Source organism: Flavobacteriales bacterium (assembly GCA_025210295.1).
Classification (GTDB): Bacteria; Bacteroidota; Bacteroidia; order Flavobacteriales_D; family Parvicellaceae; genus S010-51.
On the sequence record JAOASC010000001.1, the window covers coordinates 1 to 57671 of the forward strand.

47 protein-coding genes (1 of these 47 running past the window's edge) are annotated in these 57671 nt (G+C 33.9%); 22 read left to right on the forward strand and 25 right to left on the reverse strand.

Features of this window, described 5'->3' with window-relative positions; translation table 11 throughout:
- From N4A35_00005 to N4A35_00055, 11 genes are all read right to left on the reverse strand, one after another.
- A partial coding sequence (locus N4A35_00005; protein MCT4579770.1) for a hypothetical protein occupies positions 1-6899 on the reverse strand: 6899 nt, incomplete at its 3' end.
- A gap of 11 nt (positions 6900-6910) precedes the next feature.
- Complete coding sequence (locus tag N4A35_00010; protein MCT4579771.1) at positions 6911-7597, reverse strand: hypothetical protein; 687 nt, start codon at positions 7595-7597, stop codon at positions 6911-6913.
- Positions 7598-7603: 6 nt separating this feature from the next.
- Entirely contained in the window at positions 7604-13750 is a 6147-nt protein-coding gene (locus tag N4A35_00015; GenBank protein MCT4579772.1) for a hypothetical protein, read from the reverse strand.
- The gene (locus N4A35_00020) at positions 13747-14334 is read right to left on the reverse strand and encodes a hypothetical protein (GenBank protein ID MCT4579773.1); all 588 of its coding nucleotides are present in this window, start codon (positions 14332-14334) and stop codon (positions 13747-13749) included. The genes N4A35_00015 and N4A35_00020 overlap by 4 nt, the downstream gene beginning before the upstream one ends.
- Positions 14334-14831, reverse strand: a complete 498-nt coding sequence (locus N4A35_00025; GenBank protein ID MCT4579774.1) for an OmpH family outer membrane protein — start codon at positions 14829-14831, stop codon at positions 14334-14336. Before N4A35_00025 ends, N4A35_00020 begins: the two co-directional genes overlap by 1 nt.
- 12 nt (positions 14832-14843) lie before the next feature.
- Positions 14844-17069: a hypothetical protein gene (locus tag N4A35_00030; protein ID MCT4579775.1), complete on the reverse strand. Its 2226-nt coding sequence runs from the start codon at positions 17067-17069 to the stop codon at positions 14844-14846.
- 13 nt (positions 17070-17082) lie between these two features.
- A complete protein-coding gene (locus tag N4A35_00035; GenBank protein ID MCT4579776.1) occupies positions 17083-17520 on the reverse strand; it encodes a hypothetical protein in 438 nt (145 codons plus the stop codon).
- A 493-nt stretch (positions 17521-18013) separates the two neighbouring features.
- Positions 18014-19447: a hypothetical protein gene (locus N4A35_00040; GenBank protein ID MCT4579777.1), complete on the reverse strand. Its 1434-nt coding sequence runs from the start codon at positions 19445-19447 to the stop codon at positions 18014-18016.
- A gap of 12 nt (positions 19448-19459) precedes the next feature.
- Entirely contained in the window at positions 19460-19759 is a 300-nt protein-coding gene (locus tag N4A35_00045; protein MCT4579778.1) for a hypothetical protein, read from the reverse strand.
- Between the two features lies 1 nt (position 19760).
- Positions 19761-21209, reverse strand: coding sequence for a hypothetical protein (locus N4A35_00050; GenBank protein ID MCT4579779.1), 1449 nt, complete (start codon positions 21207-21209; stop codon positions 19761-19763).
- A 181-nt stretch (positions 21210-21390) separates the two neighbouring features.
- On the reverse strand, positions 21391-21948 hold the full coding sequence (locus tag N4A35_00055) for a GNAT family N-acetyltransferase (protein ID MCT4579780.1): 558 nt from the start codon (positions 21946-21948) through the stop codon (positions 21391-21393).
- A 68-nt stretch (positions 21949-22016) separates the two neighbouring features.
- Here N4A35_00055 and N4A35_00060 point away from each other — a divergent pair, with 68 nt between their 5' ends.
- Both N4A35_00060 and N4A35_00065 read left to right on the forward strand, forming a co-directional pair.
- Entirely contained in the window at positions 22017-22904 is an 888-nt protein-coding gene (locus N4A35_00060; protein ID MCT4579781.1) for an exopolyphosphatase, read from the forward strand.
- A 98-nt stretch (positions 22905-23002) separates the two neighbouring features.
- A complete protein-coding gene (locus tag N4A35_00065) occupies positions 23003-24853 on the forward strand; it encodes a hypothetical protein (protein ID MCT4579782.1) in 1851 nt (616 codons plus the stop codon).
- 75 nt (positions 24854-24928) lie between these two features.
- Here the strand turns inward: N4A35_00065 and N4A35_00070 are convergent, their stop codons facing one another.
- From N4A35_00070 to N4A35_00080, 3 genes are read right to left on the reverse strand one after another with little or no spacing between them, the layout of a single operon-like run.
- Positions 24929-25438 carry a hypothetical protein gene (locus N4A35_00070; protein MCT4579783.1) on the reverse strand — a complete coding sequence of 170 codons (510 nt, stop codon included), beginning with the start codon at positions 25436-25438 and terminating at the stop codon, positions 24929-24931.
- Positions 25439-25443: 5 nt separating this feature from the next.
- Positions 25444-26871 (reverse strand): 23S rRNA (uracil(1939)-C(5))-methyltransferase RlmD, encoded by a 1428-nt coding sequence (gene rlmD, locus N4A35_00075; GenBank protein ID MCT4579784.1) that lies wholly within the window; start codon positions 26869-26871, stop codon positions 25444-25446.
- Between the two features lie 23 nt (positions 26872-26894).
- Positions 26895-27674: a ZIP family metal transporter gene (locus N4A35_00080; protein MCT4579785.1), complete on the reverse strand. Its 780-nt coding sequence runs from the start codon at positions 27672-27674 to the stop codon at positions 26895-26897.
- A gap of 294 nt (positions 27675-27968) precedes the next feature.
- On the opposite strand from N4A35_00080, the gene yidC reads away from it, so the two are divergent.
- The 3 genes from yidC to N4A35_00095 all read left to right on the forward strand — a co-directional run bounded on the left by yidC (position 27969) and on the right by N4A35_00095 (position 32088).
- Positions 27969-29930 carry a membrane protein insertase YidC gene (gene yidC, locus N4A35_00085; protein MCT4579786.1) on the forward strand — a complete coding sequence of 654 codons (1962 nt, stop codon included), beginning with the start codon at positions 27969-27971 and terminating at the stop codon, positions 29928-29930.
- 10 nt (positions 29931-29940) lie between these two features.
- Entirely contained in the window at positions 29941-30564 is a 624-nt protein-coding gene (gene thiE / locus N4A35_00090) for a thiamine phosphate synthase (GenBank protein ID MCT4579787.1), read from the forward strand.
- Between the two features lie 66 nt (positions 30565-30630).
- A complete protein-coding gene (locus tag N4A35_00095) occupies positions 30631-32088 on the forward strand; it encodes an OmpA family protein (GenBank protein MCT4579788.1) in 1458 nt (485 codons plus the stop codon).
- A gap of 73 nt (positions 32089-32161) precedes the next feature.
- On the opposite strand, the gene N4A35_00100 is transcribed toward N4A35_00095, so the two are convergent.
- A complete protein-coding gene (locus tag N4A35_00100; protein MCT4579789.1) occupies positions 32162-33568 on the reverse strand; it encodes a putative DNA binding domain-containing protein in 1407 nt (468 codons plus the stop codon).
- A gap of 151 nt (positions 33569-33719) precedes the next feature.
- Between N4A35_00100 and N4A35_00105 the strand changes: the two genes are divergently transcribed.
- The 17 genes from N4A35_00105 to N4A35_00185 all read left to right on the forward strand — a co-directional run bounded on the left by N4A35_00105 (position 33720) and on the right by N4A35_00185 (position 47232).
- Positions 33720-34187 carry an acyl-CoA thioesterase gene (locus tag N4A35_00105; protein MCT4579790.1) on the forward strand — a complete coding sequence of 156 codons (468 nt, stop codon included), beginning with the start codon at positions 33720-33722 and terminating at the stop codon, positions 34185-34187.
- A gap of 8 nt (positions 34188-34195) precedes the next feature.
- Positions 34196-34699 carry a hypothetical protein gene (locus tag N4A35_00110; protein ID MCT4579791.1) on the forward strand — a complete coding sequence of 168 codons (504 nt, stop codon included), beginning with the start codon at positions 34196-34198 and terminating at the stop codon, positions 34697-34699.
- A 108-nt stretch (positions 34700-34807) separates the two neighbouring features.
- A complete protein-coding gene (locus tag N4A35_00115; GenBank protein ID MCT4579792.1) occupies positions 34808-35353 on the forward strand; it encodes an SMI1/KNR4 family protein in 546 nt (181 codons plus the stop codon).
- Positions 35354-35441: 88 nt separating this feature from the next.
- On the forward strand, positions 35442-35747 hold the full coding sequence (locus tag N4A35_00120) for a metalloregulator ArsR/SmtB family transcription factor (GenBank protein MCT4579793.1): 306 nt from the start codon (positions 35442-35444) through the stop codon (positions 35745-35747).
- Between the two features lie 49 nt (positions 35748-35796).
- Positions 35797-36030 carry a thioredoxin family protein gene (locus tag N4A35_00125; protein ID MCT4579794.1) on the forward strand — a complete coding sequence of 78 codons (234 nt, stop codon included), beginning with the start codon at positions 35797-35799 and terminating at the stop codon, positions 36028-36030.
- A gap of 5 nt (positions 36031-36035) precedes the next feature.
- Positions 36036-36443, forward strand: coding sequence for an OsmC family protein (locus N4A35_00130; GenBank protein ID MCT4579795.1), 408 nt, complete (start codon positions 36036-36038; stop codon positions 36441-36443).
- Positions 36436-37413 (forward strand): permease, encoded by a 978-nt coding sequence (locus N4A35_00135; GenBank protein ID MCT4579796.1) that lies wholly within the window; start codon positions 36436-36438, stop codon positions 37411-37413. Before N4A35_00130 ends, N4A35_00135 begins: the two co-directional genes overlap by 8 nt.
- 12 nt (positions 37414-37425) lie before the next feature.
- On the forward strand, positions 37426-37872 hold the full coding sequence (locus N4A35_00140) for a nitrophenyl compound nitroreductase subunit ArsF family protein (GenBank protein ID MCT4579797.1): 447 nt from the start codon (positions 37426-37428) through the stop codon (positions 37870-37872).
- Positions 37873-38574: an aromatic aminobenezylarsenical efflux permease ArsG family transporter gene (locus N4A35_00145; GenBank protein ID MCT4579798.1), complete on the forward strand. Its 702-nt coding sequence runs from the start codon at positions 37873-37875 to the stop codon at positions 38572-38574.
- Between the two features lie 389 nt (positions 38575-38963).
- Positions 38964-39683 carry a hypothetical protein gene (locus tag N4A35_00150; GenBank protein MCT4579799.1) on the forward strand — a complete coding sequence of 240 codons (720 nt, stop codon included), beginning with the start codon at positions 38964-38966 and terminating at the stop codon, positions 39681-39683.
- Positions 39684-39771: 88 nt separating this feature from the next.
- Positions 39772-40701, forward strand: coding sequence for a hypothetical protein (locus N4A35_00155; protein MCT4579800.1), 930 nt, complete (start codon positions 39772-39774; stop codon positions 40699-40701).
- 2 nt (positions 40702-40703) lie between these two features.
- Positions 40704-41177, forward strand: coding sequence for a hypothetical protein (locus tag N4A35_00160; protein ID MCT4579801.1), 474 nt, complete (start codon positions 40704-40706; stop codon positions 41175-41177).
- A complete protein-coding gene (locus N4A35_00165; protein ID MCT4579802.1) occupies positions 41170-43206 on the forward strand; it encodes a hypothetical protein in 2037 nt (678 codons plus the stop codon). The genes N4A35_00160 and N4A35_00165 overlap by 8 nt, the downstream gene beginning before the upstream one ends.
- A gap of 225 nt (positions 43207-43431) precedes the next feature.
- Positions 43432-44343: a phospholipase D family protein gene (locus N4A35_00170; GenBank protein ID MCT4579803.1), complete on the forward strand. Its 912-nt coding sequence runs from the start codon at positions 43432-43434 to the stop codon at positions 44341-44343.
- Positions 44344-44477: 134 nt separating this feature from the next.
- A complete protein-coding gene (locus N4A35_00175; GenBank protein MCT4579804.1) occupies positions 44478-46115 on the forward strand; it encodes a hypothetical protein in 1638 nt (545 codons plus the stop codon).
- Positions 46116-46155: 40 nt separating this feature from the next.
- Positions 46156-46923 carry a hypothetical protein gene (locus N4A35_00180; protein MCT4579805.1) on the forward strand — a complete coding sequence of 256 codons (768 nt, stop codon included), beginning with the start codon at positions 46156-46158 and terminating at the stop codon, positions 46921-46923.
- A gap of 111 nt (positions 46924-47034) precedes the next feature.
- The gene (locus tag N4A35_00185; GenBank protein ID MCT4579806.1) at positions 47035-47232 is read left to right on the forward strand and encodes a hypothetical protein; all 198 of its coding nucleotides are present in this window, start codon (positions 47035-47037) and stop codon (positions 47230-47232) included.
- A 54-nt stretch (positions 47233-47286) separates the two neighbouring features.
- Here the strand turns inward: N4A35_00185 and N4A35_00190 are convergent, their stop codons facing one another.
- From N4A35_00190 to N4A35_00235, 10 genes are all read right to left on the reverse strand, one after another.
- The gene (locus N4A35_00190; GenBank protein MCT4579807.1) at positions 47287-47682 is read right to left on the reverse strand and encodes a hypothetical protein; all 396 of its coding nucleotides are present in this window, start codon (positions 47680-47682) and stop codon (positions 47287-47289) included.
- A gap of 8 nt (positions 47683-47690) precedes the next feature.
- The gene (locus tag N4A35_00195) at positions 47691-48545 is read right to left on the reverse strand and encodes a hydroxymethylglutaryl-CoA lyase (protein ID MCT4579808.1); all 855 of its coding nucleotides are present in this window, start codon (positions 48543-48545) and stop codon (positions 47691-47693) included.
- A gap of 252 nt (positions 48546-48797) precedes the next feature.
- On the reverse strand, positions 48798-50135 hold the full coding sequence (locus N4A35_00200; GenBank protein ID MCT4579809.1) for a hypothetical protein: 1338 nt from the start codon (positions 50133-50135) through the stop codon (positions 48798-48800).
- Between the two features lie 74 nt (positions 50136-50209).
- Positions 50210-50938 (reverse strand): phosphodiester glycosidase family protein, encoded by a 729-nt coding sequence (locus tag N4A35_00205; GenBank protein ID MCT4579810.1) that lies wholly within the window; start codon positions 50936-50938, stop codon positions 50210-50212.
- 83 nt (positions 50939-51021) lie between these two features.
- The gene (locus N4A35_00210; protein MCT4579811.1) at positions 51022-51390 is read right to left on the reverse strand and encodes a hypothetical protein; all 369 of its coding nucleotides are present in this window, start codon (positions 51388-51390) and stop codon (positions 51022-51024) included.
- Between the two features lie 25 nt (positions 51391-51415).
- Positions 51416-51964 (reverse strand): carboxymuconolactone decarboxylase family protein, encoded by a 549-nt coding sequence (locus N4A35_00215; GenBank protein ID MCT4579812.1) that lies wholly within the window; start codon positions 51962-51964, stop codon positions 51416-51418.
- Between the two features lie 96 nt (positions 51965-52060).
- The gene (locus N4A35_00220) at positions 52061-52888 is read right to left on the reverse strand and encodes a helix-turn-helix transcriptional regulator (protein ID MCT4579813.1); all 828 of its coding nucleotides are present in this window, start codon (positions 52886-52888) and stop codon (positions 52061-52063) included.
- Positions 52889-52956: 68 nt separating this feature from the next.
- Positions 52957-54333, reverse strand: coding sequence for a glycosyltransferase 87 family protein (locus N4A35_00225; protein ID MCT4579814.1), 1377 nt, complete (start codon positions 54331-54333; stop codon positions 52957-52959).
- A gap of 343 nt (positions 54334-54676) precedes the next feature.
- Complete coding sequence (locus N4A35_00230) at positions 54677-56155, reverse strand: glycosyltransferase (GenBank protein ID MCT4579815.1); 1479 nt, start codon at positions 56153-56155, stop codon at positions 54677-54679.
- A protein-coding gene (locus N4A35_00235) for an FAD-binding protein (GenBank protein MCT4579816.1) crosses the window boundary here: on the reverse strand, positions 56155-57671 show its 3' portion. Its footprint extends 40 nt past the window's final position; only the last 1517 of its 1557 coding nucleotides appear in the window; the start codon falls outside the window, past its right edge — the gene reads right to left on this strand; the stop codon is at positions 56155-56157. The genes N4A35_00230 and N4A35_00235 overlap by 1 nt, the downstream gene beginning before the upstream one ends.

Below are 57671 nucleotides of genomic sequence, written 5' to 3' on the forward strand. Positions count from 1 at the left end.
TCAGTTACAGCTTGTAAGTACTCATTATTGGCATTAATCTGAGTGGCTAAATGCTTGGATCCTGCTATACGGTTTAATAAATCATAACTGTACACCATGGTTTGTGGCACATCATTCTGCGTCATCAATGGTTTAATAGCAGTTGCCATGTGTGTGATGTTTCCGTTATAGAGGTTGTTTGTAGTCAAAGTTGTGTTATTATCGATTTCCGCTAGGAAGTTCGTCTCACTAAGGTAAGCATTTTCTGTCACTTTTTTGTAGTCTCCATGGAAATATCCTAAACTAAATCCAAAAACATCTTCTGCGACTTTACTGTTTAACCCTGTGCTTAACCCATCTTTCCCTATGTCTCTATGACGTTTTAAGGTATTTGAGTTGACTCCTTTTAACCACCCTTGAATGGTATAAGCGTAGTCGGTTCCCTGAACATTAACATCTCCCGTCTCTACTCTTGCTAAAGGTCCATGGTCATAATACTGGTAGTTGGCATCTTCTTCCCAATCTACTCCATTGTTGGAGGTTTTGGCATAGATAATTCTATTATCAGCATCATATTCATACTGGTGATAAAACTCATCTTTTTCGCCTTCTTGATAACTGACTTTATTGACATTACCACTAATTAAATCGTATTCATAATCGATACGTTTATATTGTTGACCAATATAGGCTAACTCTTTATAATCTTGTACCATCGATTTTACATTTCCATGGATATCATATAGATAATGGGTTGCAAAATCGTAATTACCTGCATGTGGTAATTGGGCATAAGTTACATGTGCGATTCGATTTCTCAATTCGTTGTGTTCTGTCGATAACGGATTGGTGATTATTGATTCATCGTAATAGGTCTTCGTTACTTCTGATTTATCTCCATTTCCATTAATTTCTTGTTCAAAGGCTGTTTGGTTGGTGACTAAGGTTGCTATTGTTGAACCACCAGGAAAAGCTACTTGTCCTGCCTCTACTATTCTTCCTAGGGCATCGTAAAAACTATAGGAATATTGATGATTCAATTTTTGTACTGCATTTTGAGATAAAATAATTCGACTTAAAGCATCATACCAAAATTCAGAAATTCCTCCATCTGGCGTACGTTGCTTTTTCAATTGATTTAAGGTATTGTAAGTATAGGTTGTTGCAAATGTATGTCCTGGATATTCATTTTGAACACCTTGAGGATTAGTCAATCCCATTGATTGGTTATAACGACTTTGCCTAACGTTACTTAATTTATCGGTTTCTGTTATTTTATTGGCCCCTTGCGGTGGAATTGTTCGAACTAAGCTTCCGCTTTGATCATATTCATATAGGGTATAATGATACTCAGCATCTTTCTCTGTTATTTCAAACGTTTCTACTAAATTATCAATTGCTCCTGCTATATAGCGACGTTTAAAATCATCTTGGATACTACTTACATAATCTTCAAACGCTTCTCGTGCTTGGTATTCAATTAAATTATTTAAGTATTCCACACAAGGGTTTTCTAATGCTTCTGTTTCGATCACTAATGGGTCTGGAGTAAAACATGTTGGGTTAGCTGCATAACCTACACAAACTTCAGCTATAGTTAATTTCTTATCTTCTGTAATGGTTGTATCTGCTAAATGTTCTAAATAAGCCGCTATACATGCATCTGAATAATTTCCAATTCCATAGCCAGCATACGCTAATAGATTGAGGTATTTAACATCTGTTGTTGCGGTTATGTTATTGTTGGCAATGTAACCCATATAATTTTGGTAATAATGTTTGGCATTATACATCCCAAATTCACGCATGGTAACATAAAAAATATCACTTGTTGAAGTAATGTTTTGTTGGGTTAAATAATCCATGTATGCTGCCGATACATATTGCATCCCAGCCTCACAAAACTCTTCTTGAGTTGCAATTGCAGGAATATCTGTAGTTGTGCTATTAATTTTTAGCACTGTCCCATCCACATAGACATCATTATAAGTATGCCATTCATTTGCACATGTTACTGGTGCAGTTGGGGTTGGAATACATGGAGGAGTTGGTGCACATCCATAAGCATTAGCACACTCCAATGTTCCAGAAGCTGAAACTGTTGTAGCGGCAAAGGTTATATCATAAGTTACAATAGGGTTTACATAAACAATTGGAGTTGCATTGAGTCCTGCTTCTATTGCTAATTGGTTGGTGATTTGAAAATTTTGAATTGAAGCTTGATCATTTTCAGAAAAGAAGCAAAAATTTTCTAGCCTACAAGTTGGGGCTGACGCACTTCCTCCATCAGCAAAAAGGTATTCAACCCCATTAAAAGTTATATCATAATTGTTAACCTTTGCATGTCCGCAGTTATTTTGATCTGTATTATCAGTAATGGTATAGGTAGTAGCACCATGAAATACATCTTGAAGACTAGGTGTCAAATTAAAAGTATTCCCTACTTGCTGGTTGATAATATGTTGTTGTACTTCATTGAAAAAGTCTTGGATTTGAGTTGTGTAAAATCCACATTCCATTCCATTGGCTTTGATATCAAACTTAGAAACACAACTTCCCGTATTAAAATCTTCTTCAGTCCCATTGACAACAAAAATGAGATCGAAATCTAATTCACTAACTGTTCCATTATTATCTACTGTAAAAACGAGTTCTTCACTAGTATATGTTGGGGTAACTGTTGTATATAAATAGTTGGTACCAGTTAGAAAACTATTATTTATTAAATACACTGTTCCATTTGAACCAGAAAAAGAAGGTGAAGATACTGATAACGATGCATCATTTTGAGTATAGGTAATCGTTCCACCTAATAGATTTCCCAAAGTCGTATTTACTGTCATATTACTTGGTAATGTATAGCTTGAGTTGTTTAATAAATTAGCTGCATTTAATGTACTTATCCAACTCCACAACTCTTGTGCTTCAGCACTTGGTGTACAATCATCCAATGCACCTCCTGTTCCTAATGTTCCCAAAACATCTGCTTCACAATTACCAATTGGCAATGTCGTTTCACCACTAAAAACAACATCTGTATCGGTACCATTGATCTCAACTTTACCTAAAACATCAAAATGGTAAGTTCCGTTGTTTTCTGATGAAAAAATCAACTGAGAAAAATGTTTTACAGCTGTCCAAGTAACCGATGTAATGGTCCCTGTTGGGACAAGAGAAAAAGAGACACTTGTTCCATTAGCAAAAGACAAGGTTCCTGTACCAGTTGTTCCACTACTAAAACTATAAGTACCAGCACTGTATGGGTCAATTGCAGGAGTTAACCCAGTTACTTGTTCATAGACAGCAGAGGTAAAACTATGCATATTCACTAAAGGCACACTAGCTTGTGTTAACTTGTTTTCTTCTGCCAATTCATTCAAGAAGAGTTCTAAATCTGTTGCCAATGGACAGATTCCTGTTTCTAAATAGATTCCTGCTTGTGCTTCTGCTACATAGTCGTTAACTGCTGTAGATACTGGATAGATTTCACTAGCTACTGGAAAACGACGTTGTTTGTCTTTATAGAAACTTAATTGAAAGATGGAAGAGGGTTGGCTAGCGTTATAGTACTCTGAGCTATTGAAAAAACCTGTTGGAAAATTTGTTATGGCATTCAGACCATAAAAACCATATAAAAATTTGTTGAAATTTGTATTATTAAATGCACCATTATAACACGTCTCATCTATTGCTATAGATTGCATGATTTCTTGCATATAGTTTGTTCGTTCTGTATTATAGATCGCCAGAATTTTAGGAAATAATTCATCTTGTTCTGCAGGTCCCATATTTAAGAAAGAATTCCACGAACAAGCATCACTTCCATACCATCTACCACATTGTTCACTCCAAGCTACAAAATCGAATAAACTTTTTCCGGAATTTTGATAATTGTTCAATGTATTCAGAAAATCAGTACTGTATGATGCTCCAACCGACAACTTAAAAAAGGGATCATTTTCTATCAGTTTTGGTAGACTACTAATATCAATCGTATTGGAGCTGGCATCTGATCCCAGTAAAAACACATAATCGGTATGACTTAAGTCGACTGTTGCTGCTGAACTATAATCACTAATATACCCTAACAACTGACTGTATTGATTACTGGTTAATTCATTTCCAGAATGTGGAGTATTTAATTGATTACACCATTGAGTAATGTAACAATACTCTGGGTGATATTGCAACAATGATGTTGCCCAATCACTTTGCCAATTATCTACGACTTCTTGTACTGTTGAATATCCAAACAAGTTATTAAGTGTTGCTCCACTTAGTCCATTAAATACTGATGTTGTATAATCTGAAGCATTTACATCTACGATAAAATACTGTCCATTTGGAGATACATCAGATAACATCATTTCTTCAGCTACATCACACAAAGACTTAGATACACATGGCTCCATGCAAATGTCGTATTGCTCTTGCCATGCAATTTGATCTTGAGCATCAATATCTCCATCACCATCAACATCTGCGGTTATGTTGTTTTTTTCACCAAATTGACTAATCAAGGCATTGACACAGGATTCACAACTAATATCACAATCTGTGGTATCTATTAAAGCCGAAACACTGTTATAAAAATCTTCATAAGTTAAAACGGAGGTACACTGCCCCTGTATATCTTCATAATAACGGTTGGCGAAATAATCCAACGCAGTGGAATTGACTTGTAGTTTTTTATACAGTTGAGCACTTCCAATTTCAATATCCCCAGCTTGGCTAGTATAATTTCCGGTAAGGTTTAGAGGGCTGCCATTCAACAAAGTAGATTCATTTCCAAAATCGACATTCGGAAAGGTTTGTACTGAAGAGGTAATGACATCTGTAGTTGTTGTAGCTTGAGGGATGAGCTCATTTTGACACGGGTCCATTAAACCAAAAATTAAGTCATATACATAATTATAGGTTTTTCCTGCTACGGTTAAACAAGAGTCCGAAAAATTACTACTGTTGGTTGCTGTATAGGCTAAAGCTATTTCATGATTAGATTCAAACAAACGACTTCCACTATAGCGCAATCCGTCTTCTTCTGTTGGCAATGTAGTTCCTGAGATAAAACGATTATTATCATCAAAAGGGGTATCTGTATCAGTTGTATTTACTTTGCTCAATAAGTCTTTAGTTACAGTTGTAAAACCATTTAAAGAGCCATTTTCAGGACGTGAATCTTGAGCCATATTTACACTTTTTACCTCCTCTAATAAATTGGAGCCTGTTCCTGCTAATGCCGTTGCTATCGTCCGCCCTTGTGCATCAGTATAAGTGACACTAACCTGCCCATTGGCATCAACAACCATGTTCTTTTTATAACGACTTTTATACCCTACATTATTTCCAAATAAAGCATCTAAATCTTCTTGATCTGGTTGACCATAAAAGTATTGCGTCTCTTTGCCACTTCCTTTTTTATATGTTGCTCCAACTCCTGTTTGCTGTGCAATTCTTCCGGTATTATCAGGAGTAAAAGTTGTTACTGTAAAAGGGTAACCTTCTGCATCTGGCACATAATCCTGATAGGTACCTACACCTGTTTTTTGTCCGTAATATTTTGATGCACCACTTTGGTCACTCATTGGTGGTGTTGTGGTGTTACAGGTTGCATTTTGAATATCAAAATGGAATTTATCATACAAAGTACCTGTATTGGCATTGATATTAAAATTTTCTACATATTTAATTGCTGCCTCATCGGAGGGAGTAGGGAGCACATTAATTGCTGCTCTTCCCTCATAATCGTATAAGGTCTCTCCTACGATTACATTTTTGTTGGTATTAATTTGTGTGACACTTTGACGATTTCTTAAACTTCCATCAAAATAAGAGACCACATCTTTACGCTTTCCTCCTTCTGCAAATGATGTCGTTACTTGCCAGTTTTTATTTGAACTTTCGTGTCCTTGCACTTGATACCATCCCTTACTTCCTAATCCCAATTGATATGCTCCTAGGGTTTGAACTGCTGTTAAACCTGCTGTACTCCATTTCCCTGGTAATAATTGTTCGTAATTATCTAATGAACTTTTCCCTACACCTCGAATTCTATAGACTAAATAGCCTCTATCCAACAATAACGGAATTTCATAGAATTGATTGGTCGTTCTTATTCTAGAGCTATTATGTTTAAAGCTTTCTAGTGTAAAGGGAATCAATGAGCTTCCTAATGCTAAGTTAGCTTGTATGTTTCCGTAGTCATTTACATAAGTCCATTCCACATCATAACTTTCTGCTCCTTCAATAAAATCCCAAGTAATGACAAGATTATTATTTGCTGTGTTGTAGACTTGATTGTAATTACTTGGAATTGCAGTGTAGTCAAATCGATAATATCGTTCTGTATCAATGGTTAAATTCAAATAGACATTGGCAGGAAGAGCTACTGAAGTTTGTGTTGCTTGATCTTTAACCGCTGTTAGGGTTACTTCATACTTTAAAAATCCGTTAAACTTATAGCTGCTTTTTGCAATTTCGTTTACCCCAGCTACAGGATCATAATCTAGCGATAAAATTACTGTTTCTGGAGCACCTGATATTACACCTTGGTCGTCAAATTTTTGAATTGAAAAATGGAGGTCTATAGCATAAGCACTCAAAGTGGTTGTGGCTTCTCGATCAAACCCTACTGATACAATATCGGTAGATTGTTTGTTAAAAAAGGTATTTGACCAATTTCCATTCCCTAACATATAGGCTAATTTTCCATCTTCTACTGCATAAGTTTCTCCTATTGAGAGATCATTTCCTGCTTTATAAACAGCAGCGTGTTCTGTACCTGCAATAGCTGAAGTAAAGATTGAGCATAACAGCACCACAAATGAAACTGTCTTTATCATAGTGTATCGTGTATTAGCAACAGTAAGTAAGGACTTGGGCTGTCTATTTATCGATTTTGAATAGGCGTTATCTTCCATAATGTCCACTTTTAGTTAATTAATTTATAGTCTTTATAAGCTGCTGTGAGGCGAGCTTCTTGATTTTTTACTTGAATATATTTATCTATACTAAAGGTTGATGCAGCAATCTTAGGGGCTGTATTCATATTGGAATACTTGATCTCTATACGTTGTGCTTCATAGCCTTTAGGTACATGTGCCTTTAATACTATTTTTTCTATATAGTAATTTTGGGTATTATAAACGACGTCAATAGCTTCATATTGAGCTGCATAAAACTCAAAACGGAATCCTTTTTTTCCTTTTGGCAAGCCTTCTAGCACTGATGTCTGGTGTGCTATTTTTAATAAGCTTGCAATATCAAAAGATGACGGGTCAACTTCACTTTGGTGATTATCGGCCGACATGACCTGCAACAACACCATTTTTTCATCATGGTTAATGGTCAATGCATACTGATCATTTACTACTGATGTTTGAACCTTAGATGTTAATTTATAATGCTTCGATTTTCTGGTCAAGTGAGCATTAAATGCCTCTTCTACCTTAGATGAATTACCTAGATATAACAGGTATTCTATGTCTACAGAAAAAGCTTGATTTTCCTGATAGACCTCTCTTAATTTTGTCAACTCTTCGACCATCAGTTCATCCTGTCCATAGCCTGAAAAAACAAAACATAATCCAACGAGTATATTTATTATGATTAACTTCATGTTTCTTTATTTTACACTTGAACTTCTAGATTCTTGGATGGTTTGAATTCCGCGTTCTGTTTCTTTTTTGATTCTTAACAACTTTCCTTCCTCATCATATTCATAAAATGTAGCATAGTTATTATCGTCTAACTCTGCCCATAAACGCAAACTTAATGGATCATACACATAAGTCTTCATGCTACTGTTAAATGGATGAATACGAATATCATCAACATAAGATGGAACTGTACCCATTGGGTCTTCAAACTTTACAACAATGTCTCCCGTTGTTCCGTTTTGAATCTCAAAACTATACGTTACTTTCTGCCATCCATCGATAATCTTACCTTTAGCATAAGGAGTTCCTAATACTTCAACACCATTCACTTTTATAGAGGGTTGAATACTAGAATAGTCCAATACTTCGTTATTGTCTCTTAATTCCTTTTGCCAATAACTAAACACATACGCTACAGCAGTTTGACTACTTTCAATTTCATCTGCATTAAATACTGTAGATGGACCAAATGGCGCAATAATATCATTGGATTTTACGGTATATGGAATATCATCTGCTTGATTTGATGGTAAAATAGAAGTCAACGTTCCTTGAGCCTGAACTGATCGTTGTCCCTCTCCTGTATATACTGTATTGACCATTATTGAATTTCTTCCACTATGTGCTTGTGTAGAGGTAATTGCATTAGTATAGCATTCAAAACCAAAATGTTTGTTATTCAAACAGGCATCGTCTGAATCAAAAGCATAATCTTCAAAGCCATCAAAAGCAATTTGATTTTGTCGTGCATTATTGGCTACTGCTATGGCTAAAGAATGGTTATAACCAAATACAGCAGCAGAATATCGAGCTAGAGCATCTTTGTTTTCAACTTCTTGTCCATAAGGCGTATAATTACTAATCAACGATGCCCATGTCCAACCAGAACCAGAACCTTCCCATGTTTCTTCAGTTGTATTATAATTCCAAAAAGGAGTAAATGTCGAATAACTACCGTCTTTTCTTAAATCTAAACTAGCGTTTGGCGTATTTCCATATACATCTGTATTGGTTTGGTTACGTTCTCCTAAAAACAAGGACGATTTCTTAGTTCGCCAAGCTCCTTGGATATTCATTAAAAATGGATTGACTATGGTATTTACAGGAAGTTTGGCACATCCTTTTTCAGTAGTTCCACAGTCAGTACCATTTCCATAAGTTCTCCAATTATCATCATATTCTACTGCACTTGCTGCTAAGATTTGATTTTGATTGGTATTGGCTGAGGTAATAACATCTTGTATTGAATAATAACCTCCACTCCCATTAGGTTTTATTGGACTCTGTTTCATGGTAATTGAACCAATAGCTAATGCTTGTTGATTCCTTCTCCCAGATCGAACAACTTTCAATTGATTATAGTCGGCAGCATGTGTATTTCCATTATCGATAAATTCCTCAATCAAGTTTCCTGATTTATCAATTAAATAAATATGATTAGTTGACTCATCTACTGATAACACCCAGGCTTTTCTGTGATTTCCTCCATCCTCTTTAAGCAGCACTTCGTCACCTTTTACAAAATAATGGGCAGCCTTGTTGTTATAATACTTTCCTGCAGATACATATTGTATATTGGTTTCTAATCCAATATTTTCACTAGCAAGCCCCATTTTATCATATCCCCAATGTGCGGGATAATTTAAGGTATAGATTTCGTCTGCATATTCATTCTTAACACTAGTCAATAAAACCTCACCTGTCTCAGCATCCCATGCTAAGTTTTTTGTGGAAACTTTTGCTCCTAAATCATGGGCCACAACTTCACGTAATATTCCGTGTTGATTAATCACTTTGGTAAAAACTGCCGAACGAAATCGGGTATGGCTATAACTAAATGTTGGCCATATTGATGGAACTACACCAGGGAAAAAACCAACTAAGAAAGTACTCAATCCAGCATTTGCACCTTGAGATGTATTTTCTGTCCCTTGTTCTCTAAAATCTGCAACTGCATCGTATTCTATTCCTATTGTCCCCGCTTTTACAGTTCCATCTTTATAGATGAGCATACATTCATTATTTAATGAGCCTGGACGATTATTGACTGTCGTTTCTTCAAAAGGATCATCAGTACTACTTGTCATATTCATACTGGTAGCGTCTAGCTGATATAAGTATTCTACTCCAGACAAGTGTTGTTTAGCTCCTTCCGCATATACCCACTGCGCTTTTTGTTTACCATTCATATCGTTATTAATCACGACATATCCTTGTGAAGCATTCATAAAATCTTTTTGAAATCCTCTTACTAAAGAAAATTTAGCAAATGTTGAACGACGCTCAGGAGTTAGTAAATCATTATCAACTATTGTCGGATAATCTTTTGAAGTATAGAATTCATGAACCACTTTTCCTGACTTGTGATTATTGATTCCAGTTGGAACAATATTTTTGACTGTTACACGACTATATGTAACTGTAGGCGATGGAAAAAATGATTCTCCTAATGGTTCTTCAATAAAGTGCTCATCATCTGGAACCAATAAATGCTTGGTCGTCATAAAAATGGGCTGTATAAATGGGTTTTCTTTACTTTGAATTGGTTCATACGTCGCTACTCCAGAAGAAATCATTTCTTCATCAGCATTTTCAGTTTCATAACTATACTCTTGGCCATAAACTGATGTTGAACCAGCTCCATTACTAACCATACTTTCCCATTCATCACTCATGGTTATACTTTTCACACGTGAACCGCCCCCTAGTTTATAACCATTAGGATTTGTTAATCGTATCCATGATTTTTCTTGTTTAAATTTTTGTGAATATCTGTTTTGTTTTAAACGTGTATTGACCCCTCTAGCTAAATTAATAACATCACGAATCATAGCTGCATTGGCGATGGCTTTTGCTAAGTTTTTTACCCCTTGAGCTGTTCCATCAGATGCTGGTAAATTATTGGGTTGATTTCCTGCTATTTTCGGAAGGTGTATTCTTGTATAATTCCAACCTGCTTTAGCTATAGGGTTTATTTGGATGGGGTTATTTGAAGATATAGGCTTATCTTTTAAATCTACATTCTTCACTTTCACATAACCAACGGTAGCACTTTTATCTCCATAAGTATTCGGTACAACATCACAATAACCAGTTACAAAGTCATAATGTCCCTTATTATCCAGATCTAATAAAAAACGAAAATATAATTTCTCTTCTTTTTCTCCAGAATTTAATTGATAATCTATTGCATTCGTTCCTGGTAGCTTTTCAAAAAACAAATAGTTATAATTGTTATTGGCCACCCCTCCTTCGAAAAGAATATTATTAGGGGTACTTGAAGCTGTTTCTCCTACTCCGACCACCTTAACCATTTGCATTGCTCTTCGATCTTGCACATAAGCATAATCGTCTGTTTCATAATTAACATTGATTTTTCCTCCAGAGGGTAATGTGATCGCTGTTAAAGCCCAAGCAGCAGCGTTTTGATCTTCTTCTGCCTTATCTTGTTTAACATAGGGATATTCTGGGTTTGATAACACTCCATTATCAGCCAAATCAAATGGATTATTTTTACTCACACTTGAGGGTTGTTGAGGGTTTTCTTTATATCCTCCCCAAACATTGTAGCCCTTTAAGTTATAAGAGGGATTAATCCCATCATAATCAAACTCATAAGGACTCCATTTAGCCTTATAAGAGTTTCCATAAGTAAAATAGACTTTTTTAAGTGTTAATTTACCTCTACCAGCTTGAGCATTAGGAAGGTTTGTTCGACAAAGCTCTTCTCCAGATGGTGCATATTCAAAATGTACTTCTTTGATTGGTGTTAGGTTTGAGTAATCACCATTATTTGTATAATTCGTATTCCAATCCCCTTTGGCATATAAGGAAATTTTATCTAATTTTTTCATTGTTCGCTCGCTACTTCCTGCTGTTGGGACATTTGATCCATTCTCATCTTCTACTTCATAAGCATCTGTTCTAGAAGAGGTGTGAAAAACAGCTACATGTGTCTTTGTTTCTATCGTCTTTAAATAACGGACATCTTTTTCCCCGTAGATATAACTTGCCTTTTCATCTTGGTGCTCTGCTTTTAATCCCTCATCATAATTAGCATGATCTTTTTGATAAGGCACTCTCCATTTATAATTCGTTAAATCATTGTCATAATCAAAACGTGTATAGGTTCCATAATCAGCATCATCTGCTCCATTAGCATTAACATCTACATAATCATGAGATAATACCTCAGAAATTAAATAAGAATGGGCATAAGGTGGTAATTCTGTTTTAGAGTAAAACTCATCTTTTCCTCTTCCATTCTTAGGTTTATTATCAGTATTATGGTTATATTCTACTAACCCCGTTTCTACATTCGATCTGGGCAATATTTTTCTTTCTGAAATAGCAAAAGTGACCTCTTTTTGAACATTATTATATACTGGAATCCCATATATATACCTTGATCCATCATTTTTAGTCACAGTAATTTCTGAAACATGGTGGTCTGGGGCTTGAGGCACCACATATTTTCTTACCCCTACAACAGCTGCTTCAGCTTTAGTTAGTGTTGAGATCAATTGGTTTCTATTTACTCTTTTTGAACGTTGTAAATCCAAATTACCAGTATGATGTGTGATATAGCCATCCTCTCCTTTTTCTTTTAATTTTGGTAATGTTTTTACTCCCCAAGCTCCATGACGTTTTAGGGGGATTTGAACAGGTTTATCTCCCGAAATTTGCTTAAAAACAGCATCGTGGTCTACTGCTAACTCTCCTGACTGTTTGTAATAATAAGGCTCATATAAGTCGTTGGCATTATTTTCAAAATTAGTAGTGTTTTCTCCTTTAAAACGAAATACAGAAAGGGCCTCATTATCTTGTTGCCAGACCCCACTATAACTGTTAGAAACATTGATTTTTATATCAGTACCTAAGTCCGCTAAATTACCCGATGCAAAATCGATATTTCCATTAGCTGACCCAGAAAAGCTATACGCTGTATTATCGTACACAGCTCCTACTTCACCACGGTATGGACGAAAACCTCCAGATACCCCTTGACCTTGTATTGAATAAGCGTCATAAGTATAATTAGTAATTGGCAAATTGGTAGTTCCATCATTATAACTAGCATCTTTTTCACGATTAAAATCGAGCATAGCTCTTGAACCTGCATGTTCGGAGTTTAAATATCCGTATGCTTTATGCGAAACTTCTTTCCCATTATTTTTTAACCACGCACTAGAATACATTGCTCCAATGTCAGCTGCTCCTTTTGCTCCAAATAGTTTTGTACCAATCTTAACTCCAAATGATACACTTAAACTGTTTCGTTCTTGATTAATTTGAGGGGTATAGGTGTTGGGCACTAAATTAATCGTTCCTGCTAAACTACCTGATGATGCTTTATCCGATTTTCTTTCATTACTTACTGTGTGACTCAAGCTTGTTCCCGATAAGCCTCCAATTGTATTAAAGCTTAACCCTAAACTTGTTGATGACTTTGCATCTTTTCTATTCTCCTCGTTTTTTAAATCTTTATCATAAGAGACAGAAGGTGAAATACTTAGACCTCCACTTGTATTCCCCTGCAATCCTAAATTCGCATTAAAAGCTCCCATATTTGCACGCATATTAAGCGATGTTGAGATGCTCAACCCATTGTAGTTATTGTGTTGAATTCCTAATCCAAAACTTGAAATACCGATGTGATCATCAACTGCAAAACCAAACATCTCATTTGGTCCAAAACCTAAATCTACACCTAAAGTTGTATGGGGTTTCATATAAGTTGTTTTTTTCACTTGATCTCCATTAAAGTCATCTGGCAAACCTCTCATATTACGGTTAATCACTCCTGGGTTAATATTCCAGCCCAAGCCTACCCAACTGGCCTCCTGATCCATTGTAATTCCAGCGTTATAAACCATATTCACAGGATACCCTCCCACGTCTAGTAAAGGGATATTATAATTAAAATCTCCTGAGCTTAAGTCTACCATGTCAGAAGTGCCAACAGGAGCAAAACTTTGTACCTCTGGCTGACTAGGTCCACCAGTTAAGGCAAAAGTAGCTGTAGGATACGTCACTTGAAATATCATACTGATTGATAAATAAACTGCCATTCCTCTGGCTACATAACTGTCTCTTATTCTTTGTAAAATCATACCTTAGGTTCTTCTAATGTGGGTATTGCGTTTAATTCTTCTTGAGTGTAATGAAAATTTAAAGGTCCTAAATTGAAGACCTCTTCATTAAAATGAAAAGTGAGGGGAGTATTTAATTCAATATCTTTAAATAAAACATTCAATGTTAATTCAGGGCTTATTCCATAATTTCTATCCATAACAACATCTGTTGCAGCTATAGTTTCTTTTCCCTCTCGACGGATTTCTATGTGTTGTTTTATTGTATTAGTATAGTAATACACTCTGGCTTGATATGCTTTTTCATCTTTAAGCTTATATTTTAATATTGGAATTGCTGAATGATTACTTAACTGTAACTTAAAAGCCAACATCCCTTTGTAATCTGTGACGGTTGTTTCTGGGCCTTTATTTCTCATGTATATACTCTCAGCAGGAATTAGCGCTGCCGAAACAGTAATATCCTCAATGGATTTTGACTTCGTTAATGTAGCATGATTGGCAATATACCAACTTTTATAAGCTGTTTCTTCTACATAATCTCGACCAGATTGACAGGCAGAAAATAGTCCTCCTATAAGCAATATGTATATTATCCTCTTCATCACTTTCCTTTATATTTTGTGTTACTATATGTAATAAGAGCTGGAGTGACATCCATACCATTTTTAGCATACAATAAATTACCATTTCCTGCTCCTAATAATAAATCCAGTTCTTGTTCTTCTGAATAAGCCTTTATATACCCATTCAACTGTTTCATAATTTGTTCATCATACTGTTCGGCTAACCTCTCATGCGCTTCATTAAATGCTTTTTCTTTGGTTACCAGTTCATTGTACAAGAGTTGATGTTTTTTTATGGCCTCTTCAGTTGGGACTTCAACCTCTTCTATTTTCTTTTTGAGTTCTACCAACTCAATTTTTAGACTATCTAATGAAATTTTAGAAGCCATTTTTTTTGCTTCTAGCTGAGTTGTTAGTTCTTCTGTAAGGGTAAAGCTCTCAAATAATAATTGACTATCTGCATAAGCAACCTTGGGTGTTTGTTTACAACTTGTCCAAACAATTAATCCTAATACTATAATTCCAAATACTCTCATTTAACTTATTTTCTATAACTTGAATCTTAATTGTTTCACTTCATTTTTTTCATTGGTTACTTTTAAGAGATAGTAACCATTGGCTAACCCTAAACTTGAAAAATCAATTGATAAATGATTATCACCTTGAACTATTGGTAAAACTGGTAAACTAACAGAAACTGGGGAATTATTAAGGTCAATAATTTTATAGTTTAGATTTCCATTAGATGGTGTGTATCTTTCATAATAATGAAAATTTAACGCGTCCTCAACTAACTCATAATACCCGCCTGTTAAATGAGTATTCAATGGATAATACAAGGTATTTTTAGGGCTATAAAATGTTGTATAAATATTATTAATTTCATAGTTTGGATATCGAGTACAAACATCTACATAAAGCTCTTCATTGGGATCTACAGCTTCCGTCTTAATGAAATCAACTTTCCCATTAGGACTTAGTTTTTTATAGCTAATTTCTCCTCCTACTCTTGTTACTTCAATAATATCTCCGGGGGATAAATTCCTTCCATACCCGTCAAATTTGTTTCCATTGATGAATACTTGATGATCTATACTTGAAAAATGTGCTATTGTATTATAATTTGACAATCCAATCATTGCATAGAACTCATTTCCATTGACTACATAAGTTAGTTTACCATTGGCATTGGCTGGTAGTTTATTGGTTGACAAAGCTCCTGCTTGCCATGTCGGCGTATTTGCATTTGAAGTGAGGACATTGGTTGAAGCAGCTAATGTATAATTTTCTATATGCTGCCAATTGACTTGATAACTTTCTTCTTCTTCGACTGTAAATGTTTTTACTAAAGTTTCTCCTGTTCCATCGGTTACTGTTAAGGTATAGTTACCCGCAGTTAAACCTGATAAATCTTGTGTAGTAGCTCCATTAGACCAACTGTAACTTATTGGACTGGGGCCTGTAACATTAACATCTATACTCCCTAAAGTATTAAAGGAGCTATTTTCATGTTTTAAAATATGCTCTTCTATTGTTAAAGCTTGAGAAAAAGTTGAATAAAGCGAATTCAATTGTCTATTAAGAAAACGGATAGAAACATCTACATATAGTTCTTTAGTAGGGTCTGTCGTTTGCTCTTTTAAGACATGTTGAACGCCATTAATATCGTGTTTACGGTAAATCATTTGATTTCCATAACGTTCTAATATTAATGTATCTCCTATATTGATGTTTCCATACCCATCTAAAAAATGGTTATTTACTCCATAGAGGTAAAATTTGTAATCTAGAGAAGTATAAGAAGCTACTTCATTGTATTCGGAAAAACCAAACATCAAATAACTTTCATTACCTGCATAAACGTAAGTTATTTTACCATTGGTATTGGCTTCTAATTTATTGGTTGACAAAGCTCCTCCATCCCACTGATAAGAAGAATTTTTGGTAAGTTCTCCAGTTGTAGAATTTTCTTCTAAGTTTTGAATATTTCGCCAATCTACTAGGTAACTTTCTTCAGAATGAATAATAAAACTTTTAGAAAGTGTCTGGCTATTACCATCTGTTACTGTCAAAGTATAGGTTCCTGCTGACAATCCACTGATGTCTTGAGTAGTAGCTACTACGGTTCCTCCATTGGACCATGAATAAGACAACGGTGCTTCTCCTGTAACGTTGACATCTATACTTCCTAAGGTATTATTGGTTGTATTTTGATGATGTAATAAATGTTGTTCTATTGTTAATCCATCTTCAAAATCACAATGCATATTATTGAGTGAATAGTTGGCAAATCTGATTGATAAATCGATAAATAATTCTTTTGTAGGATCTGTAGTTTCTGCTGTTAAAGTAACCTGATTACCATTTAAATGGTGTATATGACGGAATACTTGACTCCCTATTCGTTCGAGTATTAACGTATCTCCTGCGGTCACAGCTCCATAACCATCCAAATACTTGGTCGCTACACCATACAAATAAAATTTATGTAAAAAACCTGTATATGTTGCAACTTCGTTATATTCTGCAAATCCAAACATTAAATAATGTTCACTTCCTCCAACTACATAAGTAATTTTCCCATCAGTATTAGCTGCTAATTTATTAGTAGATAGTGCTCCTGCATCCCAAGCTGCTGTTGATGTTTTAGTCACAATATTAGTAGACGCATCAACTGAAACATTTCTAAGCAAATGCCAATTAACCTGATGCTGCGCCAACAAGGTTGTTATTACTATTAGCTGGAATAGTATTAAAAAAATTATTTTTCTCATCTATTTTATATTTTTATTGATGGTACTGAGCTGTAGAAACTGAAGAATAATTACCATTATAATCTTCTGAGTAAATCTCTAAGTACAAATGGTCACTTTGTAAATTTGGCATTAACACCATTTTCATTTCTTCACCAGTATAGACAAAACCTGAATTATTCTCAGAAATTAAATCTCCTACTGTTACAAAACCTGTCTTTACATCTCCTGCCCCCGCTGTGCTTCCGATTTTATAATGAACTTTATGGATGGATACTCCACTAATTAACGCCCCATCTACAACTATTCTTGATTCCCCATGAGCATTTTCTGTATCTATTATTGGATCTATAATATCAACGCCAATCACTCCTTTTTCCAATTGTAGTTCTGAAAAAATAATTTGTTGAGAAAAGTAATCTATTGAAATGAATGTGCTGACAATGATGCTTATTAATGTTAATTTTTTCATATGTTTTGTTGTTTTGTATATAATCTAATGCAATTTTACCATTTTTGGTACTCATCTATATTAATCACTTATTTAACGGTCGTTTTTTAATAGCTTTTGTGCGTCTTTATACTGGTTTACAAAATTAGACCTCATAAGATTTGTATTCCAATTTTGTTATAAACAGTAATTTTTAAAATGTCAGTTTTTATCAATGAATAAAACCTTCTTTACTGTTAACAAAAACAAAGCACTAAGTATAAAAACCTACCTAGTATAAGTACAAAAACACAGCGCTAAAATCAGTATAAAAACCTATTCTTAATCTTTACTTAACACAAAGATCTAGGATAACAACGTAATTTTTTTACGGTTAAAAAACACCATATCATTTTTCTTATAAAAAGAATAAAAAGGTATTCAGTTATTATCTTTTTCAACAAAAAAATGACTGCTATCAAAAGATAGCAGTCATTTTACTTTATAGAGGATTACTCCAAAGCTTAGTAAGGTATTATCGTTTGGCAATTTCCATACAGTATTGAATGGCTAAACTCCATTTTTTACTCCCTACCTTAGTATAGCGATCAACTTGATATTCCATCCATTTTTCTAGCTTTTTATTATCGTCCATTCTTCTTCTAACTGAATTACAAATATTCTTTAAGATCCAATAATTATGTCCAGAACGGCAGATTCTAAGGGTTCGAATCATCTCATCATCCCCACCTCTTAATTTGGTAAAAAATGGAATATATTGTTCAACTAGCGCTTGATTCTCTTCTAAATCTTTTACAACATCTTTTACATTCGAAGAGGATGTAACTCCCAACGCTGCTCGTAACTTAGCCCAATCTGATGGAAACTTTTGTTCAAAATCTTTGAAAAATGGTGTTCTTGAAGTATAAGGCTCATTATTAATCAGTTGATAAGCAGCCACCTTATTCATATCCATTTTCATAAAAGCCGACCTTGATCCATACAATTTCCCTGCGAAAGCATCCTTAAACGGAGCTGTAGAATCAATACTAATGGCTCTAGACTTACTGAATAGCCCCCCAATTAAAGCCAATAAAATAGGTGTCCCTACTCCCAAAATATGCAACGGCAAATCGTTTTCCATAGCATCATTGGTTCCTTTAGCTATTGCAGCTGCTATCAGATAAGCTTCAGGTAATTTTTCACCGAACTCGATTACTTCTCCTCCCATATCGAGTGATGTAATCCATCTTCGACTCTTCATTGGTCCACCAAAACTAATTGCATACCCTTCGGCTTGTGCCTGTTTTCCAATTTTTGCGGCCTGATAAGCACTTGCATAATCATAAGAATGTAGTACCAAAAACTTATTGACAGCATCTAATTGCTTTTGGCTCCCAAAATCACCTTGAGCTTGAGCATTAAACAACTTAACAGAAGCTAACTGATGCTTTTCAATCGCTGAAGCAACAGGCTCAAATACTGGATGCAACAACCCACACATCATGATTACTGTTATATTAAAATCTTCTAAACCAATCATATAATCAGGATTGATTTTGAATTGTTCTTCTATAACTTGATTAAAGTTAACCGAACTTTCGACATGACTACAAGCTTCATTAATCTCAAGAATAAGAGCTGCTCGTTCAGCTAATGTAGCTTCACTTACCGCTCCCGTTCTTTTTTGCTCACTAATGGCTTTATTAAGAATTACATTTCCATTTTTTTCAAATTTTCGTGCAATTTTTTTCATTCTAGAGAAATTACCGTTATCACTAATCAATAAATTTCTCCTTTTCTTAACATAGTTAGCCAAGTCAATGCTCTTGGCATCAGTATAATATTCTGAGAGTAAATAACCATCGCGTTTAAGCGTTAAAGCATAATCTTTATTGGCTGTGACTTCACTTAAATTAGAAATAAAGATGTATTTATCTCTTTTATAATTTGGAATATTTCTTTTCATATTACCTATAAATTACTGGGCATCTACACAGTCACAATAAGCTTCCAATGCATCTGCATAAGCTGCTTCTGCAGCTTCATATTCATTCCAAGCATCTTCCATTCCATCACCTGCAACTACTCCTCCTGCTAAAGCAATTCCATACGATACATAAGCACCTGTACCTCCCGAACCGATAAGTACAGCTCCAGCAGCTCCAATTGCTGAAGCTCCTGCTAATACCACTCCAGCAGAAGCCCACCACCAGTCTGTATTTTCATTTTCTAAATTCTCCTTTGCTCTTTCTAGAGCTTGTTCTAACGCATCACACATATTAAATAGTTGTTTTAAGTTTTAATAAATTTGGACGATCGAATGTGATCGTATACTTCACAGGGTTAATGATTCCGTCATTCCCCGAACTTCCACTATATACAGCAGTTAAATTATGTGGAACTAATTCATACACTTTCTTTAACTCCAACCTTAGCCAAGCTTCCCAATTTTGTTGCGATAAATCACCTAAGTTTAATCGTTTTATAGATACAGCTTTATCCCCGTTAGCTTCTGGATTCGATTTTAAAAACTCTCCATGAATATAGACAAATGAATCCTCTACAATTCCACCAGAATCTAACTTAATATAAGGTAAACAGACTTTCATTGTTCTTCCGTTAGCGTCTTCAATATCTGCTGTTGACAACACTTTATTTCTACTTAAATGCCTTACATTTAAATTTTTAACCTTACCTCTAATAATCAACTCTCTTCCATCATAACTTGTTGGATTATTGATTAAATCTTTAATTGAAGTTAAACTTCCAGACCATACCACTTTTTCGTCTACCAACAAATTCTTTTGCTTATACAAATCACTAAACAATTTTAACTCATGGTGCCAATCGTTTAACCATAATAAATGTTGACTTGAAGCCTTGTAGAAAATCATTTTTTGTGATAAATCTGTTGCCTTCATTGCCTTTTTTCCTGTAGAATAAAATGAAGACGTGGAATTTTGCCACTGTTGATTAGTATCGATCAAAATAGGAAGTACTTCTTGCGTTAATTTAGTATCGATCCATTGATCAAGATTATTTAAAAATCGAGTAACATCATTAACATCACCTAATTTTATATTTCTGTAAATTGTAGACAACCTTCCCTCAAGACTATACTTTAACGTCCTAATGCGAGTAGACACATTAAAACTAAGGTTTTGATTTACACTAGCATCTTTATTATAACTAGCATATACACTACTGTTATAATAATACATATAGATAGCCAAATGTCGCTCAAAAGCATAATTCAAGGTATTTGCAATCATCTCCAATTGCTTTAAGTAATATTTATACAGGTTTAAGCCTCCTGTATTTCCTATTCGTTTCACAATATCATCAGCTGTTGCAGTCGGAACATTATTGGTTGATAAATCATTCTCAATTGCAGTTTTAATCGATGGCCAATCATTTGATGTTTGTGGTTCAGGACAATAATCTTTAAAACCTCCCTTTAATTGATACAACCGTTCTACTAAATCATTAACATCTGCTTGATGATTTTTAATTTGAAGTAATTTAGTGGTTACGCCAGCCAATTGAGTATCTGAGAAAACTTTCAAATCATGCCAATGATTGGTCACAATATGTTGATACACTTTTCCACTTTCTACAGGAATAATTGGAATCGAAATATCCCTATATTCGGCCGTTACTCGGCCAGAATATGCATTCACTTTGGTTACGAATGCATCTAGTCCTAATTTAAAATTTTGTTCTGTCATATTTTTAACTGTAAATGTTTAATTACAGTCGCAATATAACAGCTCTAAAAAGGTATTGGAGTAAAAATCTAACCAATGGAGTAATTTAATTAACGAACAGCATTTTAAGTCCAGCAAAAATTCATTTTAACACGACAAACAACCTCAAGACAGAGACATAAACAAGTATTTAACCAATAAACTACATTACTTTATAATATAAAATGGTAGCACAATGACATTGCTGTTCTTCTTGCTGTTTAGATGGGCATTTAAACAAACCTTGTTCACAATCTTCTTTCCACAAATCCGAATATTCGCCCAATACTTTAAAGTGAAAGTAGTGAGCTATTCTTTCCATATTTATTTGTTTTTTTTGCTTCCAAGCATACATTATAAATCCATATTCTCCCTGAAAGTGGTCTATTGCTCGTTTTATCAAAAATCTACCAACTCCTTTTTTTCTATAACTTGAAGCAACCACCATAGTATCCATACAAACGATTTTATCATTCAAGGCATTTTTAATCGAATCATCACCAACTCTATTCACCACTTCATCTGGTGAAGTACGGTAAAAAACTAAAAATGCTATCAACTCATGATTTTCATTAATTAGACACCAACCATCATATTGTTGAGATACTATAACTTGATCAAAATAATCATGATTTAAATACCCCTCCCCTAAGTGAGGTGCTGCCAATAGCACCAACTCATCAATTCTATTTTTAGTCAACGGAGTTAAGTTAAAATTCATGGATAAAGTCATCTTTAAAGCTCTAAAATTACTAATATTGTGGATCATTAATAATAAAACAACAAATTTTGATTTTAGCAGCTATAGATATTGGGTCCAATGCCGTTCGTTTATTGATTGAAGAAGTTGTCATCACTGGCGCAAACGAACAATACTTTCGAAAGATATCGTTAACTCGTGTTCCTTTGCGATTAGGAGAAGATGTATTTAGCCAAGGGAAGATCACCCAAGAAAAATCGAAAAAACTAATTAAAACATTAAAAGCTTTTCGTTATTTAATGGAGGTAAACGACGTTAAACACTTTAGAGCCTGTGCTACCTCTGCAATGCGTGAAGCTGAGAATGGAAAAGACATTCGTAAACTCATTAAATCAAAGGCAAATATTGATTTAGAAATTATTAGAGGTTATGATGAAGCTGAATTAATTCTAGCCAATTTTAATACCGCTAATTTACAAAAAGACCAAACCTATCTATACATTGATGTTGGTGGGGGAAGTACAGAAGTGAGTCTTTTGAAAAACAATAAAAAGATTAAATCAAAGTCGTTTAAATTAGGAACGGTACGCTTATTAAAAGGCAAAGTAAATGCCAATATATGGGAAGAAGCGCAACAATGGGTGGAAGAGCTAGCCATAAACGATCAGGTCATAGCTATTGGTACTGGAGGAAACATCAATAGAATTTATAAAGAAAGTGTCCATAGCTTTGGTGAAAAAATAAAATATGATGAAATCAAATCCATTGTTGATCATATTGGGAGCTTCTCCTTTGAAGAACGAATCAAAAAACTTAAATTAAAGCCCGATAGAGCAGATGTCATTATCCCTGCTGGGAAAATATACTTAAGCTTTATGCGACATGTAAATGCGACTGAAATGCTGGTACCTAAAGTTGGTTTAGCCGATGGAATTATCTATAATTTATTTCAAAAACATATAAAAAATAAAACTTAAATATTTGTTATATTTTCCTAATATATATATATTTATCTTTTTAACGTCTGTATTTTTACGGATTAACGCACCAAAATAAACTATCAAACAGAATTAACATGAAGTTATACACCTTAGTATTCGGAGCTGCTTTTTTCACTGCTACTGCAATGCACGCTCAAAATGTAGGTATCAACCAAAACGCGCCTACCAATTCGCTACATGTATCTCCAATCAATGCTGGAGATGATCCATTAAGAATAGATGGTATGCAATCGTATGTATCAGGAGATACTACCTTAATGATTATCGATAACACCAACGGAATTGTAAGATATGTTGCTAAAGACGATTTAGGGGGAATGTTGGGAGATATTCTTTTCCAAAACACTACATTTATCGACAGCTTAAACACTTTTGTTACCAACAATGGTGGATCTGATACTGATGTTGATAGTGCTAGAGTTGTAGGAAACACTTTACAAATCTTCGAAAATGGTACTATGATTTCTGCTGATTTAACCAATGTAACTGGTACGACCTATGTAGGCGGTACTGGAATTGGAATTTCAGGGAATACGATTACGAATACAGCTCCTGATCAAGTGGTATCTATCACGGGAGGAGGAAGCACAACGGTAACTGGGACATATCCTAACTTTACTGTTTCTTCTACAGATAACCAAACCTTAGGTTCTACAGCTACTGACATTACATTAACCAATGGTGGAAGTGTTCCTTTTAGTACAATTAATGCTGGAGACTGGCATACTACTGGAAATGCAGGAACAAATGCTGCTACTAATTTTATTGGAACGACTGACAATATCGCTTTAATATTTAGAACGAATAACAACGAAAGAATGCGTATCTCTAACGGTGGTGCTGTTATGGTTAATACAACTACTGCTAATGGCGTTTTTACAACTGCTGCTGGTGGAACAGATAATGCTATTGTGGCCGTAGCTAATAATGGAGATGGTGTATATGGACAAACGAATTTTGCAACTAGATTTGGTATGTCTGCAAGAAACATACATGCTACTGGTACTGGATTAATTGCTTCTGGAAATAATGTAACTGGAAACTTTTTAAACTCTGGAACAGGTGGAGCCTTTACAGGAGAAGATGGTTCGTATTCTAAAGCAGCTACAGCTACAGGAACTGGTGTGATTGGTCTTGGAAACAATTTAACGACTTCCAACACTGTTCCAACAGGAACGGGTGGAGCATTTACAGGTAACGATGGAGCTTATGCTAAAGGAGTAACTGCTGGAGGTACTGGTGTAATTGGAGCAGGAAACAATGCTGCTACTTTCTATACATTTACCAACGGTGGTGGTGGTAGTTTTACTGGTACTGAAAATGGTGCTTTTGGTGTGGCTACAAATACCTCAGGAACTTCTATTGGAGTTTTAGGACAAGGAAGTCAATTTGGTATATTTGCCAATGGTAATAACGGTGCTAGTGGAACAAAATCATTTATGATTGACCACCCGTTAGATCCTGAAAATAAATTTTTAAAGCATTACAGTATGGAATCTCCTGAAGTCATCAACTTCTACAGAGGAAATGTTGTTTTAGATGCCAACGGAAATGGAACAGTTCAATTACCTGATTATTTTACTGCTATTAATACTAATTATAGTTATACCTTAACTCCAATTGGAGCGCCATCAGTAACCTACATTGCTGAAGAAATTGATCAAAATGGTACTTTCAAAATTGCAGGAGGAAACCCTAATCAAAAAATCTCTTGGTATGTTTACGCTGAAAGAAACGATGTGAATGTTCAAGATGCATTTAGTACTGCTGTTGAAGTAGAAAAAGTTGGAGACCAAAAAGGGAAATATATTAACCCATCTGCTTATGGAAAAACAAATGCTGATGCTATTTTCAAAGTAAATGAAGTTACAAATGCAGAGAAAAAATCTAGCATTGCTACAGCAACTTTAAAAGAAAAGAAATAAACTCTACTACACACATTAAACAAAAAAGCCATTCAATTTTATTGAATGGCTTTTTTGTTGTTACTCATTTAAGGATTATAATGTTTTCAATATATTTCTTCGTTTATTTTCCAACCCTCTTGCTCCCTCAGTATATAAATCCTCTAGAACCAATTTAAACTCACTTTTTAAGTCCTCGTATTCTTTACTAATCTTTTCTATTGTCCCCATTGCAAAAGCTCTTACTGCTATGGGCTGATCACTGTTGATTAATAATTCATAGCTTCGATCTAAAACGACCCCTTGATACTCTTCAGGCAACGTATAAGACTGGAAAAAACGAGCAATCATTCTGACAACAGCAACAGCCGTATCTTTTTCTAAAAATACTTTTACAAATTGATCAATATAGTCTTCCATCAAATAAGGACGTTGATCCATAATTCTTGCTAAAACCATTGAAGCTCTCAATGCTAGCTTTTGATCACTGCCTAAAAAAAGCTGAACCAACTCCTCTATCTTTACTTGATCTTGACCTATTTTCCGAACAATTAATTCTGCATTGGATTTACTAAATTCAAATAATAATTGCTCTCGAACATCCATAGTGTTTACTTTTCAAAAAGCATAATGCTTTCAATATGTGCTGTATGTGGGAATTGGTCAACTAAAGAAACTTTCTTTAATGCATACCCTGCTTGTTTTAACTCTATTGCATCACGGGCTTGTGTAGCTGGATTACAGCTAACATAAACAATTCTTTTTGCTCCAAGTCGCATTACTTTTCGCAAGGTTTTAGGAGCTATTCCTCCCCTTGGCGGATCTAAAACAATAGTTCCTATTTTCCCTTCATACTCAGGATATTCCAATAAGAACTTTCCTACATCAGCAGCATAAAAATCTACGCCCTCTATTTGATTTAAGGCAGCATTTCTTTTGGCATTTTCAATAGCTGAAGCAATAATATCTACACCAATAATTTTAGCATTTTTAGTCTTAGAAGCTAAAATTTGTCCAATTGTACCTGTACCACAAAACAAATCCATAATGACTTGATTTTCCAAATCATTATCCTCCGTTGCATAGTCCACGACCTTACTGTATAAGCGCTCAGCACTTGCTGGGTTAGTTTGAAAGAAGCTCTGCATGCTGATTTCAAATTGTAATCCTAATACACGCTCTATAATGGTTGATTTCCCCCAAGCGGTATCACTTGGACCTTTTTCTAATTTAGCACGATCGGCAACATCGTCATTAATTGTATGAATAAAACCTGCTAATCTTTTTCCTAATAGGCCTTGTAAAAACGCTACAAAAGCCATCGTATCAAATGCTTTTTTATTGATCGAACTAGTGACCAGATTAATCAACAACTCATCATCTGCAAAACTCTTTCTGACTACCAAATGTCTAAAAAACCCCTCTTTTTTTGGAGGATGCCAAGCTGGTAATCCCGTATTTTCTAAATAAACTCTTATCTCTTTTAATTTATTTTCAAATTCAGCATCAAACAATCCTGATTCTTTGTCTAAATTTTCAACTTTCCACCACGTCCCGCGATGTTTAAATCCTAAAGCAAAATCATCGTGTTCCTCATTTGTTTCAAGATCATGACGAATAACAGAAAAAGAATATTCCATCTTATTTCTGTAGTTAAAGTCACTTGGAGAAGCAATATACTCATCAAATAAGTCTCTAACATTTTTAATCTGCCCCATTTTTTCAAAAAGCGTCAACGTTGTTTCTTCTTTAAAAGCTCTCTGCTTTTCGACTGGTAATGTTAAAAATGGTGCACCTGAAATAGGTTGCTGAGGCATCTCTACTTCTTCAGGAGAACGTTTAATGACTTTTTTCAATCTCGTTTCAGCATGTTTTTTTCGCTTTTTCGTAATCGTAACCTCTACCGTTTGACCAGGAATACTGTTGGCTACAAAAACAACAAAGTTCCCTTGCTCTGTAGCTACTCGGCTAATTCCCTTTCCACCAAAAGCCATATCATCAATAGCCAACTCTAACGTTTCTCCTTTTTTAATATTCATCCTAAACCTTTTAAATCGATCGTTTAAACAAAAACAAAAATACCTAAAACTAAACCAATAATAATTAATACGATATTTTTAATTTTTTCTTTCTGATTATGATATTCTTCGAAAACTAATAATGTGGTAACATGGATCAACATTCCTGTAGTGACAGCTAAAAGAATTGACGATAGATCATTAACGATATCTGTATTATCTATACTCAATCCTATTATTCCACCTATTGGTGACATACTCGCAAAAAGTATAAACAACCAAATTATTGTAGATTTTTTTAACTGAGACTGAATTAAAAACAACATTAAAACAACAGCTACAGGTATTTTATGCCCTATAATAGCCCAGAATAACACCGTCGAAAACCCTTCCGTTGCATGTACAACACTATGACTATGTCCATGTCCTGCATGTAAATCAGCAGTATCTATAATAAATAATGGAATTCCCTCAATTAAAGAATGTACACATAATCCAAAAAACATAGATACTAATGTTTTATTAATCGAATAGTGTTTCTCTTCTCCATGCTGATGAACATGGCCATGCTCTATTCCCTTGGAAAACAATTCTAAAAATATTTGAAATACAAAACCTAATAAAAGATAGGCTCCAATATTGGATACATGACTGTGAAATACCTCAGGCAAGATATGTACGCAAATCAAACTTAAAACAAAGGCAACGCCAACAGTTGTTAAATAATGTTTTATTCCTCTAAATAAATCTTGAAAAATATAGGTAACCACTCCAGTTGCCATAACAACTAAAAACAAAGCCAATATAATACTCCAGTTACTCATCTATCAATCTTTTATAAAAAGACTGCAAATTTAACTAAAAAAGAGAACTTATGAATGAGAATAAATAGCTTAATATCAAATCTTAGTGGAAAGCCCAATAGAATAAAGTATTTATCTCAAAAAAAGTTTATAAAATCGTAACTTTTAGACCGAAGAAAACGCCTTGAATTGATCGAAATAGGATTTAACGCTAATTATTAACGTTTTTTTTCAAGATTCTGCACGCTACATCTAAGGATATGTTTATTTTTGCAGTCTTGATTTGAAAAATAGTCGAGTATAAATAACATAGAAATGGATAGAAATACAATAACAGGTTTATTACTAATTGGGGCAATTCTTTTTGGTTTTTCCTATTTTAACCAACAACAACAAGCTGAACAAATAGCTGAACAACAGGAACAAGCTGCAAAAGTTCAAAAAGACTCAGTTGTAACAGCTGTAAAACCGGTAACAGAGCCTACTGAATCAACTCCAATAACAAGCCTAAAATCTGACACAGCATTTTTAGCTTCTGTTCCAGAAGCCATCAAAGCCGATTCTAATTTATTGAAGCAATATATTGATAGTGTAGAAAATTTTAACCGCTCTGTAGCTGAAGCTGCTCAACAGCAAAAATTAGAGGGGGAATACGGAATCTTTTACCCTGCTGCCAAAGGAGCGCAAGAATACACTACACTAGAAAATGATAAACTGATTGTAACTTTCAACAACAAAGGAGGAAGAATAGCGCATGTAAAATTAAAAGAATACCAAAGCTATAAAGACTATATCAAAGATGAAAGCACAATTGAACCGCTATTATTATTTGAAGAAAGAACATCAAACCAATCGCTAACATTAACGAATAAAGGTGCGAAAATAGAAACTAAAAATTTGGTTTTCCAAGGGACTGTTGATAAAGGAGATGATACACAAGTACTAACATATATTGCTCCAACAGCAGATGCTAACAAGTATTTACAGTACACTTATACCATTAAAAATGGAAGCTATGATGTTGACTTTCAAATTAACTATGTCAATCTTCAAACTGATATCAACCTCGCTGAGACAGAATTAAATTGGCAGATAGCAGGTTTAACAATGGAAAAACTAGCTTCTGATCAAAGAAGAATGTCTTGCGTAATGTGGCGTTATGATGACGAAAAAAGAGATTATATTCGAGAAATGTCTTCTAGTGAACACGAGTTGGAAGCCAATACCAACTGGGTTGCATTTAAACATAAGTTTTTTACAACAGGATTAATTATTGATGCTAAAAACATTACCAAAGGAACCCTAGCGCAAAACCAATTAGAGGGGGAAGATTATACAGTAGATTATAAAGCCAATTTGACTTTACCAGCTCAACCAGTTGTTGATTTAAAATTCTTCTTCGGACCTAATGAGTACGATTTATTAAAAAGCTATGACAATGGTATGGGGAATATTATTGATCATGGATGGGGAGTATTTGGTTTAGTGAACAAATGGTTGATTCGTCCTATTTTTAATATTCTAAATGGTTCTGCTTTAAACTTAGGTTTAATTATCTTATTGGTCACACTAATTGTAAAAATCTTAATCATGCCATTGACGTATAAAAACTATATGTCTTCGGCTAAAATGAGAGTTTTAAAACCTGAAATCGAAGAAATCAACGAGCGTATGAAAGATGCTGATGCTATGACACGTCAGCAGGAAGTATCGAAACTGTATTCGCAAACTGGAGTCAATCCAATGGCAGGATGTTTACCTATGTTAATCCAAATGCCTATTGTTATTGCAGCATTACGTTTCTTCCCTTCTAGTATTGATTTAAGACATGCGAAATTCTTATGGGCAGAAGATTTAAGTTCTTATGAGTCGGTATTAAACTTAGGATTTGATATTCCATTCTATGGAGCTCATGTCAGTTTATTTGCTCTATTGATGGCAGTTTCTACATTCTTATATACGAAAATGAATAGTGGGAACATGGCTACGCCTCAACAACCAGGTATGCCAAACATGAACTTTATCATGTACTTAATGCCGTTTATGATGTTGTTCTTCTTTAACTCTTACTCTTCTGGTTTAAGTTTCTACTATTTATGTGGTAACGTGATGAATATTGGAATCATGTGGGGAATCAAAAAATTCTTAATTGATGAAGATAAAATTAAAGCCAAATTAGCTGAGAATAAAAAGAAGCCTAAGAAGAAGTCTAAATTCCAACAACGAATGGATGACTTAGTTAAACAGCAACAAGAACAAGCTGCTAAGAGAAAGTAAAACCTTCTCTATGAACCTATCAAAGCTTCACTTTATTACACAACCTCTACCCCACCTTTCCAATGCTGAATTAGTAGAAGAAGTTTGTAAAGCAGGTGTTCGGTTGGTGCAGCTAAGAATCAAAGATGCTTCTGAAGAGACTATTTATGAAGAAGCTAAAGCGGTTCAGGCAGTTTGTAAAAAATTCAAGGCTACTTTTATTCTTAACGACTATGTTTCCATAGCTCAGGCATTAAAAGTGGATGGTGTTCACTTAGGTAAAAATGACCTCTCTCCTATCAAAGCAAGAGAATTATTAGGCAAACACACCATCATAGGTGGTACAGCCAACTCCATTCAAGATATGCAGCGGTTAATTGATGCCTCAGTAGATTATATTGGCTTGGGCCCCTATAAACATACCGAAACCAAGAAAAACTTAAGTCCTTTATTGGGGATAGAAGGCTATAAAAATAGCATTAAACATTTTGAAAATAAAGCCCTTCCTCCTGTATATGCTATTGGAGGAATTGAAACCAAAGATATTTCTGTACTCCTGCAAACTGGTGTTTATGGTATTGCCCTTTCTGGTTTGATTGCTAAATCCAAGGCTATTCCTACCACTGTTTCAGAAGTACTTTCTCAACTATCTTAATGATTTGTTAAATGTCGGCTACCGTTTTTATTTAGTTCTACATTTGGACTCAAATAATAAACAACGATGAAAAGATTTAACTTACTAATAGCAGCTTTGATAGGGGCAACGAGCTTTGTTTCTGCTCAAACTGCTCAACACAACTACAATGTTGGAATTCAACTAGGTTCTATCCATTATGATGGAGACTTAGGAGGTGAATTTTATAAATTCGATGACATTCATGGAGCAATTGGAATTACTGCTTCAAAATACATTTCTCCTTTGGTTGATATCGGCGGTAGTTTTAAACACGGTATGATTGACCGTTCTACTTTTGAGACTTCAATTTACGACTTTAATTTCTTCTTAAAGTTTAAAGCGAACAATGGTAAATTATTAAAAGAAGATGCTAAAATTGCCCCTTACATCTTTGCTGGTCTGGGAGATGCCATTTCAAAAACCAAAGACCTAACAACCAATACTACTGCTAAAGCTGTAGTTGATTTTAATTTCCCTTTAGGAATTGGATTTAATATTCCTTTGAATGAAAGATGGAATGCGAATATTGAGTCACATTATAACTATTCATTTAGTGATGCATACGACAACAATACTTCCATGGAGTTTGGTGATCAATTCTTATACAACACTGTAGGTTTATCTTACAATTTTGCATTTGGAAAAGATACTGATGGAGACGGTATTACTGATAAAAAAGACGCTTGTCCTACTGTTGCAGGTTTAGCCAAGTTCAACGGGTGTCCTGATTCAGACAACGATGGAATAGTTGATGCTGATGATGCTTGTCCTAAAACAGCTGGATTAGCCCAATTTAACGGATGCCCAGACACAGATGGAGACGGTGTTAAAGATGCAGAAGATAAATGCCCTAACATAAAAGGATTGGCAACTTTAAATGGATGTCCAGATGCTGATGGAGATGGAATTACAGATGCTGAAGATGCTTGTCCTAAAGTTGCTGGTGAACTTAAATTTAACGGTTGTTTAGATACCGATTTTGATGGAATTGGAGATCACCAAGATAAATGCCCAGATGTAAAAGGTGTTGCCGAAATGAATGGTTGTCCATTACCTGATTCAGATAAAGATGGAATTGCAGATAAATATGATAAATGTCCAAAAATCGCTGGAATAAAAGCAAACAACGGTTGCCCAGAAATTAAAGAGGAAGCTAAAGCAACAATGCAACGTGCTAAAGAAGGTTTATTCTTTAATTCAGGTTCAGCAAAAATCAAAACAACTTCATACAGAGTATTAAATGATGTGTATACCATCTTAAATGAAAACCCTACTTATAAACTGGATATTGAAGGTCATACAGACAGCTCAGGTGATGCTGCTAAAAACCTACAATTATCTAAAGACAGAGCACATGCCGCTGAACAGTACTTGATCAAAAAAGGAATTGCTGCAGAACGTTTACGTGCTGAGGGGTATGGAATTACCAAACCAATTGCTGATAACAATACACCAGAAGGGAAAGCGAAAAACAGAAGAGTAGAATTTACCATTCATTTTTAAGCCCTTTATTATTTTTAGTTTATCAAAAGTCCTGCTTTTTTAAGTAGGACTTTTTTTTATGTTTAGCCTATCATTATAAAAGAATCCAAACTCCTGATTTGGTTGACCCCTCTCTTTTAATAACCCCTAATTTCTTTAATTTATCAATATTGTATTCCACTCCTCTTCGTGTTAAACCAGTGGCTTCCTCCATCTCTTTTGCTGTAACTTGTGGATTACTGGTTATCAATCTCAAAATAATTTCTTCCACAGTTTCTTCCACAGTTTCTTCCACAGTTTCTTCCACAGTTTCTTCCACAGTGCTAATCTTTAATGGTATGATTGTTTTAAAAACATCATTTTCTATAAATTTTGGCTGAGCACCAATGGTATAAAGTGGTGTAAAACGAAAAACTTTACGCACACCTGACCCCAACTCATCGACCCAACCAATTTCCTTGAAAAAACGAGCGATCATAGGATTTTTAGGATAAGGAGTAAAATTGGAGGGGTCAATATTTCCATATCCCCGTGGTTTGTTCCAATTCTCAGTTGTTACGTTATTTTCTTCTATAATAATTTTTGCAGGAAAACCACTTGCATACTCTCTGTGAATCAACATATTTCCTACTACTTCTCTAAAAATGTGATCTCTGAGACTAATCCTTTGGCTACCTTCTTGATGGAATTTATTCGGTAAATGTTTAGCTACAAAATCCATTAATGCCTCATAACTTTCCAATAAATTCAATCGAATATCATTACGATCATCATAACGGTCTTTATTTTCAACTCGAACAATGGCATCGGTCTTATGATGAGATAAAGCACTTAAAACCACATGATCTTTTCCTAATAATAAAATTGCTGCAAGTGTATACCCCTCCTTACCAGTTTGTATGTCATGTTTATATAACCCTGCCGATTTTAATAAATTTTCATTACTTAATTCAATCCAGGGATGATTGGGTTTTTGATTTCGAACTAAAGCTCTTACCTTATCAAAAAGCGATGGTTTAAAATCATCTATTGTAGCAAATGGAAAAACTTGATTTTCAGTATAACTGTTTTGTTTTCTTAAATAGAGTTGTGAAACAAGTGTTGCATTATTGGTGATGTTAAAGTCTCCATCTTCATTTCTATCAAATATTTTTCCAGCTGTACTATGTACGTGTGAACTTTCTGGCACATAAATAACAATCAACTTTTTCCCTTTGATATTGACGACTTCTGGCGTTAGATAATAAGGAGGGGTTAATTTTTGAGGATTATTAGAATTAACAACGACTGTATCTAATATTCCTTGCAGCGCATCTTTATGAACTCCTGTAATTTCTTTCCTATCATTTACCCCCAATACTAAATAACCACCTTTCCTATTCAGAAAAGCACAAATAGATTCAAAAGCATCTTTATTGAGCTTTTGTTGAGCAGTTTTAAATTCGACAGTAATTCCTTCTCCTTTTCTAAGAATTTTTTTGAGTAATGCTTGGGGGGTCATCAAAGCAAAGTAAAAAACTTTAAGTATAAATCAAAACAAATGAAGCTAGTTATTAGCTAATACTTTAGTCTTCAATACTTTCACTCAGTAGCATAAGAATGCTATTTTTTTCACCTTTGAAAAATAAGGAATCTAAATAAATCGTAATTTTGTGAATAGACAATCAACACAAACAATCATGGAAAGTTTTGAAAAAGAAATTGAAGTAAGGTGGGCCGATGTAGATCAAAACCGCCATGTCCGTCACTCTGCTTATTACGACTATGGTGCGCATATCCGAATCCGTTATTTTAATACTTTAGGTTATGATGCGAAGCGTTTTGAGGATTTAAATCTCGGTCCAATTATCTTTAGAGAGGAATGTTCTTTTATTCGTGAATTAAGTCCTGATGATACCATAACAATTAACTTATTGAGTGGTCCAAGCAAAGCAGACGGTTCAAAATGGTGTCTATACCACGAGATCTTTAATTCTAAAGGTGAAAAAAGTGCCCATATTAAATTAGAAGGTGCTTGGATTGATTTATCAAAAAGGAAACTAACCACTCCTCCATTAGAACTAGCTCAAGCCATGCAAAATCTTCCTAAAGGAGCTGATTTTGTTTATGGGAAAAAATAAGTCTCCCTTTGAAATTTCACACCAAAATAACCGCACAATTTGAATGTTCACTTGAACGTGCATTTAAGACGCCCATGTTATGCGATGTCGCCAAAGTACATACAGGTTATCTGATTATGCCTAAAGTTACCCATACAACTGATGATGCCAATTGGGGACAAATAGGTTCGAGTAAAAAAGTTTATGTTGCACCCTCTCTTTCTCAAAAAGGCGGTTTTGCTTCAATGGACAGTGTACTGGAACGGATAGAAAATGAGTATTGGAAAATTAAAGTCGATCATTTCCAGTCTTGGATGCTTGGGTTTACAGCTTTTGTAGGCGAATGGAGAACAACAGCAATCACTGACGAAAAGGTGCTCGTGGAATATTCATATACCTTATATGCTAAAAATCCTTTCTTATATCCACTTAACTGGCTGTTTACCCATACATTTTGGAGGGTATATATGAGGAGAGTGTTAGAGAATATCAGAACAATGGCTTATACAGATGAACCTTATTTGTTTAAATAACTTCATAAAACAATGAATCTAAAACACCTCTTTCTTTTATGTACTTGCTTTTTCGTTCTATCTTGCTCAGAAAACGAAATTCAAACTTTAAAAAGCCCCGAAAATTATATGATGGAATTTGACCTGACTAAAACTTCAATGAACACGCCTTATCCCCAATTACTAAAAACAGTTTCGATTAATGCCATTAAATTGGGAGATTTTGATTACCCAGAATCAGCAATAACACAACAATGGCTAGGTACTGAACCTGCAACTCCACAACAAATTAAAGCCACAGAAAAAAGGTTAGGTATCCAACTCCCTAAAGCTTACATTGACTTTATAACTACGACCAACGGTTTTCAAGCTACATCTAGCGTCTACCCTACTTTTCACCCTATCGAACAAATTGACTATATGTACAATATCGATCCATTTCAAGTTGATCTTTGGCTTCAAGAGGGAACTGAAGATATTGGTAAAAAATTACAACGTAGTCTTCTTGTTGCTGGAATTGGCGAAGAACAATATTTCTTATTAATTCCACCACTTGCTGAGGAACCATGGGAATATTGGTCTTTTGCAGCTTGGTATCCTGGTGAAGTTCCACACAGTAGTTTTAAAGCTTTTTGGCTGGAGGTTAATCATTTTATTATTACTAGTAATAACTAAATTCTAATCCTATACTACCCTAAAATTTTGTTATTTTTTCTAATAAAATTGGTCACTTCAAAATCCAATCGTATATTTGCGATAAGAAATGAAAAGAAGTTTAGAACATATCGAATATGATGCCGATACAGATGCTATAGCTAAATATGCTAAAGCACTGGCTCATCCTACTCGTATTGCAATCTTAAAACATCTTGAAAATCAAACATGTTGCTTTACTGGCGATTTGGTTGATGTTTTTCCATTAGCTCAATCTACCGTTTCACAACACCTCAAAGAATTAAAAAACGCTGGTCTAATTCAAGGAGAATTAAATCCACCAAAAATTAAATACTGTATCAACCAAGAAAACTGGAAAACTGCAAAAACGTTGTTTGAGCAATTTTTTAAATAATATTTTTTTACATAAATCAATCGTTTATTTACGATTAACAATTAACACTATGAAACAAATAAAAATTTTAGGAACTGGATGCCCAAAGTGTAAAACGATGACCAACATTGTAGAGGAAGTTGTAGCCGAACACCAACTTAAAGCTGACATTGAAAAAGTAGAAGACATTATGAAAATCATGGAATACAATGTACTGTCTACTCCTGCTTTAGTGATTGATGGTCAAATTACAATTAAAGGACGTGTTCCATCTAAACAGGAAGTGTTAACGCTTTTAAAATAGTACAAATGAACTACCAGGTAAACGCCTCATCAACAGCAAAAGATGCTGCTTCTTTTACAATAAAAGGGGGAAACACTGAATTTGGAATCACTCCAGAAGATGCTGAAACACTTCCTAATCCTGCTGAATTATTTTTAGGTTCTCTTTCTGCTTGTATGCTTAAAAATGTTGAACGCTTTTCACAAATGATGCACTTCAAGTATTCTAAAGCTACCATAACCATTGAAGCTAAGCGAACAGAAAAGCCGCCACAGTTAGAAAACATAAAATATCGGCTGACCATTTATAACGATGATGCTAAACTAAACCTCCCATTACTGAAAAAGAATTTGGAACGGTTTGGAACGATTTACAATACCATCAAATTAGCAACATCTATAACTGGAGAAATAAACCAAGAATTATATGTTTGACTGGATACAACATATAGCAGATTGGTTGGTCTATCGAGTGTTTAACTTAGATCCAGAGCAACATTTAGCGCAAGCCTTAAACTTTTTTATTTATGACAGTGCCAAAATTCTCTTGCTCTTATTTGGGATTATTTTCTTGATGGGCATCATTAACAGCTACTTCCCTATTGATAAGGTTAGAAACTTTTTATCACGCAATAAACTTTATGGTTTAGAGTACCTCATGGCCAGTTTATTTGGTGTGGTTACTCCTTTTTGTTCTTGTTCTTCTGTTCCCTTATTTATTGGCTTTGTAAAAGGAGGAATTCCCTTAGGAGTTACTTTTGCTTTTTTAATCACTTCTCCATTAGTGAATGAAGTAGCCATTGGACTATTTGTAGGGTTATTTGGTCTAAAAACCACTGTTATCTATGTGATTAGTGGAATTGTATTGGGAACGATTTCAGGAATTATTCTTCAAAAATTAAATCTAGAACGTTTTCTAACTCCTTGGGTAAAGGATGTGATTGCTAATGCTCAACAAGAACAAGAAGCTTACAAAGATGAACAACCAACCTTTAAACAGCGTTTACCAATTATTTGGAGCGAAGCGCTTACCATTATTAAAGGAGTTTTACCTTATGTGATTATCGGAATTGCTATTGGCGGTTTAATGCATGGTTATATTCCTGAAGGTTTCTTTGAACAATACATGGATAAGAATAATTTATTTGCCGTTCCTGTAGCGACAATTCTAGCTGTTCCCATGTATTCGAATGCATCTGGAATCTTACCTATTGTACAAGTTTTAGTTGCCAAAGGAATTCCTCTTGGAACGGCCATTGCTTTTATGATGGGCGTGATTGGACTTTCTCTTCCCGAAGCGATGTTGCTAAAAAAAGTCATGACTCTAAAACTCATTGCCATCTTCTTTGGAGTGGTTACCCTCTGTATCATAATCTCAGGCTATATATTTAATCTAATTTTATAAAAAATCAAATCAATGAAAACTATTCAAATCTTTACAGCTATCATTTTAAGTTTAACGCTTTTCTCTTGTGGGAACTCTCCAAAAGAGACAGCAAAAGCATCTACAGTTATCGATGCCAATATCTCTAAAATTGAAGTCTTGGATTTCCATTCTACACATCGTTGTATGACCTGTAATGCGATTGAAGCCAATACAAAATATACCTTAGACACTTATTTTGCTGATGAATTAAAAACGGATCAAATTTCCTTTGCGACCATTAACATTGACGAACCTGAAAACGAAGCCATTACCGAAAAGTTTGAAGCTTATGGTACTTCTTTGTTTCTTAACGTTATTCACAACGGTTCGGAAACGTTGATTGATTTAACTGATTTTGCTTTTGCTAAAGGCAACGAAAAAGAAGTTTTTTCCAATGAATTAAAAACAAGATTAGAAGAAGAATTAAACAAACTATAAATGGAAGTTTTACAAAGTTTGATCGATAGTTATAACATTCCTGTTTTAACAGCTTTTATCTTGGGTTTGATGACCGCTATTAGCCCTTGCCCTTTGGCTACCAACATCACAGCGACTGCTTTTATTGCAAAGAATATTTCTAGTAAACGGAAAGTCTTTTTAAGTGGTCTGCTCTATTCTTTGGGACGTGCATTTAGTTATACCACCATTGGTTTAGTGCTTTATTTTGGAGCAAGTAAATTTCAAATTGCGCGTTTTTTTAACCAAAATGGAGAAAAATATTTAGGGCCTCTACTCATCATTATTGGATTGATTATGCTAAATGTTATACGGCTTAACTTTCTACAAAAATCCAATTTTCAAGAAAAGCTTTCCGATAAGTTTAAGGACCAAGGATTGTTAGGCTCGTTTTTGATTGGGATGGTGTTTGCTTTGGCATTTTGCCCATACAGTGGCGCATTGTTTTTTGGAATGCTAATTCCTACCACCATTGCGTCTGCTGATGGCTTATACCTCCCCATTGTTTTTGCATTTGGAACTGGATTACCTGTTTTACTGTTCACTTACCTCCTCGCCTTTACTGCTGATAAAGTTGGGTTCTTTTACAATAAGATCACCAAAATTGAAAAAGTAATGCGCTATATCGCTGGTGTTGTTTTTATCTTGACTGGAGTGTATTATTTGTATATTTTTCTGGTTTAGCGTATAAAACCAACCCTAAAATCGAACTTTTTTTACTTTTTTGAAAAAAAATAATTTTTCTTAAAAAATCATTAAAAAGTGTCTGTTTCTTATAGAAATAGATACTTTTTTGTTTTAACACATTTTTAAACCACTGATTTTAAGACGTTTGCGACATGTTAATTTTCTTTAAGGAAAAATAGGTATAAAAACCAACTTATTTAGTTGTATTTACGTATTTTACTTATTAACACTTGTTTTAAATAGACTAGCACAGTTTTTTAAATGTGTATTTTTGGTAGTTTTGTGGTGGAATTAATTGGAATAGAATACATCATTCTGTTAATATACATAATTAGAAAGAACCTATTCGAGACAATACTTTAAATAAAAATCAGATAGTTTTTCATATGAAAAGAAAAGTTTTAATCATTAAAGGATATAGTAAAGATAAGATTGAACTAACTAATGATAGACAAATTCTAGAATTGTACACAAAGTTTTTTGCCTCAAACGCTGGTGGTGTATATGATAAAAAATCAGAAATATTAACACTTGAAGAACCAACACTTGAAGAACTAAAGAAATATGATACAGAACTTAATGATTTAGATTCTTTAATAGTAGTTCTACTTGGACATGGGGCAAATAAAGAAGGAAAACAAGTCTTTCAGCTTAAAAAAGATTTGTTTATTCAACCAGGTAAACTGACATACGAAGTTGAAAAAAAATTATTTATAGTGGAAAGTTGCCGAAATATTATTGACTTTAATATCAATATTGAAGATTTAAATGAGTTAATTCCTAAATTTAGACATGGTGGTGTAATTAGTATGCCAAAAACTAAAGAACAAGCAAAAGATCTTTACAATAATTTTTTGATGGAATTAGATTCTGAAATAACATATGTATTTTCATCAAATATAGGTGAGTCCGCATACAATTATTATTTTATTCATTATCTAATAAAAGTTTCAAGGGAGTTACATGAGCACTCTCAAAATTATATACATACCATAAAAGATATTTTTGATAAAACAACAAATGAGGTTATAAAATTAACAGGAGGAAAGCAAACCCCAATTATTCAAGGGCCTGCAAATTTTCCTTTTGTTGTATCGATAATTTAAATAAAATTGCATAATAATGTAAAAACTCATAATCTATATTATTTAATTTGAGAGTTCTACCTAATAAAACAAAAAAGAAAGATTACAAATGATAAAAACCGAATTTGGAAATTTTGATGGGAATAAATGGGAAAGTGTATCCCAATTGTGTTTTAAAAATAATTTTAGAGAAGAATCATATCAAGAAATTAAAGCAACTCCAGGAGATTTTGGCATAGAAGGCTTTACACGAACAGGGAAAGTATTTCAATGTTATTGCCCAAATGAACATTATGCTACGAATGAGTTATATGAAAACCACCGAGATAAAATTACAAAAGATCTAAAGAAATTAAAAGTCTATGAATCACAACTAAAGAAAATTTTAGGTACAACGAAAATAAAAAAGTGGTATTTTGTTACACCAACATATGCGAAAAACGACATTGTACAACATTGCACTAAGAAGAAAGAAGAAGTAAAAAGTTGGAATTTATCAATTATTGATAATGAAGATTTTGATGTAATTTTTGAAGATATCAACTTCTTACACCCATTTCTTATAACTGCAATTGAAAACTCTAATATAAAAATTGACGTTAAGCCTGATTTTAAATTAGATACTTCGGAAAAATTAAAATGGAAAGGCTCTCAAATTCCTCTGATTGAAAACTCACAATCTAAAAATGCTCACAGAATTAACAAATCATCAGCTTCTTTTGAAGTTAAGCTTGACAAATTAGTTGATTTAAACGTTCAAAACTTTCTTGAAGGAAACAGTATTTTAATCAAATGGAAAGAAGATTACCCTTTAGATTATGAGAAGTTTCTTAATATAACAAGTGCTATTGAATCGGAAGTTGAAGAAAGGTGTATAACAAACAATAAAGAGCCAAGTGAGTTATATGATGAATTCAGAAGTCTATTAAAAAAAGAGTTTCAAAACTCTTTTCAAAACCTTGCACCTCAAATGATCTCTAAACTTACCAATTGGACATTAGCAGATTGGATATTTAGATGCCCAATAAATTTTGAATAATTATGGAATTATATGCAAAAAAAATTACATTTTTAAAAAAGCCTATATCAATTCCTCCTGAATATAGACCGTCATATTCTATTGCTTTAATTGTACTAATTCTAAAAACATGTTGTCAAGGCTCTAAATCTAGTCTTTTAAAACTTCATTTGATTAATTGGGCATTGAAGAGTACCGAAAATAAAGAATCTTTAAGAAAGTTTATTTTAAGTAGCTATACAGAAACCTCAAAGACATGGGGAATAGAACCAAGTTTGAATAGAGCTTTAAATTATTCAGTCCACGAAGGAATTTGTGCAATTATTAATGGAAAATATGAACTTCAAGAAAAAGGTGAAAAATTCTACGAAAAAATAATTGCAGACACAGAATACCTTGAAGAAGAAATAAAGTTTTTGAATTTCTTGGGTAAAAGAAAGATTACTGACAATCGAATTGATTCGATTTATAAAAAATGGAAAAACCAAAATGCTTAAAATAAACAACATAAAAATCGAAGTAAACACCAACAATGGTCTTTTTGGTGCTTTTCATAAATTTTCAACAGGATTAAATATTATTAGAGGAAATAATACTAGTGGAAAAAGTAGCTTATTTCAGGCAATTGTATATGCATTAGGCTTTGAAGAATTAATAGGTGGGAGATTTGAGAAAACTATGCAATCTGTTTTAAAAGACCAAGTCGAATACCCTAAAACTAAATTTCATAGCGTTTTACAATCATTTGTTTTACTTGAAATCGAAAATTCAAACGGAGATATAATAACTATTCGTAGATTCGTTCAAAACTCAAACAGAAAATCTCAGTTAGTTGATATCTATTTTGGCAGTTTTATAACAAACAACAATTTAGAAAGCCACCCAATGTATATCCACGATAATGGAGGAGCTTCTGATGAGAATTATGGTTTTCATTTATATCTAGAGGAGTTTCTTAATTGGCGTCTACCTAGAGTTATCACTAACAAGGGTGACTCAAGAAAAATATACATTCAGCAAATTGCATCTAGTTTTATAATTGAACAAAAATCAGGTTGGTCTGATTTTTTTGCTACAATGCCTAATTATGGATTAAATAATAAAGAAGCCAGAGTAACAGAATTTATCTTGGATATGGATGTCTATGGAAATAGAATGAAAAAACAAGAATTAAATATTACTAAACGAATTCTTGAAAATGATTGGTTAAATCTCTCTAAAAGATTTGATAGATTTTCTGAGAAAGGTGGAGGTAAATTAGTTGGTTTAAGCCATAATCCAGAAATTATAAATGATATTAATTCTGTAAACATTCTACTATCAAAAGGAGAAGCTAATTATTCGATTTCTAGTTTTCTTAATTTAACAATCTCAGAACTTGAATCATTGGAAAATATTAAAACAGCTACTGTTAAGGAAAAAGTAAAAGACAATGAATCTCTAATTGAAAAGATTGAAGAAGAATTAAATCAAGCAAGTTTTGAAGTTGAAATGATTTCAAGTGAACTAACATTTGACAAACAAAAGTTAAGTAACTTTAATAATCAATTAGACAATTTAAATGAAGATTTAAGAAAAAACAAAGGAGCATTGAAAGTGCAAAAAATGGGAGCTGAAATAAACCTAAAAGTATCGGAAAACAACTGTCCTTCTTGTAATCAGCTAATTAATGATTCTTTACTACCTCTTTCAATAAAACAAGTACCAATGAGGTTAGATGATAATATTAATTTTTTATCTGCTCAAATAAAGATGTTACAAGTAAACATTGAAAGTTTGGAAACTAAAATTACGACAAAAGACAAAAAAATAAAGACTCTTAGAGGTATTCAAAACACATATAGAAGTCAAATTAGAGATATAAGAAAAGAATTAATTTCAGATGAAAGACTTCCCTCAATTATAGATATAGAAAACCGACTAAACCTTAAAAAGAAAGTTGATTTTTATACTAAATACCTAGCAGATTTCGACAACCTAATTGAAGAATTAGAAAGTTTGTCAAAAAAATGGAAAAAGCTTTTAGAGGAACAGGAAAAACTTAAAGGAGATACTTTCTCGCCTACAGACAAAATTAAATTGAATTCTTTATCTGGTCATTTTAAATCTTTATTAAGTACGTTCAATTATAGCAGTAAAACTATAAATGATATTGCTATTTCAGATGATAATTATTTGCCATTAGCAAAGAAACCTAATGATGATTTATATTATAATATTCGTTTTGATTCCTCTGCTAGTGATTTTGTGAGAAGTATTTGGGCTTTCACTTGTAGCTTATACAAAACTTCAATAGAACAAAAAGGAAATCATCCTAGCCTCTTAATGTTCGATGAACCAAAACAACAAGATATGTCTATTAATGACTTTACCAGTTTTTTGAATGAATTATCAACTTATGATAATGCTCAAACATTATTATTTGCCTCATTTGAAAATTCAGATGAGACATTTAAAAAAGCAACAAATAATTTAAAGTTTAATTTGAACTATATTGAAGAGAAACTAATAAAACCAGTTGAATAAACACTAGCTTAGCTACAACATAATGACTTTTGGACAACTCTAAAATAAAGAAAACATATACAATAATTACAATTTTATTGATTTGCATCACATCAAATCAGTTTTCCATATAAAATTCAAGTTGAATAACAGGCACAAAGAACATACGTAATACTTCACAGCACTATGCACTACTGATACACAAACCATTATTCGTTTTATACATTTTAAAATAACCCACCAACAATGAGCAAGTTTATAACAGGAAAAGCATTAGAAACAGCCATTTACGATATTATATGGGATACAAAAGAAACATTATTAATTGTATCTCCTTTTATAAAGTTAGATGACTATTTTAAAGAGTTATTTGATAAACATGAAAACAATCCGAATATTCACTTACTAATCGTATTTGGAAAAAACGAAAATGAAGTCAGTAGAAGTATGAGTGAAGACGACTTTGATTACTTTAAAAAGTTTCTTAATGTTAGTATTGTCTATGCTTCTAACCTACATGCAAAATATTATGGTAATGAAACCAAGGGGATAATTACTTCAATTAATTTATATGACTATTCCTTTAAAAACAACATTGAATTTGGAGTCTACTCTGAACAAGGTTTATTAGATCGATTTAAAACCTCTGCTGATGTTGATGCTTGGAATGAGTGTAAAAAAATTGCAGAAACAAATGAAGTTGTTTTTATCAAAAGACCTGTTTATCAAACTAAAAAGTTTATCGTTAACCTGGGAAAAAACTATGTTAAATCAGATGTTATTTATGATTCCACAGAGCAATTCTATAAGAATAGAAGAAATAGAGAATCCTCTGATAAAAGACTAAATGACTTTCCAACAACTTTAGAACTAGGATCAACTGTTAAAGCACGTCCAAAGCGAATAGTCGAGGAAGAAGCGCCTAAAAAAGAAGTTAAAAAAGAATACAAACGAAAAAACTACCATTCTAACACTGGTTATTGCATCAGAACTGGAATAGAAATTCCATACAACCCTTATTCCCCATTATCTTATGATGCATGGCAAGTATGGGTTCAATTCGAAGACTACGATTTCCCTGAACAATATTGTCATAGAACAGGAAAACGTTCTTATGGAAAAACTTCAATGCGAAAGCCAGAACTAAGTGCTTGGTAATAGTTTATATACGCTTAACTGCTCCCCCAACCTACCGAATAAACGCCAAAAGCTACCACTTATAAAATAACCCCAACTGCTTCAGGTAAAATCGTTGGATTTCCATACTTTAATGCTTTGTAAATACCGAACTTATGAACATTAAAATAACCAACTTTTTTATTGCGATTGCTATTGGAGCACTTATTGGGTGTACTTCAGAATCGAGTTCTACCAAAGTACCTGTGAAAGCAGAGCAGAAAGTTGAACGCGTTTTGTTTCAGGAGTCTCCAATGGATTCTGTTTATCAAGCTCTTCGTCCTACAGTGGAACGGTTTACTGTTGATGCTAAACAGACGCAAACCATTACCAGTAAAAATGGAATTGAAGTCCTTATTCCATCTAACTCATTTATTGATGGTTTTGGAAATCCAATCGAGGGAAAAATAGCACTTGAAATCCTTGATGCCAACAGCTTAACTGATTTTGTAACGTGTAACCTACAAACACTATCGAATAATCAAACTTTAGAATCTGCTGGAATGCTTTATATTGATGCTAAACACAATGGGAAATCATTGCGCTTAGCTGACGGTCAAAAACTATCGATTACCATGCCTATGATCAATCAAGGAGGGGGATTTCAAATGTTTTCTGGGAAATATGATCCAGATGGAAACATCAATTGGGAAATAGACCAAAGCGCTAATAAAAATTACCTGGTCCCTTTTCCTGAAGATTTTTTATATGAACACTATTGGTATGGAAGGTGGAGTGAAGAAGGTGCTCATTGGCATAATTCTTTAGACTCTATAAAATACAACCCTAAAAATAAAAACTATAAAAATACATTGATTCAAACAAGAGAGTTTAGAGCTAGAATATGGCAACTCTATCATGCAACTCACCTTATTAGTTCCTTAAAAAACAAAGGCCTGACTTGGGATGATTATGCTAAGATAAAGTTAGATGATCAATTATTTGACCTCTATTTTTCCAATTTAGATCTAAACATTGAAGTACTAGACTCAATGGCCAATTCAATTGTCAATGAGTATATCAAAAAACCTGAATTTATAGCATGGGTAAATTCTGAGGAAGATGAAAACCACTATAATTTTTGGTGGGTTAAACGTTATGTGAATGAGAAAAACCAAACATATATAGACTTCGGTTCAGACGGAGCAAAAGGAAATGTCCCTCAATTTAAAGATTATGGGGTAGATTTATTGTCTGACCATGCTTATGATAAGCTCATAGCTAAAGGTGTTCGTCCAGACGAAGCCATAACGATGATTAACATTGAAAAGGAAAGAGCTCAATTTATTGCTCAAGAAGAAAAAGCGAGAGCATTGAGAGCAAAGAAAGAGAAAATGCAAAAGTTTGTTCAAGAAACAGTATTTAGTACTTCTGAATTAGGCTGGATTAACTGCGACCGATTTTTAAATGATCCCAATGCTGGAAAAGCTGAAATGTTAGTTGCAATAGAAGGAGAGACAGCAATCGATTATGTTGACTGCTCCTTAATTATTCCCTCGCTTAAGGTTAAGTTGAGCGCCTATCCACATGAAAGTGGTAACTATACTTTTACAAAAAAAGAGGGGATGTATACCAACTTACCGCTTGGACAGAAAGCCATCATAGTTGGTGTAGCTTTGCAAGATAACAAATGCTATTTTGCATCTGAAGAAATTAGTATTAAAGACGGTTTATCCATTTCGTTAAAAATGACTCCAACAGAAAAAGACTTATTGAAAAACCAATTAGATGAATTACTTTCGCCTAATACTTAAAAAACATTAAGGATTAACACCTCTTTTTAATTAACTACAAATGAGTGATACAATAGACAACATTAGGCCAGAAGAAAAGGTATATAAAGATCGATTCTTTGGGGTAGCAACATTTCTGGGCGGTCCTTTAGTGGCTGGATATCTATTTGCAGAGAATTTTAAAGTCTTTGGACAAAGTGAACTGGTAAAACCTACTTGGATCATTACCATTCTGAGTACTTTCGTCATTTTTGGAATATCCTTTCTAATTCCAGAGGACATTAATTTCCCTAACCAAATTATTCCTATTGGCTATTCAATCATTGCGGTTTCGCTCTTTAAAAAATACCAAGAACAACAAGTCAATGCACACCTCAACAAAGGAGGCATGCTCTACAGTTGGTGGAGAGTAATTGGGATTTCTATAGTAGGGATGTTAATTACATTAGCAATAGTGTTTACTACTGTATATGCTTTTGAAGCTGTTCAACAACAAAATATAGTTACCAAATCATACGGAGCAAGTGTTAAAAATGAAATTGATTTCGATAGTGTTAATATCTCCGAACAGGAAATTGATGAATTAGCGCAAGCTTTTTATGCCATTGGTTTTTTCGATCAGGAATATCCTCAATATTTATACATTTCAAAAACTCATAATAAATATGAAATCTTTATTTCTGCTGCAGAGGGTATAACAAATGATAAAGAGGCCATTCAATGGTATTCGGAATACAGAACACTTTTAAATAATGAGTTCCCACAACACGATATTGAATTTAAGTTAGTTGTCAATTATTTGGATAATGTTGTCAAAGTAATTAAATAAAGTGCCTGCTTGTGCTTAAAAATACCCACACAACAATTAACACAATATTCAACAAAATGTATTAATACCTACTCTGAAAATGTAAGATTTTCACTTCCAAAACAACAAATATTGAGTGTAAACGTTAAACGACTGGACATTACAAAAGAAGACTTAATGACAATTGCTAAGGATAATAACATCAAAAAAGGAGAGCATATCATTAAGGAGATTAATACGACAATAAAATCGTGGCCTAACTATGCAGATGAGGCTGGATTACGACAGGATTTAAAAACGTTTATTCACCAAAATCTAAATACTTTCTAAACGATGAAGCTAAAAGGAACGATGACTACAAACTCCTCAATAAGCAATAGTGCATTACCTTTTTAAAACTCTACCAGAAATGATTAGGATAATTCCAATCAACCAAGTATAATAGCCCCATAAAAGGACAGAACTGTGTTCGAATAAAAACAACCAACTAAAGCTAGAAGTTATGGCTAATGCAGCTAGGCTAAATAGCTTTAGGTTATTGCGTTCAAAGAAATAGCCTACTATTAGACCAACAACCCAAAAATTAACTAAAGCGGTAAATAAAAAGCCAAAATATGCAGGAATAGCATCAATAAAAGCCAGCTCTGAAAAATGTAAGGCCGTCACTTCCCAACCTGCCAACTTTACCCCTAACGATACTTGTAAAACAGGTAAAAAGAAAGACAGCAAGTAAATTGCGACTCCAGCGATAAAAAGATATGTTGGTTTAAAGAATTTCATTTGTGCTACTAATGTAAGAATATTTCGTTGGAAATATGCATGGCTTCTTGAAAAGCTTCAGCATCAAGATGATGGTCAATATTGTTTTTATTCAAATAAGCTAAAATGTTTTCAGTAGGCATATTCCCTGTTAAATCATCTTTTGCCATTGGACAACCTCCATAACCTTTTATTGCGCCATCAAAACGGACACAACCACTTTTAACGGCTGCATCTACCTTTTCTTCCCAAGTATCTGGAGTGGTATGTAAATGCGCTCCTATATTGACTTCGGGAAACTCTGGTACTAACTTATTAAACAACATGGTAATCGTATCTGGATTTGAAGCTCCAATAGTATCGGATAAAGCCAAATTCTTAATCCCATAATCATGCATTAGACGTTCTGCCCAATGCGCAACGATATGTGCGCTCCACTCATCTCCATAAGGATTTCCAAATGCCATAGAAAAGTAGGTCATCATCTTTTTATTGTGCTTAACACATAAGTTTTGAACTTCTTCTAAACGTTGCAATGATTCCTGTATCGTTGAGTTGATGTTCCGTTGCTGAAACGTCTCCGAGATCGAAAAAGGAAAGCCTAAATACGTTACTTCATCAAATTGTACTGCATCTTCTGCTCCTCGTTTATTGGCCACAATCGTCAATAGCTTAGAACTTGAATCTTTAAAATTAATTTTTTGAAGCACCTCTTTGGTATCACGCATCTGAGGAATTGCTTTAGGGGATACAAAACTTCCAACATCTACGACATCAAAACCTACTTTTAAAATCGAATTGATGTATTTAACCTTTAAATCCGTTGGAATAAAATCTTTTATCCCTTGCATGGCATCCCTTGGGCATTCCGTTACGTGTATCATTTTCCGTGTGTAGTTTGTGTGTTTTAAGACCCTAAAGTTAAGTAAATTATTTACTAAAATTTCTTAATTTTTCACATTATAATCACTTCGAGTGGATTCAGTAAAAAAACGCCTAGTCTTAGTTCTCGATACAAATTTTGCTCATTTCAATCGCTAAATTCACTCGAACTGACTATACTTAATTATAAGGGGCAATGAGTTTTTTATATCGAAAAGTAATCCTCAAGCTCCTTATTTAACTTACTTTCTCTACTAATTAAACAAAATATCTATTTCTTTTTGTAAATCATCAACACTCATCGCTTTTGGGGATAAACTTATTTGACCTTGTTCTCCTAACGTCATTTTTTGGTAAGCAAAACTTCCAGACTTCTTATCCTTGGAAATATTATAAGCCAATACATATACCACCTCTCCTTTGGGAAGATCGGAAAACTTTACATCATCTTCAGGAGAATAAGCATAACCTGGTAAAATGGACTTAATGTCTTTAAAAATGATCCGTGTTGAATAAGGGGCTTTTCCCTCTACTTTTACAATTAAATCGACTTTCTGTTTAACATCATAAAAGCGGTCACAATTAATAAAGCCCATTTGATTGGTTTTCATTAAATAGCCATCTACTTCTGCATAATATCCTTCTTCTCCTTCATATTCCCCTTCGAAATCGCCTTCTAGGTTTTCTACTTGTTCTTCAAAAACATTTTCGCCTGCTTTGATATAGCGATTTTCAGCTTGTTTATTCAACTCCCAATTGATTAAACCACTGCGTTTCTTTCCATCAAATGAACGCATGCCTTTTTTCTCTTTATCCGCATTATTGGGAAAGAAAATTTGAATGGGTTGATCCGACTTTAAACTCAATACCTCATCTTTATATTTTACCTCAATAAAAACCATGCCTCCTGTTTCTATAATTCGATCATAATTAGCGGTAGTTAAGCCCGAGAATAGAATATCATTGATGGTATAATATTCACACAACAGCACTTCTACTTTATCTGAACTTTTAAAGGTATGACCTCTAAAACAATTGGGAGGAAACTTCACCAACGTCCCTTGATTCCCAGTTATAATTCCTCCATAAGCAGGATACAATTCATATTCATGGCAAGTATTGGAAATGGTTGAACTTTCACTATGAGGATAATAATCGAGGTAATAAGGATCCTTTTCTACAACTACAGAAATAACTCCTTTACGTTTGGTAAACGCTTTATAACTTGCATTTGTTCCACATTGCCCATTGGTGAGATGATCAAAATAATCGATATTAAAACTCGTGTAACGTGCAGCAATTCGTTTACGATGTAAGTATGTGGCGACACTATCTGCTCGAAACCCTGATAATTTAAACTGGTGGTCTTTGGATAACTTTTTACGCTCTTCTTTTGACAATAAATGTAATTCTAATTCTTGCCCAGGGGCTAATTCGTCCCAAGCTTCATTGATTGCTGCTTTTACCGTTTCGTTTAAATTCTTTTTAAAATAATCAAATGATAAATAGACCTCTTCTCTAGGGGAAGCATTTTTTTGTCCATAAATAAACAACACCGAAAAAAACGACAAAGCAACAATAAATATTCTCATAAAAACACAACTAAAAAATGAACAGTAGTTCAGTAACGAGAACATTGATCCCTAAGTTTCAAATTGTTAATAACTTACTTTATCTCAGCAATGATAACACCAAAACCTCCATCGGTTTGCTCCCATTTTTTAGCAGGTAAATACATCCTAGAAACAAAACCGTCTAAATACAATGCATTTTGACAACCCTGATTCTTAAAGTAGCTGGCAAAATCATAAAAATTAATGCGTTCTTTTGAAATGGCAAACAATAGATTTCCATTCGGCAATACTCCTACTCCATTTCGCACAAATAAACTGGTGGAACCTTGATTGAATTTGGGATGTAATTTGCCATCAATAACCAACATGGGACCTGATTGGGTTGCATAAAGAACGTCTTTGGTTAACGTTAATTCTTTGGTTGGAACCACTCGAGCTTTGTTGTTCTTTTCTATTAAAAATACGCCATTGGGCTGCATATAAAAGTTTCCATACGCCTCTTGTGTTTGATCAGTTGATTTAATCACTTTCCCATTTTCGATATACAGTCCTTGTGGAGATTGATCTTTCAAGTACATTCCGCCATTCATGGCAAATAACAACTCCTTTCCTTCTTTTTTCAAATGGTGTTTTAAATCCCCTGCGTTACTATAAGGCTTTCCCTCTTTATTTTTATGAAAAAATTGTAGTGTCGTTTCGGATAAGTTGACTTCGTGACTGATGATACGAGGGGTGTCTCTAGTTGTATCCACATTTAATTGAGTAGCACTAATCAATAGTAACACCAATAACAAACCAACGAATACAATTCTTTTTATCATCAGGTTAAAGATAAAAAAACCAGAAAAGAAAATTCCTTTCTGGTTTAAAATTAACAAACAATTATGATGAAAAATCGAAGTACTTACTTAACCGTTAGTGGATATTCTTCCGTCGGATTTAACGGGCAGAAATATACATATTCGCCTTTTGTCAATTTTACTTTATTGGAAGAAGCTACCTTTCCTTTTTTGACCATTTCTTTAACATAAGCTGCTTTGATATGATGCGCTTCGTCAGTCATTCCTTTAGGAGCAATCACAAAACCGACTTCGTGATCTACATTTTTATTCTCGATATCAAAAATATAGGTTCCCTCTTCTAAAGTTAATGCTTGGATCGTAAATGCTCCCTTTGTCTGATCCAAATGTATTGTTGGTACATCCTGGGCAACAATCGAATTCAATAGCCATCCCATAGCTATTATCATACTTAATACTATTCCTTTTTTCATAGTTCTATTTTTTGGGTGTTATTGATTATGCGTTGACTGATTCTAATGCTGGGGCTAGAGGAAAGTCAATTTCGAAACCTGCTAAATTGTGTATAAAATTACTGATGACCTTATCTCCTATTACAATTACTACATCGATCATATTTGCTTCGGTATATCCTGCTTCAAAAAACAAGTTTTTGGCTTCTTCAGTTGCCCTTCCTCTGTTACTGATCGTCGACAAGGTAAAAACTGCTAAAGCATGTAATTTTTCATTGAAAGTTGCAGTTCCACCACGAACTTCCAAAACTTGATCTTCAGACAAACCGTTCATTTTACCAATTAACGTGTGTGCAGATTGACAATAACGACAACCGTTATATTCACTAACGACCAAATTAACGATTTCTCGTTCTTTTGCAGATAGGGTTGATTTTCTGTTTTGTAAAGCTAAATAATCGGCTAATGCGGTATCGTTTTTTGCGTAATACGCATATAAATTAGGAACAAATCCTAAGCCCTTTTCTAGGTTATCAAAAATTGTTTGATTGCTTGCAGATACTTCTCCTCTGCTAGGAACATTAAATTTTGCCATTTTTTCTACTGTTTTAAATTAACAGTACAAAGATGAGCAGGAATTCCCGTTAAGTTATTGGCTATTTTCCCCTAAGAGTTGGTCATTTTTCCCTCTCTACACTTTTTCCTTAAATGCTCGCGGTGCTACCCCCTCCATTTTCTTAAAAAAGCGACTAAATGTTTGAATATCTTTGAAACCAATTTCATAAGCCACCTCTTTTATCGTATAATCAGTAAACCTCAACAAACGTCTGGCCTCTAACATTCTTCGTTCCTGAATATATTGTAAAGGTGATTTATTCGCATACTTTTTAAACAGGTTAGCAATTGTTTTGGGAGATTTATAAAGTAACTCGGCATATTCAACAACCGTGTGTTTTTCTTTAAAATGTTGTTCCACCAAAAAGTTAAACTCTCGGACAAGATCTACTTTGTTATTCTCTGGTAATTGGGTAAGATGGTTCGCTTTATAAATTCTCGTACATAAAATCAAAAAACGTTTTAACATCATTTGCAACATTTCTAATTGTAGGTTATCAACCGATTGCATTTCGAGCAAAAACATCTTCCATAACGTCTCTATTTTTTCCAATTCGAGTCCATCCAGTTGTATTACTGGTAATTGATTCGCTCCAAAAAACAGCAATCCTTTACAACTGACTTCACTATCATGATCTATGATGCAATAAAAAGCACGGTTAAATCGAATCATCTTTACCTCTGAAACAGCTATTGGAACAACCTGGTGAAACTCTGTAAGAAAAACAACTTCATTTTTATGAAAGCAATGTCTAACATTATCAATTTCAATAATTGAATTATCATTTTCGAACCACAATAAAGTTAAACCACTTTCTAGTTTTTCCTTAAGGATATGGCAATTCTGATTACTTGTGATTTCATCAACATTTAAATACTCGCCTAAAGCCCCTTCATATACCATAATCGTCTTTTTGTATTCAGTCTGGATTTAGTTTGAAAACTGACAACTTTAGATTAAAACAAAGTAACTTAAGCCAACAATTTTCTTTTAGGATACAAATCCCAAATAACAGCTACTAAAACAAGGAGATATTCTAATAAAACTAACCAAGGGATTTCATTCACTTCACCTATTTCACGATAAGCTGTATAACTCAAAATAATGGCTCCTGACCAAACTATAGGAAAACGATAGTTGGTAAATACTGCAAATGCTAATAAATAAATTGCATACCAAGGGTGAACAATTGAAGCCAATGAATAATAAATGAGCAATGCCCATACTATTAATTTGAAAACCTGAACTATTTTTTTCTTTCTGATATTTAATGCAATTAGTAATAAAACACTTCCTAGCACAACCATAGGTGTATATTTTCCTATTACATGAATTGTATTATAGCCCACATTCCAATAGCCGATTTCTCTTAACACATAATAAAGCGATGCATTAAACTCAAATGTTTTGAAATATAAACGAATACTTGAACCAAATGTCTCTAGCAAATCTATTCCTAAAAACGGAACAAATAGTAAAACAACAGCAACTCCGATGGTCGTATAAAACACTACTAATTTTTTAAACGGGATCTTCAATAAAAACAAAGGCAAAAACAATAGTGGGACTAACTTGGTTGTTACCGCCAACGCATAAACTACACCTGCTAAAAGCGTTCTATTTTTCAGTAACTGATAGACGGCAAACAGCACCCAAAAGATGGTTACTCCTTCAAAGTGAATATTCTGAGTGAGTTCAATAATAACTAATGGATTAAATGCATAGAGGAAGACTTGGTCTTCTGGGAGCTCAAACAACTTTAATAAAGCAACGAATAGGTATAGAGCCCCAACTTCGAATAGGAGAATAAAAAATCTTAAGAAATAGATATTGAGTTGAAGATCATTCCCTGCTAACCAGCTAGAAACCGTAAAAACCAATTGGTTAAATGGTGGATAAACAGAATAATAATCTTTAGAGTTCATTCCACCTGGAAAAGTTTTGGTAGCACCTTCTAAGACTTTTTCTTTTAGGTAATGATGGTTTTCTGTATCCTGAAAAACAAAAGCATTGGGTTGATATTCAAAAGGGTTCGTTCCATTAACAATCATATTCCCATCCCAAACAAAGCGGAAATAATCATCAGATAAATTAGGGGTTGTAAAAAACAGAAGCCCTCTTAAACCTATTGCAATGAGTAGCATTTGCTTCACCGACCATTTATTTTCAAATAATCGCGTTTTAATTGCGGGAATAAACCATAAACCATATAAAATAAAAAGTCCTCCAAAACATCCAATTAATGCCCATTCCATATCTCTGGTTACAGCATAGCCTAGGTAGACGACCAATAAAGAGAAGATTGCTCCCCAAATAATTAGCTGTTTATTTTGTAAGATTTTTTGCATTGGTATTTATTCGTTGTTTTTTCCGTTTTTACCTTACAATTGATTTGAATTATTTATTGGAATCGTAAAGATATTAATTGTGTTTTCTTTGTTCAATTATTCTTGATAGTTTTCATTATCTTTTGTCTTGAAACAAAAGAAACAAAAATTCAAGACTGCATCTTCTTTTTCTAAATCTAAAATATTATCGCGCTAAAGAGCTAAAAACTCGCTGCGCTCAAACACTACGCTCTTTGTAACGCTCTATAATATTTAGATTTTACGAAAAATAAGCTGATGTCGATTTAACCTGAATTTAAGCATTTATTGATTTAATATCTTCGAAATTGGGTTTAATTTTTTTTCATCGAAAAGAATGCTTTAAAGACAATAGCAAGGTATAAGAAAAACCGCAAACAACCATAACTAAAAACAAAAGCATACTTAAATTACCCGATTGATAAGAAAGTGTAATCCCCAATATTGCATAGGCAATCACCCCTAAATCTATGAATAGTAAAGGAGAGATAAAGGTTTTTGCATATTGTTTAATCGACCATTTTTCTTCTGTTGATTTTAAATTATATTTAGGTGTTCTTACAAACGGAGACTTAATCCCTAAATACCCTTCTAATACTGCAATAAAATTATAGGTTGTTAACCCTAACATTGTGGTTAAAAACACTGGGAAGAAAATTATAAATTTCAAGAATTCTACAGCGGTATTTTTATCTTCATCTTTAGTGGCAATAAAATACATAAAACCTAAGAAAAAGGTATTGATTAAGAAGAACCCAAAGTATGGATAATAGCTGGCATATCTAGGATCCTCCATTCCGATTTTAACTAATGGTACACTCAGTACAATCAATCCAGCAATAACGATATAAACGGAACTATTCATTAAATGAAAAACAGCCGTAAACTTGGTCCATAAACTTAAATCTGAACTACTTAAAACCTTACCCAAATTCTTTCTAGTACATTCAGCTGCCCCTTTTGACCATCTAAATTGTTGGTTCTTTAGTCCTGCCATATCTATTGGCAGCTCAGCTGGAACCACAACTTTTTCGATGTATTTAAAAACCCAACCTTTTAATTGTGCACGATAACTTAAATCCAAATCTTCTGTAAGCGTATCTGCTGACCAACCTCCTGCATCTTCAATACATTTTTTACGCCAAATTCCGGCTGTACCATTAAAATTAATAAAGTGTTTTCCTTTATTTCTACCGACTTGCTCTACTCTAAAATGTGCATTTAATGCAAAAGCCTGGAGACGGGTTAGCAAAGAATAATTTTGATTCAAATGCCCCCAACGGGTCTGTACTACTCCAATTTTTTCATTTTTTACAAAAGGAAAAATGGTCTTCATCAAAAAGTCAGAATCTGGAACAAAATCAGCATCAAAAATTGCGATGAATTCTCCCTTGCATTGTTTTAGCCCATAATCTAAAGCTCCAGCCTTAAAGCCTTTTCGATCTTCTCTCCTAATGTATTGAATATCGACTCCTTTCGTTTGCCACTCTGCAACTTTATTTGCAATAATAACTACTGTTTCATCATTTGAATCGTCTAAAACTTGTATTTCTAATTTATCTGAAGGGTAATTAAACTGGCAAACAGCATCTATTAAACGCTCTATCACATACATCTCGTTATAAACAGGCAATTGCACCGTAATTTTAGGATAATTGTTTTCCAATAAAATGGAAAGATTCCCTTGTTTTTTAGGTTTAGACTTACTTCTTAAATAAAGTATTGTTAGGTAAAACGCAACGACACTGTATAAAAAAATAAACAGCAAAAAGAGAAAGTACAAACCAAAAACTAAATATGCCATTAGATCTCTTTAACTGCTTTAATTTGTTGCATGACTTTGATTCCATCAATAGCCGCAGAAACGATACCACCTGCATAACCAGCACCTTCTCCACATGGGTATAAACCTTGTACTTGAGGATGTTGTAAAAGCTCTTTGTCTCTCGGAATTCTAACAGGAGATGATGTCCGTGATTCTGTAGCGTGTAATACTGCTTCATTGGTCATATACCCTTTCATCTTTCTTCCAAAATCTTTTAAGCCCTCTCTAAGTGATTTTGTAATAAATGGAGGAAATACCTTATCTAATTCTACGGACACAACTCCAGGATGGTACGATGTTTTAGGTAGATCTTTTGAACGTTTTCCTTTGATAAAATCCATCAAACGTTGAGCAGGAACCTGTTGTGTCTTTCCAGCCAACTCCCACGCTCTTTTTTCTATGCTTTTTTGAAAATACATCCCTGCCAAAGCCCCATATTTATGAAATTGGGGAATATCTTCTAACCTTACTTCTGTTACAATCCCTGAATTAGAGTATGGATTATTTCGCTTACTAGGAGACCAACCATTGGTCACCACTTCCTCTTCACCTGTAGCACAAGGAGCAATAATACCACCAGGACACATACAAAATGAATACACTCCTCTATCTTCGACTTGGCTCACTAAACTATAAGAAGCAGGAGGTAAAAAATCACCACGATCCTGAGTTTTATATTGAATTTGATCAATTAATTGTTGGGTGTGTTCTATTCGAACACCTAAAGCAAACGATTTAAATTCTAGCCCTATCTTTTTATCGTGTAAAAGCGAATAAATATCACGTGCAGAATGTCCTGTTGCCAATACCAAATGTTCTACTTCAACAACCTCTTTTTCATTGATGGTAATCCCTCTTAAACGATTTCCTTCTACGTGAATATCCGTCATTTTACTTTCAAAATGAATTTCTCCTCCTTTAGCGATAATCGTTTCTCGAATATTCTCGATCAATTTGGGTAATTTATTCGTTCCAATATGTGGATGAGCATCAACCATAATGGTTTGAGGAGCACCATGGATCACTAAAGTTTTTAACACTTCTTGAACACTTCCCCTTTTTTTGGAACGCGTATACAATTTCCCATCAGAATAAGTTCCTGCTCCACCTTCTCCATAACAATAGTTGGACTCGGTATTTACTTTCCCTTCTTTATTAATGGCTGCCAAATCTCTTCGGCGTGTTTTGACATCTTTACCACGTTCAAAAACTATGGGTTTAACTCCAATTTTTAATGCTTCTAATGCAGCAAACAAACCGGCAGGGCCACTTCCAACAATATGTACAACTGTCGATGCTTCTGTGACATCTAAATAATTGTTTTCAAAAATAACAGGTTCAAATTTCTCTTGGATATACACCCCTAATTTCAACTGATAAAAAACAGGAAATTTTCTAGCATCAATAGAGCGTTTAAGTAGTTCTATGTGTTGAATCTCTGATGACTTTATCCCTAATTCATAAGCCACTTTTTGCTTTAAGATATCGGGATCTG

What these genes read in the sequence shown, in the direction of transcription:
- N4A35_00010 (MCT4579771.1), bottom strand. Translation starts at nt 7,597, where the DNA reads ATGAAGTTAATCATAATAAATATACTCGTTGGATTATGTTTTGTTTTT.
- N4A35_00015 (MCT4579772.1), bottom strand. Translation starts at nt 13,750, where the DNA reads ATGATTTTACAAAGAATAAGAGACAGTTATGTAGCCAGAGGAATGGCA.
- N4A35_00020 (MCT4579773.1), bottom strand. Translation starts at nt 14,334, where the DNA reads ATGAAGAGGATAATATACATATTGCTTATAGGAGGACTATTTTCTGCC.
- N4A35_00025 (MCT4579774.1), bottom strand. Translation starts at nt 14,831, where the DNA reads ATGAGAGTATTTGGAATTATAGTATTAGGATTAATTGTTTGGACAAGT.
- N4A35_00030 (MCT4579775.1), bottom strand. Translation starts at nt 17,069, where the DNA reads ATGAGAAAAATAATTTTTTTAATACTATTCCAGCTAATAGTAATAACA.
- N4A35_00035 (MCT4579776.1), bottom strand. Translation starts at nt 17,520, where the DNA reads ATGAAAAAATTAACATTAATAAGCATCATTGTCAGCACATTCATTTCA.
- N4A35_00040 (MCT4579777.1), bottom strand. Translation starts at nt 19,447, where the DNA reads ATGAAAAGAAATATTCCAAATTATAAAAGAGATAAATACATCTTTATT.
- N4A35_00045 (MCT4579778.1), bottom strand. Translation starts at nt 19,759, where the DNA reads ATGTGTGATGCGTTAGAACAAGCTCTAGAAAGAGCAAAGGAGAATTTA.
- N4A35_00050 (MCT4579779.1), bottom strand. Translation starts at nt 21,209, where the DNA reads ATGACAGAACAAAATTTTAAATTAGGACTAGATGCATTCGTAACCAAA.
- N4A35_00055 (MCT4579780.1), bottom strand. Translation starts at nt 21,948, where the DNA reads ATGAATTTTAACTTAACTCCGTTGACTAAAAATAGAATTGATGAGTTG.
- N4A35_00065 (MCT4579782.1), top strand. Translation starts at nt 23,003, where the DNA reads ATGAAGTTATACACCTTAGTATTCGGAGCTGCTTTTTTCACTGCTACT.
- N4A35_00070 (MCT4579783.1), bottom strand. Translation starts at nt 25,438, where the DNA reads ATGGATGTTCGAGAGCAATTATTATTTGAATTTAGTAAATCCAATGCA.
- rlmD (MCT4579784.1), bottom strand. Translation starts at nt 26,871, where the DNA reads ATGAATATTAAAAAAGGAGAAACGTTAGAGTTGGCTATTGATGATATG.
- N4A35_00080 (MCT4579785.1), bottom strand. Translation starts at nt 27,674, where the DNA reads ATGAGTAACTGGAGTATTATATTGGCTTTGTTTTTAGTTGTTATGGCA.
- yidC (MCT4579786.1), top strand. Translation starts at nt 27,969, where the DNA reads ATGGATAGAAATACAATAACAGGTTTATTACTAATTGGGGCAATTCTT.
- thiE (MCT4579787.1), top strand. Translation starts at nt 29,941, where the DNA reads ATGAACCTATCAAAGCTTCACTTTATTACACAACCTCTACCCCACCTT.
- N4A35_00095 (MCT4579788.1), top strand. Translation starts at nt 30,631, where the DNA reads ATGAAAAGATTTAACTTACTAATAGCAGCTTTGATAGGGGCAACGAGC.
- N4A35_00100 (MCT4579789.1), bottom strand. Translation starts at nt 33,568, where the DNA reads ATGACCCCCCAAGCATTACTCAAAAAAATTCTTAGAAAAGGAGAAGGA.
- N4A35_00115 (MCT4579792.1), top strand. Translation starts at nt 34,808, where the DNA reads ATGATGGAATTTGACCTGACTAAAACTTCAATGAACACGCCTTATCCC.
- N4A35_00120 (MCT4579793.1), top strand. Translation starts at nt 35,442, where the DNA reads ATGAAAAGAAGTTTAGAACATATCGAATATGATGCCGATACAGATGCT.
- N4A35_00125 (MCT4579794.1), top strand. Translation starts at nt 35,797, where the DNA reads ATGAAACAAATAAAAATTTTAGGAACTGGATGCCCAAAGTGTAAAACG.
- N4A35_00130 (MCT4579795.1), top strand. Translation starts at nt 36,036, where the DNA reads ATGAACTACCAGGTAAACGCCTCATCAACAGCAAAAGATGCTGCTTCT.
- N4A35_00135 (MCT4579796.1), top strand. Translation starts at nt 36,436, where the DNA reads ATGTTTGACTGGATACAACATATAGCAGATTGGTTGGTCTATCGAGTG.
- N4A35_00140 (MCT4579797.1), top strand. Translation starts at nt 37,426, where the DNA reads ATGAAAACTATTCAAATCTTTACAGCTATCATTTTAAGTTTAACGCTT.
- N4A35_00145 (MCT4579798.1), top strand. Translation starts at nt 37,873, where the DNA reads ATGGAAGTTTTACAAAGTTTGATCGATAGTTATAACATTCCTGTTTTA.
- N4A35_00150 (MCT4579799.1), top strand. Translation starts at nt 38,964, where the DNA reads ATGAAAAGAAAAGTTTTAATCATTAAAGGATATAGTAAAGATAAGATT.
- N4A35_00155 (MCT4579800.1), top strand. Translation starts at nt 39,772, where the DNA reads ATGATAAAAACCGAATTTGGAAATTTTGATGGGAATAAATGGGAAAGT.
- N4A35_00160 (MCT4579801.1), top strand. Translation starts at nt 40,704, where the DNA reads ATGGAATTATATGCAAAAAAAATTACATTTTTAAAAAAGCCTATATCA.
- N4A35_00165 (MCT4579802.1), top strand. Translation starts at nt 41,170, where the DNA reads ATGCTTAAAATAAACAACATAAAAATCGAAGTAAACACCAACAATGGT.
- N4A35_00170 (MCT4579803.1), top strand. Translation starts at nt 43,432, where the DNA reads ATGAGCAAGTTTATAACAGGAAAAGCATTAGAAACAGCCATTTACGAT.
- N4A35_00175 (MCT4579804.1), top strand. Translation starts at nt 44,478, where the DNA reads ATGAACATTAAAATAACCAACTTTTTTATTGCGATTGCTATTGGAGCA.
- N4A35_00180 (MCT4579805.1), top strand. Translation starts at nt 46,156, where the DNA reads ATGAGTGATACAATAGACAACATTAGGCCAGAAGAAAAGGTATATAAA.
- N4A35_00190 (MCT4579807.1), bottom strand. Translation starts at nt 47,682, where the DNA reads ATGAAATTCTTTAAACCAACATATCTTTTTATCGCTGGAGTCGCAATT.
- N4A35_00195 (MCT4579808.1), bottom strand. Translation starts at nt 48,545, where the DNA reads ATGATACACGTAACGGAATGCCCAAGGGATGCCATGCAAGGGATAAAA.
- N4A35_00200 (MCT4579809.1), bottom strand. Translation starts at nt 50,135, where the DNA reads ATGAGAATATTTATTGTTGCTTTGTCGTTTTTTTCGGTGTTGTTTATT.
- N4A35_00205 (MCT4579810.1), bottom strand. Translation starts at nt 50,938, where the DNA reads ATGATAAAAAGAATTGTATTCGTTGGTTTGTTATTGGTGTTACTATTG.
- N4A35_00210 (MCT4579811.1), bottom strand. Translation starts at nt 51,390, where the DNA reads ATGAAAAAAGGAATAGTATTAAGTATGATAATAGCTATGGGATGGCTA.
- N4A35_00215 (MCT4579812.1), bottom strand. Translation starts at nt 51,964, where the DNA reads ATGGCAAAATTTAATGTTCCTAGCAGAGGAGAAGTATCTGCAAGCAAT.
- N4A35_00220 (MCT4579813.1), bottom strand. Translation starts at nt 52,888, where the DNA reads ATGGTATATGAAGGGGCTTTAGGCGAGTATTTAAATGTTGATGAAATC.
- N4A35_00225 (MCT4579814.1), bottom strand. Translation starts at nt 54,333, where the DNA reads ATGCAAAAAATCTTACAAAATAAACAGCTAATTATTTGGGGAGCAATC.
- N4A35_00230 (MCT4579815.1), bottom strand. Translation starts at nt 56,155, where the DNA reads ATGGCATATTTAGTTTTTGGTTTGTACTTTCTCTTTTTGCTGTTTATT.